Raw genomic sequence first — 55,784 nt, 5'->3', positions numbered from 1 at the left:
GTCCGTAGGCGCGGACGCCCTGGCCCGTCTCGGCGGCGACGCTCACGCGCCTCCCTCCCGTGGACCTCGGACACAACGCAGGAGATCGGCCGGGCCGCCGGCGCGCGTCCGCGCGGATCGCTGCCCTGCGTGCGCCGCTTCGGCGGACGTCCTGCGTCGTGTCCGGCCGGAGGCCGCGGCGCGAGGCGGGTTCCGGTCCGCAGCCCCGGCCGGAGCGCCCGCACCCGCTCTGCAGCCTCCGACCCGCAGCGCGACACAATGCAGGAGATTGCGCCCCGTGACGCCGCCAATCCGCCGAGTCCTGGGGATCGGTCGCGCCGCAGCTGCCCCTCTCCTGCGTTGTGCCCGCAGACGGCATGCGCGGGCGCCAGCGCGAGGCGCGGACGGGCCGGGCCGCGGTGCCGCCGCAGCCGACGTCGCGGTCACGCGGTGTAGTCGAATCGGCTGATCTCCTCGAGCGCTTCGACGACGAACGACACGCTGTCCTCGAACAGCTGCGCGCCGTGCGCGGCGTTCGCTCCGGTCGGGTCGCCGAGCACGCCGGTGGGGCCGAAGTCGTTCGAGAGCCACCCGAAGGTCACGGGTTTGCCGTTGAAGCCGATGTGGCGGAAGTCGCCGATGTGCGCCGGGACCGTGGCCTCGAATTTCGAGGCGTCCACGAGTTCGGGGCGCAGGTGCATGATCATGCTCGTCTCGCCGTGGCCGGCGTGGATGCCGGTGCCGTGCTCATCGGGTCCGCCGTCGGTGCCGTCGAACGAGGGCACGCGGGCCGCGGGCATGAAGAACGTGCGCAGCCCGAAGCGGCGCCGCAGCTCGCGGTTGGCGACGTTGAGCAGCGCGACGTTTCCGCCGTGGCCGTTGAGGAACACGAGGGTGCGGGCCCGGGTGGTCAAGAGCGACCGGCCGATGTCGACGATCGTCTGCATCATCGTCTCGGGGGTCAGCCACAGGGTGCCCGGCGCCCACGAGTGCTCGTCGGACTTCGTGATCGACAGGGTCGGCAGCTGCCACACGTCGAGGCCCTGCGCGGCGGCCCGCGCGACGGCGGCCGTTGCGGAGGCCTCGGCGACGATGGCATCCGTCGCCAAGGGGAGGTGGGGTCCATGGTGCTCGATCGCGCCGGTGGGCAGCACGACGATCGACTTCTCGGTGAGGGCCTCGGCGGCCGCGGGGCCGCTCAGTTCGGCCAGCAGACGGGTCATGAGATGATCGCTCCCTTGCGCGCTCCGTTGTAGTCGGGGTTGAGCTTTCCGGGGTTCAACAGGCCGTTCGGGTCGGTGACGGCGGCGGTCTCGGCGGTCTGCTCGACGTTGAAGTCGACGTTCCACTGGTGCGGGTTGTGCACGCCGACACCGATCGCGTTGAGCTCGGCGATGCCGCGGTACACGTCCTCTTCGCTCACGTACGGAGCGGCGAGCATGCCGATCGGGAAGGCCTTCGTCGACTCGATGTGGAGCTTGCCCCCCGCGAACACCGACTCGACGGCTTCGACGTCGTCGGCCAGCGGGGCGCCCGCGACCTCGAGGTGGAACACCTCGTGCGGCTGGCTCTTCTGGTACCACTCGATCGGGTGGTTGTAGCTCAGCATCGACAGGCGGATGCTCGCCTGCGGGCCCTCGCGCACCGCTTCGACGCGACCTCCGGCACCCTCGATGATGGCGGTGACCTCGTCGATGAGCGAGGCGTCGATGATCGCGCGCAGGCTCGAGCGCCCCTCGGGGATCGCCTCGTCGGCGGGAAGGGCCGCCGAGATCTCGACGCCGTCGCCCGAAACCAGGCGCGGGGTGGGGGTGAGGTTGCCGATCGTCTGCACGACGGAGAGGGTCCCGGCGAAGTCGGGGAAGCTCGCCCAGAGGCCGCGCCACTCGCGCAGCGGCTCGAGGCGGACCGTGGCGCGGACGATGACGCCCGCGGTGCCGTAGTTGTGCACGTACTTCTGGGCCTCGTCGCCCTCGACGTGGTGGATCTCGTCGCTGCCGTCGGCGTGCACGACGTCGAGGGCGGCGACGAAACCGCGGTCGTTCGAGCCGTGCTCGATCGATCCGGTGCCTCCGGATCCGCCGGAGAGGAAGCCGCCGATCGTCGACTGCGCGGTCGAGGGATACATCCACAGCGCCTGGCCGCTCGCCCACGCGGCCTGCTCGAGCATGACCATCGGGGTGCCGGCCTCGGCGGTGATGAAGCCGTCGCCGACCTCGACGATCGCCTTGGCCCGCGTGGTGTCGATGACGAGGCCGCCCTGCATCGGAATGCCCTGTCCGTAGTTGCCGGTGCCCTTGCCGCGCACCGTGATCGGAACACCGTGACGGGATGCCGCTGCGATGGCCGTGGCGATCTGCTCGGCATCCGCGGCGAAGACGACGAGGTCGGCCAGGCCCAGCGGGAGCTTCGCGGCGATGATCGGCGACATCGGCGAGCCGTCGACGCTGGCGCGTTCGCGCACGCGCGGTTCGGTGCTGACGGCGGCGGGGCCGAGCAGGTCGAGCAGTTCGTCCTCGAGGGAGAGGACGCGGGTGGCGGTGTCGCTCATGGGGTGTGTCTCCGGGTGGAACGGGCGGGGGTGGGTGCCGCTGGGGGCGCCGAGCAGCGGTGCACAACGCAGGAGTTCTCCGACCGACTGGCCCGATTTCGCGTGTCAGTCGGCGCGGGGCAGCGGATCTCCTGCGTTGTGTACGCGACGGAGCGGTGACCGGGTTTCGGTGCGCGGGTGCGGCCGGACCGCCCCCAGCGGCCCGGCCCGCACGAGGCGGACCGGGCCGGTCGGTCAGAACGAGATGCTCTTGTCGATGAACTCGTTCGTGTAGAGGTCGGCCGGGGTGTAGCCCGACGCGGGCGGGGTGCCCAGGTCGGTGTAGACCTTGCTCGCCTTGGTGAAGAAGTCCGAGAAGCGGCTGTCGTCGAAGTTGCCGTAGGTCGAGTCGGGGCCGTTGCCGACCAGGCCCAGGTCGACCTGCGTCTTGTCGGAGTAGTCCGCCACGCCCTGCGTGTAGGTCCAGCCGGTGGCGTACTCGTCGACGAGCTTGAGGATCAGGTCGTTCGCGGCCTTCGGGTCCTTGTAGTACGCGACGCCGGCCTTCTGCAGCACGGGGACCAGCTTCGACAGGCACGGCGAGAGCTCGTCGAACTTGTCCGCCTTGACCGACACCGACGACTGGTAGGTCTGCCATCCGGAGTCGTGGATGAGGGCGAACTTCACCGGCTTGCCCCAGGCCGAGACCTCGTTCTGGTAGACGTACGGCTCGGCCGAGGCGAAGCCCTGCTGCATGTCCTTGCCGCCGGCGGCGACGAAGTTCGACGGGGTGCCGTCGTACGAACCGTCGAGCACGTCCGACGACGCGAGGCCGGAGCTCTTGAGGTACTCGATGTAGGCCGAGCCGTCGAAGTAGCGCCACACGCCCTTGTTCTTCTCGAGGGCGGGCTTGACGTCCTGGATGGTCTTGACGTCGGGGTAGGTCGCCGGGTCCCACATGACCATGGTCGGGCTGATGTCCAGCGGGGCGAAGACGGCCTTGGTGGGCGTGGTTCCCGAGAGCTGGATCGCCTCGTCGGTGCTGACGTAGCCGAGGGTGATCTTGTCGTCCTGGTACATCTGCGCCGAGACCGTCTGGAAGCCGATCGCGGGGCCGCCCGCGCGGATCTCGAGGTTCACGCCCGTGTACTCGCCGTCCGACATCAGCGGCCCGGTGACCGCCTTGGTGTTGGCGTCGATCGTGTAGTCGTCCTTGATCATCTCGTAGAGGTGACCGTGTTCGGCCTCGGGGTTCCAGTCGGTCTGGATGACGACCGTCGAGGGGCAGTCGGCCGAGAGGTCGACGGAGCCGATCTTCAGGTCGGTCGAGGGAGCGGTCTCCGCGGCGCTGCCGGCGCAGGAGCTGAGCGTGAGGGCGATCGCGACGGCGCCGGTGACGGCGGTGCCGCGAAGAAGGGTGGAGCGCTGCATGCTGGTTCGCTTTCTGTGACGGGTGGAGCTCTCGGGTGCGGGGTGTTTCGGGTACGCCGGATGCCGCCACCCGCGCTGTGGCGCGAGCGGAGGGCGTGGCATCCGGAGGTCGGAGGGTCTGGTCAGAGGGTGCTGTCGTACCAGCGACCGACGGCCACCTTCGACAACCAGCCGAAGAAGGCGAAGATCGCAACTCCCAGCAGGCAGGCGGCCAGGATCGCCGCGAACAGTTCGGCGCTCTGCAGGCGCGACTGGTAGTTGGCGATGAGCGAGCCGATGCCCGGCTCGCCGCGACGGAAGAAGTAGTCGCCGACGATCGCGCCGATGACCGACAGTCCCGCGGAGGTGCGCATGCCGACGAAGATCGAGGGGAGCGCGGCCGGCAGGGTGAGCTTGGTGAGCACCGTCCACTTGTCGGCCTTCTGCAGGCGGAAGAGTTCGCGCTGCGACTTGTCGACCGACTGCAGACCGAAGAGCGTGTTCGAGACCATCGGGAACAGGGCGATCAGGACGCAGACGATCACGCGGGCGAGGAATTCGTAGCCGAACCAGAAGCCCACCAGGGGCACGAGCGCGAGGATCGGGATGCACTGGAGCACCACCGCGTAGGCGTACGTGGAGCGCTCGACCCACCGGGCCAGCGACATCGCGATGGCCCATCCGATGCCGATGATCATCGCGATGCCGAGGCCGGCGAGGGCGACACCCGTGGTGCGGAACAGGGCGACCCAGATGTCGCTGCTCACCTGCGGGTCGAAGAAGCCCGAGGTGAACATCTCGTGCGGCATGGGCATGAGGAAGCCCTTGCCCGAGGCGCTCAGGGTGAGCGAGATCGCGTACCAGATGCCCAGCAGCACGACGAGGACGCCGAGGGGCGGGCCCAGGAGCGCTGCCCGGGCCCCGAACCCGCGTCGGGTCTTCGCCACGCGGGGGCGGGGCGGCTCGACGGGGGGAACGGATGCCGAGGACTCGGCCGTGTCGGAGACGACGGGCTCTGCGGAGGTGGTGCTCATGAGTGTCCTTCCCGGAGGGCGTGGGAGACCTCGCCGACGAGCTTCGCGAATTCGCCGGTGTAGCGGATCTCGGGATCGCGGGGCATGTCGAAGGGGACCTCGAAGGTGTCGACGAGGTGACCGGGGCGGCCCGACATCACGACGACCTTGGTGGAGAGGTAGACGGCCTCAGAGACCGAGTGGGTGATGAACAGCCCCCCGAACTTCTGCGCGACGAAGATCTTCAGCAGTTCGTCGTTCAGGCGTTCGCGGGTGATCTCGTCGAGCGCGCCGAACGGCTCGTCGAAGAGGAACAGTTCGGGGTCGAGCGTCAGGGAGCGGGCGAGCGAGGTGCGCATCTTCATGCCGCCCGACATCTGCTTGGGCAGGTGCTTCTCGAAGCCGTTGAGGCCGACGAGGTCGATCGCCCACTGCGCTTTCGGCGCGCGGACGCGCTTGGGCTGCCAGTTGAGCTCGGCGAGCAGCTCGACGTTGGAGCGCACATCGCGCCACGGCAGCAGGGTCGCGTCCTGGAAGACGTAGCCGATGCGGTCGGTGGCGACGGTGGCGGTGCCTTCGCTCGCCGTCTCGAGGCCGGAGGCGATGCGCAGCAGGGTCGACTTGCCGCAGCCGGAGGGGCCGACGACGCTGACGAACTCGCCGCGCTGGACGGTGAGGTCGACGCCGGAGAGGGCGGTGGTGCCGTTGGGGAACGTCATGGCGACGTTGCGGAAGTCCAGCAGCGGGGCGGTTGATGCCGCGACGTCTGCGGGAGCGGGAGAGGCCAAGGTCACGGGGGCGCTCGCTTTCCGTTCGGGTGGTCAGGAGGCCGTCGCGGGCGCGGCGGTCGGGGTGGGGACGGCGGTTCGGGTCGATACGGTGGTGCGGCTCACGAGCCGACCCCGGTGCAGCACCACGCGGTCGGCGCTGGCGAAGGCCACGGTGTCGCCGAGCGAGTCGGCCTTCACCGCGACGAGGTCGGCACGGGCGCCGGCGACGGGTCCGGCGAAGGGGAGGTTCATCACGTCTCGGGCGCCGACGGTCACGGCGTCGAGGGCGTCCGCGGGGGCGAGGTGACCGGCGCTGACCAGCAGGGAGGCGGTCTCGAGGTGGTCGCACCGTCCGACGGGGTTGAACGGGTCGCGCACGTTGTCGGCGCCGGCCGCGACGCGCACTCCCGCGTCTTTGAGGCGGCGGATCGGAGCGATACCGCGAGGGGTGGCGTGGTCGGCGCCCCAGCCCTGGAGGTAGAGGTTCGTGATGGGGAGGGCGATGATGCCGATGTCGGCGGCTCTGACGGCGGCCGCGAGGGGTTCGAGGTCGGTCGCGGGCATCATGCTCAGGCGCACGCAGTGCCCCGCGGTGCGAGGGCGATGCCACCCGGTGACCGCGCTCGCGTAGGCGGCGAGGGTGTCGGCTCCGGCGAGGCTCTCGTCGGTGTGCAGGTCGAGCCCGACGTCGCGGCGGCGAGCCAGGGCGATGAGTCGTTCGAGGTCGGCGATCGGGTCCTCGGCGAGGTGCGGAGCTCCGCCCACCAGGTCGACTCCCGCGTCCAGCGCGGCGTCGAAGACCTCGTCGGCTACGGTCGGTCCGCCGAGGGCGACGAGTTCGAGGTCCATGATCCCGTCGAGCTCGGCGCGCAAGCGGACGAGGGCGCGCACGCCGGTCAGCGCGTCTTCTCCGCGCAGCAGATCGACGTGCGTCCGAATCGCGGTGATGCCCGATGCCAGCATCCGCGATGCCGTGGCGCGCGCCCGCTCGAGGGTGTCGTCCTCGTCGAGGGTCAGGGCGAAGGCGTGCCAGCTCTCGATGGCGCGCTCGAGGTCGCCGAACGGGGGGTCGATGGCATCCCAGGACTGGGATTTGTCGAGGTGCGCGTGCGGTTCCGCTCCCGCGGCCGTGACGACGTACCCGTCGAGGTCGAGGATGTCTCCGTCGGTCTCGGGGAGGGGGCTGCCGGCCGGCACCACGGCGAGCACCTCGTCGCCGTCGATCGCGATGTCGACGAGGGCGCCCGAGGCCAGGCGCACGCCGCGCAGTGCGGCGATCGAGACGGGTGGAGCGGCAGACACGAGGGCCTCCGGAGGAGTCGAGAAGACAGGCGTCGAGACGGGAGCCACAGCAGCGGGGCGAGCCGCTCGAGGCGGCGGCGTCAGTGTTGGTGTGACCAACATCCGGCGATGTTCCGATGCTAGGAACCGCGCGTTTCCGCTGTATTTCCCCCGCGTGACCCTCTCGACAAAGTTGTCGGACAGGCTGCGGCATCCGTCGTGTCGGGTGCGACGAGAACAGGGGATGCCACGACGACAGGCTGTTTTCGCTCGATCAGCCTGTTCTCGTCGCCGCCGCCGCCCGCACCGCGACCACGTCCGCCGCCCCGCGTTGGTGAGCTCGCCCGCGGAAGTGGCAGGATCGTCCGGGCGGTCACCGCCCCCACCCCCGGAGATCGCCGTGCCTGTCATTCCCGCCCCGCCCCGTGCCGCCCGCACGCCGGCGCTGCTGGGAACCCAGCTGCTGTTCAACGTGGGCTTCTTCGCCGTCGTCCCGTTCCTCGCGCTCGTGCTCACCGATGACTTCGGGCTGACCGCCGCCGCGATCGGGCTGATCCTGGGGGTGCGCACCTTCGCGCAGCAGGGCATGTTCCTGGTCGGCGGGGTGCTCGCCGACCGCTTCGGTGCGCGGCGGACGATCCTCGCCGGGTGTGCCGTGCGCGTGCTCGGCTTCGCCACGCTCGCCCTGTCACTGCTCGCGCCGGCCCCGCAGCTCGCCCTCTTCATCGGGGGGACCGTGCTCACGGGTCTCGGCGGCGCCCTCTTCTCGCCGGGGGTCAACATCCTCGTGGCGGATGCCGAGCAGCGCCGCGCCCCCGCGGGTGTGAGGTCCCGCGCCTCGCTGTTCGCGTGGCTGAGCGTCGCGGGTGAGTTCGGGGCGGTGCTCGGCCCGCTGCTGGGAGCCGCTCTGCTCGGGTGGGGGTTCGTGGTGGTGGCTCTGGCCGGGGCCGCCCTGTTCGTGCTGATCGCCGTGTTCCTCGCCCTCGCTCTGCCGCGTCGGACGCCCGCGGCGGCGGAGCGGGGCATCCACGGACGTTGGTGGTCGCTCCGCGACCGACGGTTCGTGGCCTTTTCGGCCCTGCACGCGGCGGACCTGCTGGCCTTCAATCAGCTCTACCTCGCGCTTCCCCTCCAGCTCGCGCGTGCCGACGCGGGCCCGGGGGTGGTCGCGGCGATGTTCGCGTGGGTCTCGGCGCTCACGCTCGTGCTGCAGTTGCCGGTGTCGCGCTGGTGCCACCGCGTGGGCGCGGCCCGTGCTCTGCGGGCGGGGTACGGGCTCTCGTCCGCCGGATTCGTCGTGGTCGCCGCGAGTGTCGTCGTTCCGCTCGACGCCTCGGGGCGCGTGGTGGCCGTGTTCGTCGCCGCGGGGCTCGTCGTCATCGGTCACCTGACCACCAATCCCACGGCGCAGGGACTCGTCCCACGGTTCGCCGAGATGCTGCCGACCGGATCGTTCTTCGGTCTGCTCTCGACGTGCGGCGGCGTGGCCGTGCTCCTCGGCAACGTCGCGGTCGGCGCGCTGCTCGGCTGGACCACGGTTCCGGCCGCGGCCTGGCTGCTGCTCGCCGTTCCGCTCGTGGTCGCCGCCGTCTGGGCCCCTCCGGTCGCGGCCTCCGCGGGGCGGGCGTCAGGCGACGAGAACGAGGCGGGTGGATGCTGAGGGTGGCTACTTCTCGTAAACGTCTCGGCGATGACCGGCGTGGACGACCACGATCGTCAGCACCTCGTCTTCGATCCGGTACAGCACCCGATAGTCACCTGTTCGCACTCGCCATTCCGGCCGCGCGGTCACCCTCTTCGCCGCGGGCGGCCGGGGCTCTTCGGCCAAGACGTCGATGACGGCCTGGATGCGCCGCTTCGCCTCGGGGGGCAGTTTCCGGATTGCGCGGACAGCGGCGGGGAGGACGTCGATCCGATACGTCACGAGAGAAGGCCGAGGTCGCGTTTGACCTCATCCCAGGGAACGGGAGTCTCGGCGAGCCGGTCCGTCTCGTCCCACGCGGCGTCCACGGCCCGGATGTCGGCCAGTTCTTCGGCGTCCTCGAGCAGTTGCTCCAACTGAGCCGCGTCGACGATCGCGGCGACGGGGCGATTGTGACGAGTGAGGTAGACCGGCTCGTCACGGGCGTCGTCGATGATCGCCGACAGGCGAGCACGGGCGTCTGTCACGGCGATCTGACTCATGACGACAGCATAGTCTCGAATGTGCAAATTGTACAGAATGTACTCACTCGCGAGCGCCTACAGCTCGAGCGTGATCCGCGGGCAGGCGGCGCGCGAGACGCACGGCATCATCGAGCGGTTGGCATCCTGCTCCTCGGGGGAGAGCACCGAATCGCGGTGCTCGATGTCGCCGTCGATCACGGCGACCTCGCACGTGCCGCAGGTGCCCACGCGGCAGCTCGAGGGGACGACGATGCCCTGCTCCTCGATGACGTCGAGCACCGACCGCTCGGGTGGCACCGTCACCGTCAGCCCCGACATCATGAGGTCGACCTCGAACGGTTCCTGCCACACGGGAGGGCCGAGCACCTTCGCCTCGAACCGCTCGACGTGGAGGCTCCCGCGGGGCCAGCCCGACATCGCGGCATCCAGTCCCTCGAGAAGGCGCGCGGGTCCGCACGCGTACACGACGGTGCGTGTGACGGGCGTCTCGAAACGGGCGGCGAGGTCGAGGCGGCGGCCCTCGTCCGCGGCGTACACCTCGACCCGCGGGCCGTACTGCGCCTCGAGCTCGTCGACGAAGGCCATGGTGGAACGCGACCGCCCGACGTAGAGCAGGGTCCACTCGGCGCCGGCGGCCTCGGCGGCCTCGATCATCGGCACGATCGGGGTGATGCCGATGCCTCCCGCGACGAAGACGTACGAGCGCCCCGCGGTGGGGGCGAACAGGAAGTGGTTGGCGGGCCCGCGCACCCGCAGGGCCGACCCGACGTGGGCGTTCTCGTGCAGCCAGACCGATCCCTCGCGCTCCCGCAGGACGCCGATCCGCCAGGTGCCGCGCTCGGTCGGCGAGCCGCACAACGAGTACTGCCGTTCGATCCCACCGGGCAGGACGACGTCGATGTGCGCCCCGGGTGACCAGTGCGGCAGGGCGCCGGTCGACCGCTCGAGATCGAGGACGACGACGCCGTCCGCGGCATCGCGCCGCCGGCGCACGACGGCTTCGAAGGTGACGCCTGCGCTCACGTGTTCTCCTGTTCGATCAGGTCGTCGGCCCCGCCGTGCACGAGCTCTTTCACGATGAGTAGTCGGTACGTCGAACCGTCGGGCGAGTGCCAGCGGTGCGGGGTACCCGAGCGGCAGTAGACCGAGTCGCCGACGCGCAGAGTGCGCTCGCCGAACCCGCCGAACGAGATGATGATCGACCCCTCGAGGACCGTGAGGAACTCGTCTTCGTCGTGCACGTAGTGGTCGCCGGCCGCGGCGTTCGATCCGGTGAACTCGAGGGGTTCGAAACGGCGCGGGCCCTCGGCGAGGAGCCGGGCGGTGCCCTCGGCGTACGGTCCGATGACGCCCTCGTCGGCGGCGACGAACGAGGGTTCGGCGTCGTGGTCGGCGCGCGGCGGCTCCGATCCCGCGAGCAGTTCGACGCGGCTGGTCCCGAGCGCCCGGGCGAGCCGTTCCAGGCTGGCCATGCTGGGCCGGGCCAGGCCCCGCTCCAACTGGCTGAGGAAGGGGTGCGACAGGGTCGCCGCCTCGGCGAGCTGGGTGAGGGTAAGTCCGCGCGCCTTGCGCAGACCGCGCAGGTGCGCGCCCAGGCGTTCGTCGCTGCTCGGGGTGTCCATCACGGGAGCCATGGTCGTCATCGTCCCACCCTCTCGAACAGTGCGCCGACGATCTCGCGCTCGTCGGCGCGCACGAGTCGCCCGTCGTCGACGACCGTGCGTCCACCGACGACGACCGTGCGGGGGCGACGACCGGGTGCCGCCCAGAGCAGCCCCGCGACCGGATCGGCTACGCCGGCGTCGGCGACACCCGACACGTCCCACACGCAGAGGTCTGCGGCCGAGCCCGCGACGAGGCGGCCGAGCTCGGGTCGCCCGAGCCCGTCGGCCGAGCCCGCGCCGGCCATGGTCAGGACGTCGGATGCCGCGAGCTGCGGACCGACGAGGGCCGACACCTGCATCGCCAAGCGCGCGTCGGCGAGCAGGTGCCCCGCATCGTTGCTGCCCCCTCCGCTCGTTCCGAGTCCGACGGCGACGCCGGCGTCGAGGAGGCGCCGCACCGGCGCGACCCCCCACCCCATGGGCACGTCGCAGCCGGGCGCATGGGTGGCGGAGGCTCCGGATGCCGCGACCCGGGCGATCTCGTCATCCGAGATGTCGCACAGGTGGGCGAGGGTGACGTCAGGGGCGAGCCAGCCCCAGTCGTCGAGCAGATCGAGGGGACGCCTGCCGTAGCGCTCGAGGGCGATCGCGACGTCGACGACCTCGTTGGCCTGCGTGCGCCGACGGAGTCCGTGGCGCCGGGCGACCTCGCCGAGCAGGGTGAAGGTCTCGCGGGGGTCGCTGTGCACACCGGCCGGGCCCACCGCGACCTGGAGCATGCCGTCGGCCGAGATCCCGCCGGGGCGGCCGGGGACGAGGGCCGAGACGATCGCCTCCGCCGACGCGGCCGCGGTCTGCGGGTCGTCGCGCGCCGCTCCTCGCACGAACACCAGGCGGGCGCCGAGGTCGGTCGCCGCGCGGGCCGCCGCTCGGGCCATCCCGACGCCGTCCGCCTCGGCGGGCCAGGTCAGGTGGTGGTCGGCCACGGTCGTCACTCCGCTCAGCAGTGCTTCGGCGAGGCCGGCGCGGGCGGCGAGCCCGGTCAGTTCGGGATCGACGCGCGCCTCGGCGTAGGCCCCGGCCATGGCCGGGAGCCAGTCGCGCATCGGGATGCCGCGGGTTCCCGGCAACGTCCGGAACGCCGTCTGCAGGAGGTGATGGTGGGCGTTGACCAGACCCGGTGTGACGACGCAGCCGGTCGCGTCGATGATCTCGGCATCCGTCGTGTCCGCTGCCTCGACGACCATCCCGTCGACGAGGACGACGTCGCCCGTGCGCACGCGACCGGGTCCCTCCACGACGGCGACCGCTCCGCGGACGACGACGACGCTCACGCGCTCCTCACCGCGCAGGACGCGCTGCCGCCCGCGATCGCGTGCAGGCGGCGTTCGCCGGCGTCGCGGAGCGGGCGGGCGTCGGCCGCGTTCCGGGATGCCACGATCTCGGCGATCACCGACAGGGCCGTCTCTTCGGGGGAGCGTCCACCCAGGTCGAGCCCCAGGGGGGAGTGGAGGCGGGAGAGCTCGGCATCCGTCACTCCGGCGGCGCGGAGCAGGGCGGCGCGGCGCGAGACGGTGGCTCGGGCTCCCATCGCGCCGACGAAGCCCACCGGCAGGCGCAGCGCCACGCGGATCGCGGGGACGTCGAGGCGTTCGTCGTGGGTGAGGACGCACACCGCCGTCCGTTCGTCGGGGGCGGGGAGAGCGGCGAGGACCTCGTGGGGTGCTCCGACGACGAGGTCGGTGGCGTCGGGGAAGCGGTCCCGCGTCACGAGCAGCGCCCAGTCGTCGCATACGGTCACCGCGAAGCCGGCCGCCGCGCCCACTCGGCACAAGGCCGCGGCGTGCTCGCCGGCGCCGAGGATGATCAGCCGCGGGGGAGCGGGGCGGTGCAGCACCAGCGGCTCGCCGTCGAGCTCGAGGCGCAGCGACGCCTCGCGACCGTCTCGCGCCGCGATCAGCGCGTCGCGGTGCGCGGCGTCGACCCGGTAGGCGACGACGTCGACGGCTCCGCCGCACGCGAGCCCGGCGGCGATGGGCGCGATCGCGTCGTCGTCGCCGAAGCCGAAGCGCGCTCGGCGCACGGTCCCGGTGCGCAGCGCGTCGAGACCGAGCATGACCGCGTCGCTCTCGACGCAGCCACCCGAGATGGATCCGATCACCCGCGCGTCCCGCGTGACGGCGAGCGTCGCGCCCACGCCGCGGGGGGCGCTGCGCACGACGGCCGTGACGGTGACGGCCGCCACGGGTACGCCCGCGTCGATCAGCGGCACCAGGTCGGCGGCCAGTTCGAGCATGGATGCGACCGTAATCGGGGCGTGTTTCGCGCACGCTACGCTGTCGTGACCATGCCCGCCGCCCTTCCCGGAACCGTGTCGGGACTCGTGCTGGCCGCGGGCGCGGGGCGTCGGTTCGGGGGGCCCAAGGCCCTCGCGCGCACCTCCGCCGGCACCCCGTGGCTCGCCCTCGCCGTTCGGGCCCTGCGGGAGGGGGGATGCCGCGACGTCGCGGTCGCGCTCGGCGCCGGCTTCGACGAGGCCGCGGGTCTCGTCCCGGCGGGTACGGCGATCGTGCGCGTCGACGAGTGGGCCACCGGCGTGGCCGCATCGCTGCGCGCAGGGCTCGAGGTCGTGGCATCCGGGTCCTCCGACGCCGTCGTGGTGCTGCCCGTCGACACCCCCGACGTCCCGGCGACAGCCGTCGCCCGCCTCGCGCGCCGAGCGGAACCCGGCGCCCTCGCGCAGGCCACCTACGACGGCGCGCCCGGTCACCCGGTGCTGCTCGGTCGCGCGCACTGGGCGGGGATCTCAGTGGCGGTGACGGGTGACATCGGGGCCCGCCCGTACCTCATCGCGCAGGAGGCCGACCTCGTGGAGTGCGGCGACCTCTGGTCGGGAACCGACCGCGACACGCGCTGACGCGGGCTCAGCCGGGCGGCGACGGGGCCAGTCGGTAGAGGATGCGCGGGCGCCCGCGGGCGCCGTACCGGTGCGCGAGGTCGATGACCCCTGTCGACACCAGGTGCTCGAGGTAGCGCTGAGCCGTGGCCCGCGACAGGCCGCAGGCGGAAGCGACGTCGGATGCCGAGACGAAGGCGACCGGGTCGAGACTCGCCCGCACCCGGTCGAGGGTGACCTGGGCGAGGCCCTTCGGCAGCGGCGCCGGAGACGAACGTTCGGGAACGCGCACCGTGCCCGTGCCGAGCAGGCGATCGATGTCGCCCTGCGTCAGAGCGCGATCGCGGTCGGCCTCGGCGCGCGCCTGCCGCTCGCGGCGGTACGTGTCGAGGCGACGCTGCAGCATCTCCTGCGTGAACGGCTTCACGAGGTAGCCCACGACGTGTGCAGCGAGCGCCTGCCGCACGGTCACCTGGTCCTGCGACGAGCTGATGACGAGCACGTCGAGCCCCTCGGCCCCCAGCGTCCGCAGGCGGTGCAGCACCTCGACCCCGCTGATGTCGGGCAGTCGCATGTCGAGCAGCACCAGGTCGACGTCCTGTCGCGCGCGTTCGACGGCCGCGATCCCGGTCGCCGCCGAGCCGATCACCCGGAAGCCCGGTGTCTCGTCGACGAAGCGGCCGTGCAGCGCGCGCGCCGCGCCGTCGTCGTCGACGACGAGCACCCGCACCGGATCGTCGGTCATCGCGGCACCGCCATCTCGAACGAGAAGCTCGCGCCGCCCCACGCCGATCGGCTGACGGTGACCTCGCCCCCGCGCTCGGCGACGGCGCGACGGACGAGCCCGAGTCCGAGTCCGCGCCCGGTGCCGGTGACGTCGGGCTTCGAGGAGTGGCCCACCGAGAACGCGCGCTCGACGTCGTTCGCATCGAGCCCCGGACCGTCGTCGTCCACCGCTCCGTGCAGCCGGTCGCCGATCTGCGAGAGCGTGCAGCGCACGCGCGAGGCACCCGCCTCGGCGGCGTTGCGACACAGGTTGGCGAGGACGACCAGCACCGTCTCATCGACGGGTAGGTCGCGCTCGACCTGCACCTCGAGGTGCGCCCCGAGGGCGGCGACCTCCGCGCGCAGCGCCTCGAGACTCGCTCCCACCACCGACGGGCCGAGCCGGGTGTCCGAGGCCGGGCGGGCGGTGAGCGTCGGGGCGGCGTCGGCGATGTAGGCCAGTGCGTCGCGCGTGTCTCCGTGCGAGACCAGACCGTGCAGCACGTGCAGCCGCGTGCCGAACTCGTGCGCCTGCTCGCGCAGGGCCGCCATCGTCCGGGTGCTCTGCTCCTGCTCCGCCGCGAGCGCGTCGGCCTGCCGGAAGCGCCGTTCGATCGCGGCGGCCAGCAGCGACGACGACAGGGTGCCGGCCACGAGCGCCCCCAGCGCCCAGGGCAGCAGGGCACCGAGGGCCTCGTCGCGGTCCGCCAGCATGCGCGATTCGAGCACCCCCACCGCGACCATGCCGACGATCGTGCCGTCGGAGCTGATGGGGACCTTCGCGCGCACCGTGCTGCCCGAGGGTCCCGTCTCGATGCCGACGAACGGCGTCCCCGCCAGCACGCTCGCGTTGGCGGTCTCGACGAGCACGCCGCGTTGCGTGACCTCGGGGTGGGTGATGCGCACGCCCTCGTCGTCGGTGATGACGACGTAGAACACCCCGGTCGTGCGCTCGACGAGATCGGCCAGCGGTTGCAGCACCGCCGTCGCGGGCGAGAGGTCTCCGGCGTCCGCGAGATCATCCGCCGTTCCGGCGCGGGACACGGATGCCGCGGCCAGGCGCACGTCGTCGAGCTCGGCGAGCCCGGAGGCCACGTCGTACACGCGCTCGACGGTGTCGTCGCGGATGCGGCGCTCCTGCACCGAGGCGGCGATCACGGTGGTCAGCCCCACGGCGAACAGAACGATGACGCTCGGCAGTACCACGAGCACGCGCCTCACCGCTCGCGGGGTGAGCGCCGGGGAGTACTCGCGCATGGTGGGCTTCCTGTCGCACGCAATATGAGCACAAAGCGCGCGGGGGCTGCGCCGTGCCACCCCTCCTGGGAGCGTCTTCACATTCCGCGGAACGACGACGTCCGCGAGGAGGAGCTGTGATGACGGAGCCTACGCCTTCATCTGTCCCCGACCATCCGCCGGCCGGCAGTGCCCGGACCGACAGCGCACCGGTCGACCGGCCGCGGCGCCGTTGGATCGGCCGCCTCGCGGGGGGAGCGGTCGCCGTAACCGCGATCGCCGTCGCCTCGTACGGGTCGATCACCTCGGCATCCGCCGGCGACGACATCCACGCGTCGATGACGATCATCGCGCCCGCCGCCGCAGGCGGCGGCTGGGACGGCGTCGCCCGCGAGCTGCAGCAGGCGCAGAAGGCCAACGGCCTGGTCAACAACGTGCAGGTGGTCAACATGCCCGGCGCCGGCGGCACCATCGCCCTCGGCAACGTCTCGGTGCTCAACGGGCAGGCCGGAAACCTCCTGGTCGGCGGCACGGGGCTCCTCGCCGCGACCGTGCAGTTCAACTCGGCAGCAACCCTCGACGACGTCACTCCGCTGGCCGTCATGGTCGAGGAGTACGACGTCATCGTCGTCCCGGCCGACTCGCCCTACCAGAGCCTCGACGACCTCGTGCAGGACTGGAAGCAGGACCCCCGCGCCCTGCCGTGGACCGGCGGCGGCTCGTTCGACCAGCTCGTCGTGGCCGAGCTCGCGCTCGCCGCGGGCATCGCGCCGGTCGACATGACCTACATCTCGTCCGACGGTGGCGGCGAGGCCATCCAGGCCCTGCTCAACGGCACCGCCCGGGCGGCGGCGGGCGGCTACCCCGACAACATCGACCAGATCGAGTCGGGGCGCCTGCGCGCCCTCGCCCTGGTCGCGTCCGACCCCATCGAGGGCATCGACATCCCCACCGCGGTCGACCAGGGCTACCAGGTGGGCCTGACCAACTGGCGCATGCTGGCCGCCCCGAGCGGGCTCGACGACGAGCAGGTCGACGGGCTGACCGAGCTCGTCCTCGACTCGATCGCGACGCCCGAGTGGGCCGACGCCCGCGCCCGTTACCACTGGACCGAGCGCGTCATCACCGGCGACCAGCTCGACGTGTTCCTCGCCGACGAGCGCGAGCGCATCGAGCGCCTGTACGAGGAGATGGGCCTGTGATGCCGTCGAGCAACAACCCCACCTCCGTCTCGGCGACCGTCGGCAACCGCCTGCGGTTCCAGCGGGGGAGCGGCCCCCGCGGCATCGCGAAGGCGCTCATCATGCCCGCGATCCTCGCCGCCTTCGCGACGTACCTCCTGTACGGCATCGTCGTGATGAAGGTGCCGCCGAGCGCGGCCTTCCCGGGCCCGCAGTTCTTCCCCGGCATCATCGCGGCAGGGCTCTCCGCGTTCGCCATCATCCTCGGCATCCAGGCGGTGCGCGCGGCGCTGGTCACCCCCTCGATCGAAGAGGAGGAGGCCGGCGGGCGCGCGGTCGGCGTCGACTGGCGCTCGTTCGCCTGGGTCGCGGGCTCGTTCCTCGCGTTCGCGTTCCTGCTCGGCATCCTGGGCTGGATCATCGCCGCGGCCCTGCTGTTCACGGGCATCGCCCGCGGGTTCGGCCAGCGCAAGGTGCTGTTCGCCCTCCTGGTCGGGCTGACCATCAGCTCGCTCAGCTACATCGCCTTCGACATGGGGTTGGGTCTGTCCCTGCCCTCCGGAATCCTCGGATGGGCCTTCTGACATGGACGTTCTCGTTCTCCTCGGCGAGGGATTCGCCGGTGCCCTGACCCCCCAGAACCTCATCTGGGTGCTCGTGGGCTGCGTGCTCGGAACCGCGGTCGGCGTCATGCCCGGCCTCGGCTCCTCGATGGCGGTCGCACTGCTTCTGCCGGTGACCTTCTCGCTCGACCCGACCGCCGCGTTCATCATGTTCTCGGGCGTCTACTTCGGCGGGCTGTTCGGCGACTCGATCACCGGCATCCTGCTGAATACGCCCGGCCAGGCCTCTGCGATCGCGTCGACCTTCGAGGGCCACAAGATGGCGCTCAACGGACGCGCCGCGCAGGCGCTCGCCACCGCGGCGATCGGCGCCTTCATCGGCGGCATCATCGCCGCCATCTTGCTGGTGTTCTTCGCGCCCGTGCTCGCGGGGCTGTCGAGCAGCTTCGGACCGGCGGAGTTCTTCGCGCTCGCGATCTTCGCGTTCGCGGCGACCTCGTCGGTCGTGACCGACAACGCCGGCAAGGGCCTCGCGTCCCTGCTGCTGGGGCTCGGCATCGCGGTGATCGGCATCGACGGCGTCACCGGCGCCCCGCGCTTCACGATGGACTCGCCCAACCTGTTCGACGGCATCTCGTTGATCACCGTGACCGTCGGCATCCTGGCCCTCGGCGAGGTCATCTACGTCGCGTGCCTGGAGCGGCACATCAGCAACAAGCAGATGATCCGGCCGACCGGCCGACCGTGGCTGACCCGCCGCGAGTTCGCCGAGGCCACCCCGGCGTGGCTCCGCGGAACGGCGATCGGTCTGCCGTTCGGCGTGATCCCCGCCGGCGGCTCCGAGATCCCCACGTTCCTCGCCTACGGCATCGAGAAGCGCCTCGACGGGCGGCGCAAGAAGCCGCGCTTCGGCACCGGCGCCATCCGGGGCCTCGCCGCCCCCGAGGCCGCGGGCAACTCGACCACGGGCATGGCGATGGGGTCGCTCCTGGCGCTGGGGCTCCCGGTGTCGGCGACGGCGGCCATCATGCTCGCCGCCTTCCGCCAGTACGGTCTGCAGCCCGGACCCCTGCTGTTCGAGCGGGCACCCGATCTGGTCTGGGCGCTCATCGCGAGCTTCTTCATCGCGATGGTCGTGCTGCTGATCCTCAACCTGCCGTTCGCGATGCTGTGGGCCAAGCTCCTGGTCATCCCGCGCCCGTACCTGTACGCCGCTATCGCGGTGTTCTGCGGGCTCGGCATCTACGCCACCTCGGGTGCGACGTTCGATCTCGTGCTGCTGCTCGCGGTCGGTCTGCTCGGCTTCGTGATGCGGGCGCACGACTACCCGCTGGCGCCGCTCATCATCGGCATGGTGCTCGGGCCGCTGGCCGAGACCAGCCTGCGCGATGCCGCGATGAGTGCCAACGGCGACCTGACGACGCTCTTCCAGGGGCCGATCGTCATCGCCATCTACGCGGTGCTGCTCGTGGTGCTGGTCGCGGCCGGGCGCAATCGCGTGGTGGCGCGTCGCCGGGCGAACACGACGCAGAAAGAGACCGTCGGGGTCTGATCGCCGGCATCGGTGACGGGCGGGGCGCTTCGGCGGCCCGCCCGTTCTCGTGCGTCCGGGGGCGGAAAATCACGCTCCGGTCACGGTGTGCGCAATTTTGACGCGGCTATAGACAAAACCCCCTCGGGTGGATATTTTTTCGGAGCCGTCATAATTCGACGGACCAGAGTGCCGGGAACGAAGACGTACCCGATCCGACGCCGGGGAGGGCGCGGGTACGGATCCGAGGATCCCTGCTGTTCAGAGAGGAACGCAGATCACATGCTGAAGAAAATCCTGACCGGTGCGGCCATCGCCGCACTCGCCGTCGGTCTCGGGGCGTGCAGCTCCACGCGTCCGGCAGACGGCGGTGGAGACGCCGCGGGCGGTGGCTCGACCGAGTGCAACGTCGGCATCGCGATGCCCACCCGCAGCCTCGAGCGCTGGATCAACGACGGCGAGCAGCTGCAGAAGAAGCTCCAGGATGCCGGGTGCACCGTCGACCTGCAGTACGCCGACAACAAGACCGACCAGCAGATCAGCCAGATCCAGAACCAGATCTCGGGTGGCGCGAAGATCCTCGTCATCGCCGCGATCGACGGCTCGACGCTCGGCCCGGTGCTGCAGGAGGCCAAGGCGCAGAACGCCAAGGTCATCGCCTACGACCGCCTCATCAACGGCAGTGAGAACGTCGACTACTACGCCACGTTCGACAACTACAAGGTCGGCACGCTGCAGGGTCAGTACATCGAGTCGCAGCTCGGCCTGAAGGACGGCAAGGGTCCCTTCAACCTCGAGCCCTTCGCCGGCAGCCCCGACGACAACAACGCGAAGTTCTTCTTCGCCGGCGCCTGGGACGTGCTCAAGCCCTACGTCGACAGCGGCAAGCTGGTCGTCCCCAGCGGCAAGTCGCCCGCCAACGACGACGCATGGGCGTCGATCGGCATCCAGGGCTGGGCGTCCGACAAGGCGCAGTCCGAGATGGACAACCGCCTCTCGTCGTTCTACGGCGACGGTAAGAAGGTCAACGTGGTGCTCTCGCCCAACGACAGCCTCGCCATCGGTATCGAGGCGTCGCTGAAGTCGGCCGGCTACACCCCCGGCGCCGACTACCCGATCATCACGGGTCAGGATGCCGACAAGGCCAACGTCAAGGCGATCCTCGACGGCGCCCAGGCGATGACGGTCTGGAAGGACACCCGTGCCCTCGGCGACCGCGTCTTCACGATGATCCAGGAGATCAAGGACGGCAAGGACGTCGAGGTCAACGACACGAAGACCTACGACAACGGCAAGAAGGTCGTCCCCTCGTACCTGCTGACCCCCGAGGTGGTCACCAAGGACGACGTGCAGTCGAAGCTCATCGACTCGGGCTTCCTGAAGGCGTCCGACGTCGGACTCTGATTCACCCTGCGGCGGGGCGGGTTCGCCCGCCCCGCCGCTCCACGTGCCGCCCCGGGCGGCTGAGCCGAAGTGCCGCCCGGCGGGCGGCGGAGCCACAATGCCGCCCGGCGGGCGGCGGAGGGACAAGCACACATGACCGAACCGATCCTGCGCATGTCGGGGATCTCGAAGTCGTTCAACGGGGTTCCCGCTCTGGCCGACGTGTCGATCGACGTCTACCGCGGCGAGGTCCACGCGATCTGCGGCGAGAACGGCGCCGGCAAGTCGACCTTGATGAAGGTCCTCAGCGGCGTCTATCCCGCCGGGAGCTTCGAGGGCAGCATCACCCTCGAGGGCGAGCAGATGGCGTTCCGCTCGATCAACGACAGCGAGGCCGCCGGCATCGTCATCATCCACCAGGAGTTGGCGCTGAGCCCGTACCTCTCGATCGCCGAGAACATCTTCCTGGGCAACGAGAAGTCGCGTCGCGGCGTCATCGACTGGAACGCCACCAACACCGCGGCAGCCGAGCTGCTCAAGCGGGTGGGCCTGCGTGAGAACCCCGCGACGAAGATCTTCGAGCTCGGTGTCGGCAAGCAGCAGCTCGTCGAGATCGCCAAGGCCCTCGCGAAAGAGGTCAAGCTCCTCATCCTCGACGAGCCCACCGCCGCGCTGAACGACGACGACTCCGCCCACCTGCTCGACCTCATCGACCAGCTGCGCACCCAGGGCATCACCTGCATCATCATCAGCCACAAGCTCAAAGAGGTGCTGCGCATCTCGGACCGCATCACGATCATCCGCGACGGTCGCACGATCGAGACGATGCACCGCTCCGACGCCGACACCGACGAAGGGCGCATCATCCGCGCCATGGTCGGTCGCGATCTGAACAGCCTCTTCCCGCCGCGCGAACCCGACATCGGCGACGAGCTCTTCCGCGTCGAGAACTGGACCGTGCATCACCCCGTCGACACCGAGCGCGTGGTCATCGACGACGCCTCGTTCATGGTGCGCGCCGGCGAGATCGTCGGCTTCGCCGGCCTCATGGGTGCCGGTCGCACCGAGCTCGCGATGAGCATCTTCGGCCGCATGTACGGCACCGGCATCTCGGGCGAGGTCTACAAGAACGGGCAGCAGATCGACGTCCGCACCGTCGACGCCGCCATCAAGCACGGCATCGCGTACGCCACCGAGGACCGTAAGAAGTACGGACTGAACCTCATCGGCGACATCCAGGTCAACGTCTCGGCGTCCGCCCTCGCCCGTCTCGCGCGGCTGGGCGTGGTCGACCGCTACCGCGAGTACAAGGTCGCCGACTCGTACCGCTACAAGATGAACATCAAGGCGCCCAGCGTCGCCGCGATCACCGGGCGACTGTCCGGGGGCAACCAGCAGAAGGTCGTCCTGTCGAAGTGGATGTTCACCGGACCCGACGTACTGATCCTCGACGAGCCGACCCGCGGCATCGACGTGGGGGCGAAGTACGAGATCTACGGCATCATCAACGAACTCGCGGCCCAGGGTAAGGCCGTCATCGTCATCTCGTCGGAGCTACCCGAGGTCATCGGCCTCTCCGACCGCATCTACACGATCTCCGAGGGACGCATCACGGCCGAGGTCAGCCGTGACGACGCCACGCAGGAGAACCTCATGCGGCACATGACCGCCGGAAGGAATTGACAGCAATGGCCACCGCATCCACCCAGACGGTCGAGGCGCCGACCCAGCCGGGGCCGCGACGTCGCGGCATCCTGTCGCGCATCAACTTCCGGCAGTTCGGCATCCTCGCCGCCCTCGTCATCATCATCGTGCTGTTCCAGGTGCTCACCGGCGGTCGCCTGTTGATGCCCGGAAACGTCAACAACCTCATCCAGCAGAACGCGTACGTGCTGATCCTCGCGATCGGCATGGTCATGGTCATCATCGCCGGACACATCGACCTGTCGGTCGGTTCGGTGGTGGCGATGGTGGGCGCGATCGCGGCGATCGCCATGAACCAGTGGGGTCTGCCCTGGTACGTGGCGGTCCTGCTGTCGCTCGTCGTCGGCGCCGTGGTCGGTGCCTGGCAGGGCTTCTGGGTCGCCTTCGTCGGCATACCCGCGTTCATCGTGACCCTGGCGGGCATGCTGCTGTTCCGCGGTCTCACCCTCGTTCTGCTCACCGGCGGCACCATCAGCGGTCTGCCCGACGGCTTCACCGCGATCGGCGCGGGCTGGCTGCCGCCGTTCCTCGGCTACCTCGGCAACTGGGACGCCCTCACCCTCGCGCTGGGTGCCATCGCCAGCGTGCTGCTGGTCGTGCAGCAGCTGCGCACCCGCGCGACGCTGCGCCGCCTCGAGCTGCCGCGCGAGGTCGCCTGGTCGTTCTGGGCCAAGAACCTCGTCGCGGTCATCGCGATCATGGCCACCGCGTTCACGATCGCCGCGTACAACGGCACGCCGATCGTGCTGATCATCCTCGCGGTGCTCGTGCTGGCCTACACGTTCGTGCTGAACCGCACGACGTTCGGTCGTCACATCTACGCCATGGGCGGCAACCTCTTCGCGGCCGTGATGAGCGGCGTGAAGACGAAGTGGGTCAACTTCTTCATCTTCGTCAACATGGGTGCTCTCGCCGGTCTCGCCGCCGTGGTCAGCACGGCCCGCGCCGGTGGCGCGGTGGCCTCGGCCGGTCAGAACTACGAGCTGGATGCCATCGCGGCGGTGTTCATCGGCGGTGCGGCGGTCCAGGGTGGCATCGGAACCGTCGTCGGCGCGGTCGTCGGTGGTCTGGTCATGGGCGTGCTGAACATGGGTCTGTCGATCCTCAGCGTCGACGCCGCCTGGCAGATGGCCATCAAGGGCATCGTGCTGCTCCTGGCGGTCGCGTTCGACATCTTCAACAAGCGGCGCAACGGCGGTGCGTGATCGGATGGGGAGCGCGGCCCCGGGGCCCGCTCCCCATCCGCTCTGCTGTTTCCCCCGCGATCCCCGCTTTCGGCCCCACCGCGTCGTGATGCGATGATGGGGGAGGTGCGCCTCTCATGACCCCTGCCGTGTTCGAGCCCGCAACCCCGCTCGCGCCGCCGGCTGGCCGTACGACGAACGATCTGATCCGTCAGCAGAACCTCTCGTCCGTCCTGTCGCTCCTCCACTCCCGGGGTGCCCTCTCGCGCGCGCAATTGGGCGCGACGACGGGACTGAACCGCTCCACCGTCACGGGTCTCGTGATGGAGCTGACCGAGCTCGGCCTCGTCCGCGAAGCGCCGAGCGGGGAGCGCACGGGCAAGGTCGGTCGCCCCACCCTCGACCTCGAGCCCGAAGACCACGTGGCCGCGCTCAGCGTCCGCGCCGAACCGCACGCGGTCACGGTGGCTCTCGTGGGTCTCGGCGGGGTGGTCCACGCGCGGCTCCGCCACGACACCGCGACCGCCCCGTCGCCGAAGCGTTTCGTGCAGATCGTCGCCTCGTCCGTCGAGGCGATGCGCGCCGACATCGATCGGCACTACCGCGTGGTCGGGGCGGGCCTCGCGGTCCCCGGTCTCGTCAACGCCAACGGTTCCGTCCTCGTCTCGCCGACCCTCGGCTGGAAGCGCGATCCCGTCGCCGCGCGCTTGAGCGATGAGCTCGGGATGCCGGTGGCCGCGGGCAACGACGCCAGCATCGGCGCTCTCGCGGAGTCGCGGTTCGGCGTGGGGGTCGGCGTCGGCAACCTGCTGTACCTCGGCGGCGCGATGCACAGCATCGGCGGGGGACTGATCATCGACGGCACGCTCCTGCGCGGGACGTCGGGCTACGCCGGCGAGCTCGGCCACACCGTCGTCGATCCCCGCGGCCGGCCGTGCGTGTGCGGGCGGCGCGGGTGTCTCGAGGCCGAGGTCAGCCTCGACCTGATCGAACCGCTCCTGGGCCGGCGCAAGCTCGACGAGGACGAACTCGACGTCGAGCTCGGCGTCGCCCGCAACCCCCGGGTCATGACCGAGGTGACCCGCCAGGTCGAGATGCTCTCGCTCGCCCTGACGAACTTCGTCAACGCCTTCGCGCCCGAGACCGTGGTGCTCTCGGGCTATCTCGGAGCCCTGCTGTCGGTGAGTCGTGAGCGCCTCGCCGACGCGGTGCGCGTGCACCCGCTCGGTGCCGAGGGGCGCACGATCCGCCTCGAGAGGGCGCATCTGCGCTCGCGCCTCATGCTCGTGGGCCCGGCCGAGCTCGCGTTCGCCGACCTGCTGGCGAACCCCGCCGGCTTCCGCGGCTGACGCGGCGCCCCGCGTCGTATCCCGCTCGTTCACCGCGCCGTCGCCGCGCGCGTCTACCGTCGCGGGGTGCGCTCGACCCGACGGGCGTCGGGAGGTGTCCGTGGACCTCGATCAGGCTCCGCGCCGGCCGTTCTGGCCGTGGGTGCTCGCCCTGCTCGTGGCGCTGGTGGCCGTCGGCGTCCTGTTCACTCAGGCGCAGGCGATGGCGCGCGATGCCGAGCGCGGCGGCGTGGCCGCACCGTGGCCGGCGACCGCGTCCCTCTCGTCGAGCGCGACCGACGCGGTTCCGGCGGTTCCCGCGCAAACCGAGCGACGGACGCCGACCGCGGTCGCGGTCGACGCGCAGTGGAGCATCACGGTCGCGGGGCGCGTCGGCATCCCGGAACGGGCTCTGCGGGCGTACGCGTCGGCGGCGCTCACCGTCCAGCGGGAGCAGCCCTCGTGCGGTCTGGGCTGGAACACCCTCGCCGGGCTCGGGGCGATCGAGTCGGGCCACGGCACGCATTCCGGCGGGACCCTGGATGCGGAGGGCTACCCGGATCCCCCGATCCGCGGGATCGCGCTCGACGGATCGCAGAGCGCGGTGATCCCCGACACCGACGGCCGCCGTTTCGACGGCGACGCGACCTGGGACCGGGCCGTCGGACCGCTGCAATTCATCCCGGCGACGTGGGAACGATGGGGTGCCGACGCGAACGGCGACGGAATCGCCGATCCGAACCAGATCGACGACGCGGCCCTCGCGGCCGGTCGCTACCTGTGCGCCGCGGGCGAGATGACGAGCCCCGCGGGGTGGCGGCGGGCCGTCTTCTCGTACAACCACCTCGACAGCTACGTCGACGACGTCGCCGCCACCGCGAACGCCTACGCGCGCCTCGCCGGCTGACGTCGGGTCGCGGCGCGCGGGCGGAAAGCGGGGGCGATCAGCCGCCCAGCACCACGTTCAGCGGCTTCTCGCCGCGGTGCAGGCGCTCGATCTGCCGCCGCACGAGTCGGGCGATGCGCGGGCGCATGGCATCCGTCGCCCCTCCCACGTGCGGAGCGATGAGCACCCCGTCGAGAGCCCACAGCGGGTGGTCCGCGGGGAGGGGCTCGGGGTCGGTGACGTCGAGGGCCGCGCGGATGCGGCCACGGCGCACGTGATCGACGAGGGCGTCGGTGTCGATGAGCGGTCCCCGGCCGACGTTCACGACGAGCGCGCCGTCGGGGAGCGCCGAGAGCGCGCGGTCGTCGAGGAGGTGGCGGGTCGCGTCGCCGCCGGGAAGGGACGCGATCAGGATGTCGGTGTCGGCGAGCACCTCCTCGAGCTTGCCGAGGGGGAACACCTCCACGTCGTCCTGCAGTCGCCCGTGCGAGGCGACGGCGCGCAGCGTCACCTCGAACGGCGCGAGGCGGGCGGCGATCGCGCGGCCGACGCCGCCGAAACCGAGAAGGGTCACGCGGGCGTCGGCGAGCCCGGGGGTCATGCCGCTCGTCCACTCGCCGCGATCCTGCGCGCGGACGAAGTCCGGCAGGTGCCGCTGCGCCGCGAGGGCGAGGGCCACGGCGAGCTCCGAGGTGGCGGTCTCGTGGACGCTCGAGGCGTTGGCGAAGACGATCCCCTCGGGCAGGCGCCCCTCGACGTTGTCGTAGCCGATCGACTGGCCCTGCACGAGGCCGACCTCGATCTCGGAGAGGCGCCCGATCACGTCGTTCATCGACATGTACGGCGGGACGATCATGTCGAACCTGTCGCGCGGGGCCGGTCCCGTCATATCCCAGACGACCACCTCGACGCCCTCGGGCAGATCGCCGAGGTCGTCACGGAGTTCGTCGGTGGGCACGGACACGATGAGGGGGGTCGGGGTGGTCACCGGAGAGACGCTACTCCGGTCGCCTCGGCGGGCTGCGGAGGTTGCGGGCGGCGCCCGATGTGCACACCGACGGGCACGTCGTAGGCGAGGTACTCCCGCATCAGTTCGTCGGAGTCGCGCTCGAACAGTCGCCGAGAGAGGGCGGCGGCCAGCTTGGTCGCTCCGCCGACGAGCCCGGGGATCTGGTGACTCAGCATCCCCTGGCTGAGGCGCGCGCCGTGGTTGAACATGTGGATCCGCGACAGCGCCGAGGCGTCGGGAGCGCTCCGGCTGACGAGGCCGAAATCGTCGTCGAGGTAGGGGAACGCGGCGAGCCCGGGGTTCTGCGCCGCGGCCTCCGGGGCGAGGCGGTCGCTCCACAGCGTGGCATCCGCGGCGATGGCCGACAGCTCCGGCCTCCGCTCCAGGTCGGCCACGATCCCGGTCGCCGACAGGACGACGTCGTAGTGATGGATGCCGTGCGGCGTGGTCACCGCGATGTCGCTGCCCGTCCACTGCACGTGCTGCCACGGCGACGACGTGAAGAAGCGGAAGGCGTCGAACGCGTGGGCGCGCCAGAGGGCGTTCTGCGTGGCGGGCTGGTCGACCGCCGACAGGTGCACGTTGAAGGCCCACTTCTGCGCGTCGCTGAAGGCGCCGTAGTTCTCGATGAGACCGGCGAACTCCATCCAGCGGTAGGGGCTGACCTGCGGCATGGCGGGGCGCCGCATGTGCACCTCGACGCTCGCGGCGCCGTGCTCGAGCGCGGTGGCGGCGTTGTCGAACGCCCCCGTCCCCGCGCCCAGCACGCCGATGCGCAGACCCGCGAGGGAGGAGAAGTCGATCTCGTCGTGCGTGTGGTGCACGCGGCCGGCGGGGAGCCCCTGCAGAAGGGCGGGGACATGCCGCCCCCCGGCTCCCTCGATCCCGGTGGCGAGGACGACGTGCCGAGCGGGCAGCATCCATTCGCCGTCCGGGCCCTCGAGGTGCACCTCGATCGGCCCGTCCCCTCCGGTCGGGGTGAGCGACCGCACGCGCGTGGAGGGGACGACCGTGAGGGCGGACACCTCGCGGTACCACCGCAGGAAGCCCTGCCAGGCGACGGTGGGGAAGTACTCGATCGCGTCCCACGCGTCGGTTCCGTAGACGGCCTCGAACCAGGCGCGCGGGCTCACCGCGGGCGTTCCCCAGGTCGGCCAGGCGATGTCCTTGGGCGTGCGCAGCGTGTGCATGCGCGCGTAGGTGCTCCAGGGGCCGGTCGCATCGGCGGGCGCGGCGTCGATCACCACGACGTCGTCGATCCCTCGCCGACGCAGTCCGCGCGCCAGGACGAGTCCGGCCTGACCGGCCCCGACGATGACCACGGGACGGATGCCGTCTCGCTGGCCGACCCACGAGCGTCCGTCGCCGGCGCTGAGGGCGCTCTGGTGCGCGGCCTCCCGTTCGAGCGCGGCGAGTCGGGCCGCCGCGTCGGGGAGCGGGGTCAGCACGGTCATTCCCCGTCGACCACGACGCGGACGCCGAGGGTGTCGTCGAAGCGGTGGTTGTGGTGGTCGGTGACGTTGGTGTCATCGAGCTCGAGGTTGACGAAGTCCATGCTCGGCTCGGCGAAGAAGGGACCGGCGTGCCACGTGCCCTTGCGCATCGTGATGGCGGTGCGCGGCGGGATGCGGAACGCGCGCAGGTCGTCGAGAGCGGGGGCGTCGATGCCCGGGGCGGCCACGGCGATGGTCCACTCGACGTCGCCGACCGCCATGAGGGTCTGGGTGGTCTCGAGGTGGCGCGTCACGCGCACGAACTCGGGAGCCTTGTCGTCGAGGTGCATGAGGTAGAAGCGGGGGATGCCGTTCGACACGTCGAGTACGGCCTCTTCGGCGGTGAACGGGGTGCCGTCCTCCATGGGGGTCAGGACGACGCCGAAGGGGTCGAAGGTCGCGGGGGTGACGGTTTCGGCGGTGAGGCGGTGGACGGTGAGGGTGTCGGACACGGGAGCTCGCTTTCGTCGGGTCCCTCGACCGTACGCTTGTCCAACAAGCCGAGATAGTACTTGTCCGACATGTTCACCACGCTGTTACGCGAGGGAAACGCTCACGATCGCACCCGGCGGATCAGCGCGTTGCGCAGGCCCGCCGGGGCGGCCAGCTGCACCTCGCGCGACCAGTACCCGATCGCATCGTCGGCGCCGTACCCGCAGTAGGTCATTTCGATCACGGGCGTGCCGGGTGCGCTCGACAGGATCCCCGCCCTCTCGGCGTCCAGTCCGACCGCCTCCATCCACAGCGTCTCCCAGGCCACGCGGACGCCGTTCGCGGCCTCGGCGAGATCGAAGACCGGGCGATGAGGGTCGAGCGCGGCGTCACGTGCCACGGGGACGAGATCTTCCGCCAGGGCGTAGGGGGCGCCGTCCGCGCGCCACATCTTCACCGTCCGCAGTACGCGGGTGCCGTCGGGGAGATCGTCGAAGCGGTGCGCACCCGGGGCGAGGTCGAGGCGCTCGGACGAGACGAGGTCGAGGGACGCCTCGTACCCCGCGGAGCGGATCGAGAGCGAATGATCGAACTGCTGGTCGATGCGGCGGCCGACGCCCGCGAGTCGACGGTTCGACGTGGTCCGCGCCCCCTGGGTGCGGTGGACGTAACCCCGCTCCTCGAGTCGGATCAGCGCCTCGCGCACCGAGTTGCGGCTCGCCCCGAGCATCTCGGCGAGACGCGGTTCGGAGGGGAGGGGCGCTCCCTCGCTGCTCCACAGGGCCAGGATGCCCTCGATGATCGGGTCGGGATCGGGTACGCGCACGCACTCATCCTCCCTGATCGACCCCGTGTCCATCACTCCCCGCGCGTCGCGGGAGTCCGAGGGGGCGCCGTCCTCCGGCGACGATCCCCGGCCCCCCGTGCGGGGGGGGCGAGGTCGCGGGTGACGTCAGGCCGCGGCGCCCACCACGGCGGCGATCGCCGAGGTGAAGAAGCCCAGGCCGTCGACACCCGAACGCATGGCCGCGGGGGTTCCCGGGCCGAAGCCGGGCTCGACGGCGTGCTCGGGGTGCGGCATGAGGCCCACGATGTTGCCCCGCTCGTTGGTCAGTCCCGCGATGTCGTCGAGCGAACCGTTCGGGTTCACGCCGACGTACCGGAAGGTCACGAGCCCCTCGCCGTTCACGCGCGCCAGGGTCTCGGCATCCGCGATGTATCCGCCGTCGGCGTTCTTCAGGGGGATGACGATCTCGTCGCCCTCGGTGAAGTCGCTCGTCCAGGCGGTCGAGGCGTTCTCGACGCGCAGGCGCTGGTCGCGGCGGATGAACTGCTGGTGGGCGTTGCGGATGAGGCCGCCGGGCAGCAGGTGCGCCTCGACGAGCATCTGGAAGCCGTTGCAGATGCCGAGGACCGGCATGCCCTTGCCCGCGGCGTCCTTGACCTCGGCCATGATCGGCGCGAAGGCCGCGATGGCGCCGGCGCGCAGGTAATCCCCGTAGCTGAAGCCGCCGGGCAGGACCAGAGCGTCGACGCCCTTCAGATCGTGCTCGCCGTGCCAGAGGGCGACGGGCTCGCCGCCGGCGAGGCGGATGGCGCGCTGGGCGTCGCGGTCGTCGAGGGAACCGGGGAAGGTGATGGCCCCGATGCGAGCGATCATTCGACCACCTCGATGTTGACGACGTCCTCGATGACGGCGTTCGAGAGCATCTCGTCCGCGAGCTCGCGGGCGCGGGCGAGAGTCGCCTCGTCGACCTCACCCTCGACGGTGAGCTCGAAGCGCTTGCCGATGCGCACGTCGGAGAAGCGGTGCTCACCCAGGCGCGAGAGGGCGCCGGCCACGGCCTTTCCCTGGGGGTCGAGGAGCTCGGCCTTGGGCATGACGTCGACGACGATGGTGGGCATTGCAGCTCCAGGAGTCGGGTGGCGTGGTGAAGGCCAGTCTACGGGAGGCCCGCCTTCGTCTCCGCCCTGCTTTCGGCGCTCTAGCAATGCCCCGGGTGACGTGAGGTAACGATCCGGATGCTTTTCCTTGACCTCGTGGGAGCGATCCCATAGCGTCTACCCCGATCGGTGAGAGCGCTCCCACGAGATGCTGGTGGAGCTCTCCGCAGCGCCGGTCAGCACCCACCACAAAGGAGTGATCTGTGAAAAACCGCGCCCTGCGTCGTGTGGCCCTCGTCGCCGCCGTCGCCTCCACCTCCGCCCTCGTGCTCGCCGGCTGCTCCGGCGGCGGGGGCTCCGCCTCGGGCGGCGACGGACCGGTGACGCTCACCGTCGCCACCTTCAACGACTTCGGGTACACCGATGCGCTCCTCAAGGAGTACATGGACGCGCACCCGAACGTGAAGATCGTGCACAACAAGGCCGCGACGAGCAACGACGCCCGTGCCAACTACTTCCAGAAGCTCGGAAAGACCGGCCTCGCCGACATCGAGGCCATCGAGGTCGACTGGCTCCCCGAGGTCATGGAGTACGCCGACCTGCTCGCCCCCGTCCCCGACGACCTGAAGAGCCGCTGGCTCGACTACAAGGTCAAGGCCGCGACGAGTTCCGAAGGCAACCTCATCGGCTACGGCACCGACATCGGCCCCGAGGGCGTCTGCTACCGCTCCGACCTGTTCGCCGCCGCGGGCCTGCCCACCGACCGCGAAGAGGTCGCCAAGATGCTCCAGGGCGACTGGTCGACGTACTTCGCCGCGGGCGACAAGTACGTCGCCGCGACCGGCAAGCCGTTCTTCGACTCGGCCGGAGGCACCTACCAGGGGGCCATCAACCAGGTCGAGGACGCCTACGAGAACCCCGACACCGGCGAGATCACCGCCACCGAGAACCCCGAGGTCAAGAAGATCTATGACCAGGTGCTCAAGGCCAGCGCCACGCAGTCGGCGCACCTCGGCCAGTGGTCCGACGACTGGATGGCGGGACTGTCCAACGGCGCCTTCGCGACCATGCTCTGCCCGGGCTGGATGCTCGGCGTCATCGAGGGCAACGCCCCCGAGGTCAAGGGCTGGGACATCGCCAACGCCTTCCCCGGCGGCGGCGGCAACTGGGGCGGCTCGTATCTGACCGTCCCCTCGAACGGCAAGAACGTCGCCGCGGCGCAGGAGCTCGCGGACTGGCTGACCAGCCCCGACACCCAGATCAAGGCGTTCGAGAACGCGGGGACCTTCCCCAGCCAGACCGACGCGCTCAAGAACGAGACGCTCCTGAGCAACACCAACGCCTACTTCAACAACGCCCCGGTCGGTCAGATCCTCACCGATCGCGCCGAGGCCGTGAAGGTGTCGCCGTACAAGGGCACGTTCTACTTCCAGATCAACGACGCCATGCAGAAGGCGCTCACACGAGTGGAAGACGGAACCCAGGATGCCGCCACCTCGTGGCAGCAGTGGGTGACCGAGGTCGACGCCCTGAAGTGACCGACGCGGGCGGATGCCGGGGGTCGCAGCACCGGCCCCCGGCATCCGCCCCTCGTCTCGAGGAGGAGACACCACCGTGACAAGCACACTCGAACGGCCCACTCGGTCGGCGCCGGCGCCCGCCGGCGCGCGGCAGCCGCGACGCATCGGCTTCGGCCAGCGCCGCAGCGCGTGGGACCTGAAGTTCTCGCCGTACCTCTACATCTCGCCGTTCTTCATCCTGTTCGCGATCACGGGCCTCTTCCCCATCGCGTACACGGCCGTGATCTCGTTCATGGACTGGGACCTGGTTCGCAATTCCGGCCACTTCATCGGCTTCGACCAGTACGCGTGGGTGCTCTCGCAGCCCAAGTTCTGGGTCGCTCTGCGCAACACCTTCAGCATCTTCCTGCTCTCGAGCGTTCCGCAGCTGATCCTCGCGATCTTCATCGCGGCGATGCTCGACCAGAACATCCGCGCCAAGACGTTCTGGCGCATGAGCGTGCTCATCCCCTACGTGATGGCCCCCGTCGCCGTCGCCCTCATCTTCAGCAACATGTTCGGCGACCAGTACGGCGTCGTGAACACCACCCTGCAGAACCTCGGTCTTCCCGCGGTGCCCTGGCACTCCGACGCCCTCGCGAGTCACGTCGCGATCGCGACGATGGTCAACTTCCGCTGGACCGGGTACAACACCCTGATCCTCCTCGCGGCGATGCAGGCCATTCCCCGGGAGTTCTACGAGGCGGCCACCGTCGACGGTGCCGGCAAGGTTCGTCAGTTCTTCTCGATCACCCTGCCCAGCCTCAAGCCGACGCTCATCTTCGTCATCATCACCTCCACCATCGGCGGACTGCAGATCTTCGACGAGCCCCGCATGTACGACCAGTACGGCACGGGCGGAGCCGACAACCAGTGGCTGACCGTGACGCTGTGGCTCTACAACATCGGGTGGGGTGAGTGGAACTTCGGCCGGGCGGCTGCGCTCGCGTGGATCCTCTTCCTGATCATCCTCATCATCGGCGCGATGAACATGCTCGTGACCCGCTCGCTCGTCCGCGACGAAGGCGGCCGCGACCAGCGGTCCCGTCGAGAGCGACGCGCACAGGCGCGCGCCGCAAAGCAACGTCTCGCGGCGGACGCCGCCCGCCTGTCCACCCCCACGAAGGAGGCGCGTCGATGACCGCCGTGACCCCGGCCCCCGTGCCCGTGATCGATCGCGACCTGCCCGCCCGTGGGCGCCGCCGTACGCGTGCCGTGCGCGGATCGCGCCCCGGCTGGTTCGTCTACGCCGCCCTCGGCGCCGTGCTGCTGGCCAGCGTGTTCCCGTTCTACTGGTCGCTGCTGATCGGCTCGGGCGACGCCTCCACCGTCCGCGACCCGAACATGTCGTGGATCCCGGGTGGGAACTTCCTCGCCAATGCCGCGGCCGTCATGGGCGATCCGGCGGTCAACTTCTGGCCCGCGCTGATGAACTCGGTGATCAGTTCCGGGATCATCGCGGCATCCGTCGTCTTCTTCTCGACGCTGGCCGGGTGGGCCTTCGCGAAGCTGACCTTCCGCGGCGGCCCGTGGCTGCTGCTGTTCGTGGTCGGCACGATGGCGGTGCCCATGCAGCTGGGCGTGGTGCCGCTGTACATCCTCTTCAGCGAGCTCGGGTGGACCGGTCAGCTCGGTGCCATCATCGTTCCGGCGCTCACGAGCGCGTTCGGGGTGTTCTGGATGACCCAGTACTTGCGCCAGGCCGTCCCCGACGAGCTCATCGAGGCCGCGCGCGTCGACGGGGCGACCTCGTTCCGCACGTTCCTCACGGTGGGCGTGCCCGCCGCGCGCCCGGCCGCCGCGATGCTCGGACTGTTCACCTTCGTGAGCGCGTGGAACAACTTCTTCTGGCCGTTCATCGTGCTCGATCGCCAGAATCCGACGCTGCCGGTGGCCCTGTCGCTCCTGCAGTCCAACTACTTCGTCGACTACTCGAAGGTCCTCGCGGGCGTGCTGTTGTCGACGATTCCGCTGCTGGTGCTGTTCGTCTTCGCGGGCAAGCAGCTGGTCAGTGGCATCATGCAAGGGGCGGTCAAGGGATGACCCTCGCGCCCACGGAAGGAACCCGATCCATGTCCCACTCCCGTTCGTTCCCCGAAGGCTTCCTCTTCGGCGCCGCCACCGCGGCCTACCAGATCGAGGGGGCGGCCTTCGAAGACGGCCGCACGGCCTCGATCTGGGACGCGTTCAGCCGCGTGCCCGATGCGGTGATCAACGCCGACAACGGTGATGTCGCGTGCGATCACTATCACCGCTACGCCGGTGACGTGCAGCTGATGAAGAAGCTCGGCCTGCAGACGTACCGCTTCTCGACCTCGTGGTCGCGCGTGCGCCCCGACGGGGGAGAGCTCAACGCGAAGGGCGTCGACTTCTACAAGCGCCTCGTCGACGAGCTGCTGGATGCCGGCATCCTGCCCTGGCTCACCCTGTATCACTGGGACCTTCCGCAGGCGCTGCAGGACAAGGGCGGGTGGACCGTCCGCGAGACGAGCGACCGCTTCACGGAGTACGCGCTCGACATGCACGACGCCCTCGGCGACCGCGTCGACGTGTGGACCACCCTGAACGAGCCGTGGTGCTCGTCGTTCCTCAGCTACACCGCGGGGATCCACGCCCCGGGCCACTACTCGCAGGCCGAGGGCATGCTCGCCGCTCACCACCTGCTGCTCGGCCACGGCCAGACCGTGCGCGAGCTGCGCGCGCGCGACTCGTCGCTCAACCTCGGACTCACCCTGAACCTCACGGTCGCGGATCCCGTCGACCCGGCGAATCCCGCCGACCTCGACGCCGCGCGTCGCATCGACGGGCAGTTCAACCGGTGGTTCCTCGACCCGGTGTTCCGCGGGGAGTACCCGGCCGACATCATCAAGGACTTCCGCACGACGGATGCCGAGGCGGTGGCGCGCTGGCAGGAGGCCGTGCAGCCCGGCGACCTCGACGTCATCTCGACTCCCATCGACTCGCTCGGCGTGAACTACTACCACGGCGAGTTCGTCGGCGGCACGGCGCCCGAGGTCGACCCGCCCGCGGGCGACGCGCCGACCCCGCGCCCGGTCGGCAAGCCCTTCCCGGCCCACGAGAACCTGTACTGGCACGACCGCGGCCTCGCCCGCACCAACATGCACTGGGAGGTGCAGCCCGAGGGGCTGACCCGCCTCCTCGAGCGGGTGAGCGAGGACTACTCGGCCGACGCGGGCGTGGCGCTCTACGTCACCGAGAACGGCGCGTCGTACGACGACGAGCTGGTCACCGACGGCGGCGAGGCCCGCGTGCACGACGTCGAGCGCGTGGAGTTCGTCGAAGCGCACCTCGGAGCGGTTCTGGATGCCGTGGACAAGGGCGTCGACGTGCGCGGCTACTTCTACTGGTCGCTCATGGACAACTTCGAGTGGGCCTGGGGCTACGAGAAGCGCTTCGGCATCGTCTACGTCGACTACGCCACGCAGGAGCGGACGATCAAGGACTCGGGGCTCGCGTACGCGCGCGTGATCGCGGACCGCGCGCTGGAGTCGGCGACCGTCGGCTGACGGTCATCTCTCCGGGGCCGGTCACGCAACGGTCCATACGCGACGCATAACGCGCCCCAGAAGCCGCATGCCCCCTTGCCGGGCGTGCGGGTTCTGCTGCGCGCGCCCTGGCGGGTGCAACGGGACGGTGGAGCATGAGCGGGGCTGCGCCGCGCTGTGTTCGACGGCGGGACAGGCGATGGGGTCGAACAGGCGTCTCGGACGTTGCCGAGCCGGGGATAACGGCTCGACCATGCGGGGGTGTCGGCGAACAGCTGGCCCTCGATATCGCCCCGATCCAATGTCGGAGGTCGGCGATATCGTTCTGCCATGACCCGCCCCGCACCCTCCGCGCACCGGCCGATGCCGGCGCTTCGGGAGTGCGATGGAGCGCCGTGGCCGAGCGATGACGAGCTGGAGTTCGAAGCGGAGTGGGCGGCGTTTCGTGAGAGCGGCGATGTCGAGTGGGGGACGGATGCCGGCACCCCGGCGCCCGGCGACGGATTGGCCTCTCCTGTGCCGAGCGAGCCGCGCGGGTATGTGCCGCCCGACGGTCCCGGCGACGTCGATGCGTGGGAGGGGGACGTCTTCGTGCGCCCGCTCGACAGCACGGTTCTGGCGATGTCAGATGTCGATGCGCGGGTGGGGCACCTGGAGAATGTGGTCGCCGAGCGGCAGCGGGCCACTGCTGAGGAGTACCGCCTGATCCTGGCGATCCTCGACGACGCCGCGTTCGACCCCACCCCCTGGGTCGGGCCCGACCCCACGCTCGACCGTGCCTGGGTTGATTCCCGGGGCCGCACCCCGGGTGCGGTGCGCCGGGACCGCGTCGATCTCGCCGAGCGGGCCGCGGTCGCGGAGATTGCGGTGCGGCTTCACCTGTCCGAGCAGACGGTCCGCACGCGCGCGGCGCACGCGCAGACCTTGGCGGTGGGGTGCCCGAAGCTGTGGGCCGCGTTCAGCGAAGGGCGTCTCTCCGAAAAGCACGCCGTCGATGCAGCTCGGTTGGCGTCGACGCTTCCCGCCGGTGACGCCGACGCGTTCGAGCGTTTCGACGACGAGGCGTGCCCGCCGGCGCTCGTGCTGACCCCGGCGAAGTTCGCTGTCGCGGCGCGCGCGATCCGCGAACGCGTGCACGCTGAATCGATCGAGGCCCGCCATCGCCGCGCCGCGGTGGATCGGGGGGTGTGGATGAGAGCGGAGCTGGATGGCATGGCCTCCCTCCACGCGCTGCTCCCCGCTGACCGGGCTCGGGCCGTCATGTCGCGTCTCGACAAAGCCGCCCGGCACCTGCGCGCCGCGCCCGACGAAGAACGCACCCTCGCCCAACTCCGCGCTGACGCGTTTGCCGACCTCATCACGATGACGGACGCCCCGGCTGTCTCGTCCACCACTTCCGCCCCGAACGCGACCGCGGACGCCTCGGCCGAGAACGCAGCCGCCCCATCCGCGGCACCAACCGGATTGGCCCCGGACGCCCCACGCACGTTCCGCTCCGCCCCGCCGGCGACGGTCATCGTCACGGTTCCCGCGCTGACCCTCCTCGGCCACGACGCCGAACCCGCCACCCTCGAGGGCTACGGACCGATCGACCTCGACACCGCCCGACTCCTGGCTGGCACCGCGAGGTCGTGGATCCGGCTGCTCACCCACCCCGTGACCGGCGCACCGCTCGTGCTCGACCGCAGAACGTATCGGGTGCCCGTCGCCCTGCGGCGGTGGCTGGGCATCACCTCACCCACCTGCGTCTTCCCCGGCTGCGCTCGCGCCGCACGAGACTGCGACATCGACCACCTCACCGCCTGGGCCGACGGCGGCACCACCGACGACGACAATCTCGACCCCACGTGTCGCCATCACCACCGCCTCCGACATGAGAGTCGCTGGGACATCGACGATCACCCGGACGGCGACACCGCCTGGATATCTCCTCTCGGCGGCACCTATAACACCGACCCACCACCCTTCTAAAGCGGCAGCCCTCCCCGCTCCGCGCGTGAGGGACCGACTCGTCCCTTTCCCCCCCCGCCACCGGGCGGGAACGGGTGCGCGGCCGCTCTTGGCCCCCATCGAAAGACGCAGTGGGCTCCTGGGATTCACCCGCCGATGCACCTGGTCGGGCGACGATGAACTCGTGCGCTCGCAGCGCCCGCAGTACGCTCGCAGCAGCGCGCAGCGCACCTGGCCACCCGAAGCGCGGTGCAACACCGCCGTCCCGAAGGAGGGAAGCGATGGACCTCGCATCCGTGCGCGGCGCCGCCACGATCGAAGAGGTCGCGGCGCGTGCCGGAGTCTCGCGATCGACGGTGTCGCGTGTCGTCAACGGCTCCACCGCGGTCTCGCCCTCCGCCCTCGAGTCCGTGCGCCGGGCGATCGACGAGCTGCAGTACGTGCCCAACCGTGCGGCACGCTCTCTCGCCAGCAGGCAGACCCGCGCGATCGCCCTGGTGATTCCGGAGCAGACCGATCGCTTCTTCGGCGACCCGTTCTTCGCCTCGATCGTCGCGGGCATCGGCGAGGTGATCGGGGAGTCCGACTACATCATGAACATGCTCATCGCGAGCGACGACGCCAGCGCCAAGGCGCTCGGCTACCTTCGCGGCGGGAGCGTCGACGGGGCGATCGTCGCTTCGCACCACACGAGCGACACCTTCCTCGACCGGGTGGCCGACGTCGTCCCCGTCGTCTACGGCGGTCGGCCCGCCCGTATCCGTGCCGACGACTACTACGTCGACGTCGACAACGTCGAAGGCGGGCGCGTGGCCACGGCGTACCTGCTCGCACGCGGTCATCGGCGCGTGGCGACGGTCTCGGGCCCGTCCGACATGCCCGCGGGCATCGACCGCCTGCAGGGATTCCGCAACGCGATGGCGGAGGCGGGCATCGAACCGGCGGCCGTGGAGAACGGCGATTTCACCGAGATGGGAGGCGCCCTCGCGATGACGCGGATCCTGTCGAGCGGGGTCGTCCCCGAGGCGGTCTTCGTCGCGAGCGACCTCATGGCACGCGGCGTCTACGGCGTCCTGCGCGACAACGGCCTCGAACCCGGCCGCGACGTCGCCGTCGTCGGTTTCGACGACTCCGCGGTGTCGACCGCCGTCACCCCGGCGCTGACCACGGTCCGGCAGCCCTCTCTGACGCAGGGCCGGCACATGGCATCCGTTCTGCTCGACATCCTCGCCGGGCGTCCCGCGGCTCACGCGACGATCCTCCCGATCGAGGTCGTGGAGCGCGCCTCGGCCTGAGGACGCGATCAGTGCGCGGCGGGCAGGCGCAGGTCGATCTCGTACCCCCCGTCGGCGAGGGGGCCCGCGCGGAAGGACCCGCCGAGCATGTGCGCGCGCTCGGAGAGCCCCAGGTGTCCGAGCCGCGCCGTCGGAGCCGGGTCGGGGTGGGGCTCGGGAGAGGCGGCGTTGCGGAGGGCGACGTGCACGGCGCCCGTGTCGCTGCTGGTGGCCGTGACCTCGACGCGCGCCCCGGGGGCGTGCTTTCGCACGTTCGTGAGGCCCTCCTGGATCGTGCGGTAGACCGCGCGCTGCGTCGCCGGAGGCAGCCCCTCGCGCAGGTCGATGCGGGCGTCGACCTCGAGGTCGACGGGATGCAGGATCTCGTCGAGGTGACGCAGCGTCGGCTGCGGCCCGAGCGGGGCGGCCTCGGGGCCGTCGGCGCGGAGCACGAGCAGCATCTGGCGCAACTCCGCGAGGGTCGTGGAAGCGAGGGTGCGGATCGTGTCGGCCGTCTCGGCTACCTCGGGATCGTCGGCGCGCACCATCAGAGCGCCCGCCTGCACGGTGATCAGGCTCACCTGGTGCGAGACGACGTCGTGCATCTCGCGCGCGAGGTGTGCGCGCTCCTCAGCGACCGCCTCGCGGGCGACGCGCCGGTTCTCGTCCGCCCGAGCGCGGCGGAGTTCGTCGAGGCTGGCGGAAAGCCGACTCTGGTTCCGACGCAGTCGGCCGAGCGCCACGGCGCCGCCCGACGTCATCGTGGCGTAGACGATCGCGAGGACATGGTCGTTGACCGAGGTGAAGGTGTCCCACGACAGACCCAGGCCCAAGAAGGTGATGGCGGTCGCGGCGACGAGCCAGATCATCCCCGTCGCCGCGCTGGCGACGGTGTACAGGGCGATGACCGAGGCGATCGGCCCTCCGGTGAGGAAGAGGGCGGGCAGGGCCAGGGCGAGCGAGAGCAGCGGCAGCCGCCGGCGCAGCAGCAGGCCCGCGGCCCCCACGAGCGTCAGCACCAGCTCGAGCATGTCGGTGGTGTAGAGCCCGAGCACCCCGTCGAGCGCGGCGACGGCGACGAGCCCCAGGTCGATCAGCACATCGCGGCGCTTCATCGCGCCTCCTCGTCGCGGAGCAGCCCCGCGCGCTCCGCCACGAGGGCCGCCTGCACGCGACCGTCGACGTCGAGCTTGCCCAGGATCGTGCTGATGTGCGCCTTGACGGTGGCGGGGCTGAGGAACATCGCCGCCCCGATCTGGATGTTCGACAGCCCCCGACCCAGCTGCACGAGGATCTGACGCTCGCGCGGACTCAGCGCGTCGATCAGGTGGGTGTCGGCGGCGGGCTCGGGGCGCAGATACCCGGCCACCACCGCGCGACTCACGGTGGGCGAGAACACCACGCCGCCGCCGTGGAGGGTGCGCACGAGCTGGGGGAGCTGACGCGGATCGGTGTCCTTCACCAGAAACCCGGCCGCGCCCGCGTCGAGGGCCGAGGCGATGTGGTCGTCGGAGTCGAAGGTGGTCAGGATCGCCACCGTCATGTCCCACCCGGCCGAGCGGATGTCGCGGAGCACGTCGAGCCCGTTTCGTCCCGGCATCCGGATGTCGAGGAGGACCACATCGGGGCGGGCCTCGGCGAGGACCTCCATGGCGTGGACGCCGTCGGCGGTCGCCACGACCTCGATGTCGCCGGCCGCGCTGAGGATGTGCGAGAAGCCCGAGCGGATGAGCGCCTCGTCGTCGATGACGGCGACGCGGATGACCGGAGAGGCGGTGGATGCCATGCGACCAGGCTAGGCACTCCGGGGGCCGCCCGGATCACCCGATCGGCCCGCCGCCGGGGCCGACCGGCTGATGTGCCGGACGCGGGGGTCTCGCGAGCATGGAGAGGATGCCGGTGGTCGGCGTGCGCACGCTCGGGGAGGACCGATGGTCGCGGTGATGGACAAGGTGCAGACGGCGCCAGAGACGGCTCGGGCCCCGCGGCCGGAGCGCGGCGCGCCCCGGTGGGACATCCCCGGGCTCCTGCGCCGTCGTGTCGGAACGCTCGGGGTGACGCTGGCGATCCTGGTCGTCAGCGTGATCACCATCGTCACGCAGAGCACGTTCGAGGCGGGCCCGTTCGACCTGCGCGACATGCTGCTCGCCCTGGTGCGCGTCGACGATCCGCTCGTGCTCCTCGCGACCGTCGTGCTGACCCTCGTCGTCTGCGGTCTGGCCGAGGGGCTGATGGGCACGCGTCGACTGCTCGCCGCCTTCGTGGGCGGCGGCCTTCTCGTCTGCGCGATCGGCGAGGTCATCGGGTGGTTCGAAGACACGGTCATCCCCGAGGTGTCGCTGAACGTCACCCCCGACACCGGAGCGCCGCCCATCGCGGCGCTGCTGTGCGTCGCGATCGTCGCGAGCTGCTTCGCCTCGCCGCTGTGGCGCCGTCGCATCCGCATCGGCGGGGTCGTCCTCGCCGTGACGATGTTCCTCTACGCCGCGTCGGCTTCGGACCTGTACACGCTCATCGCCTTGCCCGTAGGCATGGCGACCGGCCTCGTGCTCGGCGGGACGCGGGCCGTCGGCATCCCGCGCAGCTCTCTCCGCGAGAAGCGCGTGCTGCTCGCCGCGCTCACCGCCATCACCGCGATCGGACCGGTCGTCGCGACCCTCTGGGGTTCGGGGGCCGGCGTGCTGTCGGTCTACAGCTGGCTGTCGTACGACCCTCTGAACGTGGCCGACGGGCTCGTCTGCGCGATCGGTTCGACGGGCGCCCCGTGCCCGAGCTTCGTTGCGACGTACACCGAGCTCCAGCCCGCCTCGGGGTGGATCGCCGCGCTTCCCCAGCTGGTGCTGCTGATCGCGGCCTGGGGGATCCTGCGGGGGCGACGGGGTGCCCTCCGCCTGGCCGTGGTGGTCAACGCCCTCACCTTCGTCGCGATGAGCATCCTGCTCCTGCTGAGCGAGACCGACACGCTCGAACAGCTCGCGACCGTGCGCGCCGCCTACGACGTCGCCGATGTCTGGCAGACGGTCGTCGGCATGGTCGTGGGTGCCGCCCTCCCGCTCCTCGTCGCCGCGCTGCTCATCCGGTTCCGCTCGGCCGTTCAGGTGCGCTCGACGCCCGCCGTGCGTCGGGCGTTCGTGCGGACGGTCGCGATCGCCGGCCTCGGGGCCCTGGCCCTGGCGCTGGTCGGGATCCTCGTGGCATCCGCCGATTTCCGTCCGTGGCCGAACGTGACGACGGTCCTCGCGACGCTGCCCCTGCGCCTCGTTCCGCCCTCGCTCCTTCCGCCCGAGGCGCTCGTGTTCGTGCCCATGACCGGGTTCGCGCAGGCCGTCTGGTACCTGCCGCCGCTGCTGTTCTGGGGGAGCGTGGTCGCCGCGACCGCCCGCTTCATCGTGCGCTCGGGGGCTGCCGAGGCCGCTCCGGATCGCGAGCGCGCGCGCTCGCTCCTCGCCGCGGGCTCAGGTGACACCCTCGGTCACATGACCCTCTGGCAGGGCAACGTGTACTGGTTCGCGGCCGAGGTCGAGGCGGCGATCGCCTACCGGGTACGCGGAGGGTTCGCCGTGACCCTCGGCGGAGCCTTCGGACCGGATCGGGACGACCCCTCCGTCGGAGCGGGGTTCGTCGCCTTCTGCGAGGAGCACGGGTGGACGCCGGTCTTCTACAGCGTCGACGACGCCGAGCGCGAGCGGCTCGCCCCCTTCGGCTGGTCGGCGCTGCAGGTGGCCGAGGAGGCCTTCCTCGACCCGCAGACGTGGACGCCCGCGGGCAAGAAACGTCAGGACGTGCGCACCGCGACCAACCGTGCCGCGCGTGAGGGACTGACCGCGCGGTGGGCGCGGTGGAGCGAGCTGTCGTTCTTCGACCGCGGGCAGATCCGCGCGATCTCCGAGGCATGGGTCTCGGACAAGACGATCCCCGAGATGGGCTTCACCCTCGGCTCGACGGACCAGCTCGACGACCTCGAGGTGCGCCTGCTGGTCGCGAGCGACGGATCGGGGCGCATCACGGCGTTCACGAGCTGGATCCCGATCCACCGCGACGGGGCGATCGCCGGATACGCCCTCGACGTCATGCGCCGGCGCGACGACGCCATGCCCGGGGTCATGGAATTCCTCATCGGCAACGCAGTCGAACGGCTGCGCGACGACGGGATGACCGTGATGAGCCTGTCGGGCTCGCCTCTCGCTCGACACTCGGTCGACGGCGAGGGTGCGCTCGGTCCCCTCGACCGCGGGTTGGACGTGATCAGCGGCCTTCTCGAGCCGGCCTACGGGTTCCGCTCGCTCGCGAACTTCAAGAAGAAGTTCCAGCCCGACTTCGCGCCGCTGTGGATGATCTATCCGGATGCCACGCAGATCCCCGCCATCGCCATCGCGCTGGTGCGCTGCTATATCCCGGGACTCACCCTCCGCTCCGCCGCCTCGCTCGCCGCGCAGCTGCGTCGGCCGCGGGAGGCCGCCTCGCGGTGACGCTGTCCGTCTCGTCACGAGGACAGGGGATGCCACGAGAACAGGCCGCGCGGTGGGGGTTGCGCCGGGGCGTGAGGCGACGCGCGAGCGGGGATACATTGAGGGCGGATTGAACGGGCGGCGCGGGGGTGCCGCCGCTTCTCAGAGGGGGGACTCGCCGTGCACAGAGCATCGATGCCGACCAGAGGGCGCGCGCCGATCAGAGGGGCGCTCGCCGCGGTGCTCGCCGCGACGATCGCCGTCGTGCTGTCGGGCTGCTTCATGATCCCCCTCGTCGACGGGCGATCCCCGTTCGACGACCCCTTCGGATCGAGCGAGAGCGACATCGAGAAGGCGATTCCCCCGATTCAGGCGGCGCTCGACGAGAGCGGTGCCGGTGGTGACCGCTGGCACCTGGTGGCGGAGTCCGCGAGCGAGAACTGCGAGGGCCCGTGCAACCTCTACGTCGCGGTGCGCGTCGAGCCCGCCGACGTCGATGATCCCGACCGATGGGTGTCCGAGGAGGTGCTGCGCGAGACGCTGATCGCCGTGGTTCCGGTCGCGGAGAGTCAGCGCGTGGACGTTGCCGTGGTCTCCGGGTATCGAAAGAACGAGTACGGAGGCCTGGTCAGCGCTGAGCTCTCGACCGCTGTCGAGTCGCTCTTCGGCGAACGAGTGCGTAGCGACCAGTTCTCTGCCACCTCGGACGAGAGCTACGGCGATGCGGAGGTGCACGCGTTCACGCGGACGCACACGAACGTCCTCGCGAGCATGGGCCTGGGCTGACCGGCTCCGTCGACGACGGTCACGCCCACTCGGCGGTGGCGGGAACAACGCCGAGAGCGCGGTCGCTCGCCTCGGTCGCGTCGCGCAGCCATTCGGCGGCGAAGCACTCGTCGGTGACGTACAGGCGCCCGAGGTGCACGTTCGTCTGCCGCGGGATCGGGTAGAGCGCCGATAGGGCCTCGCGGGGACGCTCGAGGGTCGAGCCACCGGTCACGAGAATAGGCCGTTCCTGCGGAATCGTCCTGTCCCGGTCGCGAAGCCTGGTCTCGTGACGTCGTCCGGCGCGCGCTCCGCTCAGCGGGCGTCGGGCCGCTGGTACACGTCGGGGACGTCGTCGCCGTCGGCATCCACCGCTTCGTCCTGCGCGAGCTGCTTGTAGCGGCGGTTGCGCACCAGCAGCACGGCGGAGGCGAGGACGGATGCCAGGAGCGAGGCCGCCATGATCGCGATCTTCGCGTCGTCGGTGTGCGGGGAGCCCTCGGGGAAGCTCAGCTCGGCGATTAGCAGCGACACGGTGAATCCGATGCCGGCGAGCAGGCCGACCCCGGCGAGGTCGATCCATTTCAGCGCCGGGTCGAGGCGCACCTTCGTCACGAGGGTCAGGATGCGCACGCCCAGCAGGATGCCGATCGGCTTACCGAGAACGAGACCGGCCACCACGCCGATGGTCACGGGGTCGGTGAGCGCTCGCATGATGCCCTCGCCCCCGCCGACGGCGACCCCCGCGGCGAAGAACGCGAAGATCGGCACCGCGATGCCGCTCGACAGCGGCCGGAAGCGGTGTTCGAACTGCTCGGCGAGGTCCATGCCGTGGTGCTCGGGCTGGCGGCGCGAGGCGGCGACGGGAATGGTGAAGGCGAGGGCGACACCGGCGATCGTGGCGTGCACGCCCGAGGCGTGCAGGAAGGCCCACGCGGCGAAGCCGATCGGCAGCAGCACGACCCACGCGCCCCACGCGTGGCGCGAGAACCACGCCCGCGCCCGGTGCGCGATCGCGCCGTAGATCGCCACGAGCACCGCGAACACGGCCAGGGGGACTAGCGAGATGTCACTGGTGTAGAAGATCGCGATGATCGCGATGGCGATGAGGTCGTCGACCACCGCGAGGGTCAGCAGGAAGATGCGCAGCGGCCCGGGCAGGTGCGAGCCGACGAGGGCGAGCACGGCGACGGCGAACGCGATGTCGGTGGCGGTGGGGATCGCCCATCCGGCCAGCAGGCTCGGCTGCGTGTGCACGATGGCGACGTAGATCAGGGCCGGAACGGCGACGCCCGCGAACGCCGCCGTGACCGGAACGATCGCCGTGCCGAAGCGACGCAGGCTGCCGCTGACGATCTCGCGCTTGAGCTCGAGGCCGACCATGAAGAAGAAGACCGCGAGCAGGCCGTCGGCCGCCCACGTTCCGAGGCTCAGGTCGAGGTGCCACGGCTCGTACCCGAAGCGGAAGTCGCGTAGCGCGAAGTAGGCGTCGGAGGCGGGCGAGTTCGCCCAGACGATCGCGACGATCGCGGCGACGACCAGCAGCATGCCGCCGACGGATTCGCGGCGGAGCAGCGTCGTGACGCGGTGGACTTCGGCGTAGCCGGGCCAGCTCGGCGCGCGGGTGGTGTCGTGGCTCATGAGGCCTCCTGAGGGGTCGATCGACGAAATGTCGACCAGACTTCCCGACGCACCGGGATCCAGTTTACCGTGCCGCCGCTGTCGCTTGCCGCGCGCCGAGATCACCCGCAATGGCGGGTCACCTCGCGGAAACCGTGTGAGCTCGGCGCCGCGGCGGGCGACGAGGGGAGGGGATGCCGGGACCCCGGCGGTTCAGCTCGGGTCGCCGCCCAGGGGGCCCACCGCGGGGATGGGGCCGCCGTCGTCGGCGCCGGTCTTGCGGGCGCGGGCGATCGCGTTGCCGAGGTGGTAGATCAGCAGGGCCGCGACCGAGCCGAGCACGATGGCACCGAGCTGGAAGTCGCCCCACTGCATGGTGAACCCGGCGATCGCGAGCACCAGCGCGACCGCGCCGGTGTACTGGTTGACCGGGCGCGAGAAGTCGACGCGGTTGTCGACCCAGATCTTGATGCCGATGATGCCGATCAGGCCGTAGAGTGCCGTCGTGACGCCGCCGAGGACACCCGCGGGGATGGTGTTGAACACCGCGCCCACCTTGGGGGAGAGGCTCAGCACGATCGCGGTGATGCCGGCGACCCAGTACACCGCGGTCGAGTAGACGCGGGTCGCGGCCATGACGCCGATGTTCTCGCCGTAGGTGGTGGTCCCCGAGCCGCCGAAAGTTCCCGCGAGGGTCGTGGCGACACCGTCGGCGATGAGGGCGCGACCGGTGGAGCGGTTGGCCGTGGCATCCGTCATCGCCGCCACACCCCGCACGTGACCGACGTTCTCGGCCACGAGCACCAGCACGACGGGGAGGAACATCGCGATGACCGACCAGGTCGCCGGCGTCGTGAAGTCGGCGATCTCGAAGGTCGGCAGGCCCACCCACGGGGCCTGCGCCACGGCGTCGAAGTCGATGAGCGTCTCGCCCGAGACCGCCTGGATGATCACGGTCGCGACGTAGCCCACGATCACGCCGAGGAAGATCGAGATGCGGCCGAGGAAGCCGCGGAACAGCACGCTGAACAGGATCACCGCGACGAGCGTGATCGTGCCCGGCAGGGGCTGCAGCTGGAAGTTCGACCACGCGACGGGGGCGAGGTTGAAGCCGATGAGGGCGACGATCGCGCCCGCGACCACCGGCGGCATGACCTTGTCGACCCAGCCGAGACCGACGAACTGCACGATGAAGCCGATGACGGCCAGCAGCACGCCGACGGCGACGATGCCCGCCAGGGCCGAGCCCGTCCCGGCCGTCGCCGTGGCGGCGGTGATCGGCGCGATGAACGCGAACGACGAGCCGAGGTAGCTGGGGAGGCGGTTCTTCGTGATGAGCAGGAACAGCAGGGTGCCCACACCCGAGAACAACAGCGTGGTCGACACCGGGAAGCCGGTGAGAACCGGCACGAGGAACGTCGCGCCGAACATCGCGATGACGTGCTGGAGGCCGATCGCGATCGTCGCGCCCCAGTTCAAGCGCTCGCCGGGGGCGACGACGGCCCCGGGCTCGACCGTGCGGCCGTTGCCGTGCAGCTTCCAGCGGAACATGTGTCTCCTCAGGTGGGGGTATGGCCGAGACCGTACGCGCTCGGCGAGAACGCACCGTTTCGTCGAGGATGCGGTGCGGTTTCGGTGAACGGGTGCGGTCTCGAGAAGGGGCGGGTCAGACGCCGGTCAGCAGACGCAGCAGCGTCGCGTAGCGCTCGCGCGTGCGCTCGACGATCTCGTCGGGGAGGACGGGCGGCTCGCCCTGCTTGTCCCAGTTCGCGGCGAGCCAGTTGCGCACGATCTGCTTGTCGAAGCTCGCCATGCGCTCGGCGGGGGTGGAGCCGGTGCGCCAGGCCTCGGCATCCCAGTACCGCGAGGAGTCCGACGTGAGCACCTCGTCGGCGAGCGTCAGCACGCCGTCGGGGTCGTAGCCGAACTCGAACTTCGTGTCGGCGAGGATCAGCCCGCGGGCCTCCGCCGTCGCGGACGCACGACGGTAGATCTCGAGCGACAGGTCGCGCAGGGCCGTGGCTGTCTCGGCCCCGACGAGCTCGACCGAGCGCTCGAAGGTGATGTTCTCGTCGTGCTCGCCCATCGGCGCCTTGAAGGCGGGGGTGTAGAGCGGTTCCGGCAGTCGGTCGCCGTCGTTCAGGCCTTCGGGCAGAGGGATGCCGCAGACCGTGCCCTCCGCCTGATACTCGGCCCAGCCCGAGCCGGTGAGGTAGCCGCGCACGACGCACTCGATCGGCTGCATGTCGAGGGGCCGGACGAGCATCGAGCGCCCCTGCACGGCATCCGGGATCAACGACACCGGGTCGTCGCCCCGCAGTGCGTGGTCGGCCGCCAGGTGGTGGGGGATGGAACGGCCGCCATCGGCGCCGGCGAGCTGGTCGAACCACCACAGGCTGAGGGTGGTCAGCAGTTCGCCCTTCTCCGGGATGCCGGGGGAGAGCACGTGGTCGAAGGCGCTGACGCGATCGCTCGCGACGACGAGGAGGTGCGCGGGCGCGGCGTCTTCGGCGGTGTCGGCGGGGACGTAGAGGTCGCGCACCTTGCCGGAGTAGACGTGGCGCCAGCCGGGAAGCTCGAGCGGGGGAGCGGAGGTCACCCGCTCATTATTGCGGGTGCGCGCGCCCCGCATCGGCGCGGATTGTGTCACACAGCCCGCGCGCGCGCCTGCCCCCCGGCCGCGACGACCCGCCTGACTACCCTCGGGGGAATGACCGATGACATCCCCGGACCCGCGGTCGCCATCGACCCCCACGCGGGCAGCAGCCACAAGACGATTCGCGGCTGGGTCTTCTGGCCTGCCGCGGGCATCGCCCTCGCGTTCATCGCCTTCGCGTTGTTCTTCCCCGCGGCCGCCGAAGCCACCTTCGCCTCGGTGCAGACCTTCATCGTGTCGACCTTCAATTGGTACTACGTGCTGATCGCGGCGTTCTTCGTCGCCTTCGCGCTCGCGATGGGCTTCAGCCGCTTCGGCAACATCAAGCTCGGGCAGGACGACGACGAGCCGGAGTTCTCGACGATCTCGTGGTTCTCTCTCTTGTTCGCCGCCGGCATGGGTATCGGCCTGGTCTTCTACGGGGTGAGTGAGCCGCTGAGCCACTTCGTCTCGCCCCGCCCCGGTGTCGAGGGCACTCCCGCCGAGCTCGCACAACAGGCGATGTCGCAGACCTTCCTGCACTGGGGCGTGCACGCGTGGTCGATCTACGTCGTGCTCGGTCTCGCGCTCGCCTACGCCTTCCACCGCCGTCGTCGGCCGCGCACGATCCGCTGGGCTCTCGAGCCGATCCTGGGTGCGCGTCTGGTCCAGGGCGGGTGGGGCAACGCGATCGATGTCGCCGCCCTCGTCGGCACGCTGTTCGGTGTCGCCACCTCGCTCGGCCTGGGCGTCATCCAGATCAGCGCGGGCCTCGACTTCCTCGGTGTCGTCCCGCCCAGCATCATCAGCCAGGCGATCATCATCGGCATCATCACGGGGTTCGTCCTCTTCTCACTCCTGTCCGGCGTCGGCAAGGGCATGAAGTGGCTCTCGAACATCAACCTCGTGCTCGCGGGTCTCCTCATGCTGTTCCTGCTGTTCACCGGTCCGACGGAGTTCCTGCTGCGCGACGTGGTGCAGTCGATCGGCAACTACATCCAGAGCTTCGTCGGGCTCTCGTTCACCGTCAGCGCCTACGCGGGCGATGACGGCGTCGCCTGGCAGGGCGCCTGGACGGCGTTCTACTGGGGCTGGTGGATCTCGTGGGCGCCCTTCGTCGGCATCTTCATCGCGCGCATCTCGCGGGGGCGTACCGTGCGCGAGTTCGTGGTCGGAGTGATCCTGGTCCCGACGCTCGTCGGCATCCTGTGGTTCACGGTGCTCGGTGGCACCGCGATCTACGGCGAGCTCACGGGCACAGCGACCTACACCGGGCCCGACGGGTCGGTCGATGTGTCGACGGCTCTCTTCCAGATGCTCGAGAACGTCCCGGCATCCGGGATCTTGATCGTCGGCTTCCTCATCCTCATCGCGGTGTTCTTCGTGACGTCCGCCGACTCCGGTGCCCTCGTGATGAGCATGATCGCCACCGGCGGCGAAGAGGAGCCCAAGAACTGGGTGCGCGTGTTCTTCGCCCTCGCCACCGCGGTGATCGCGTTCGCGCTTCTCATCGCGGGTGGCTTGAACGCCCTGCAGACCGCCGCGATCAGTATCGCCCTGCCCTTCAGTGTCGTGCTGCTCGCGATCTGCTGGGCCACGGTGGTGGCGTTCCGCCGCGAGTTGAAGGCGTACGACAAGGCCGAGCGGGCGCAGCTGCGCGACTCGATCGGCGAGCATTACGGCCTCGAGGTCGAAGAGCCCAACCAGCGTGGAATCTTCGGCATCCCGGTGCGCTGGCGTCAGCGTCGAGCGGTGACGGCGCCGGCAGAGAGCCGGACCGAAGCGGACGAGCCTGCTGAGGTCGCGAACGATTCCTCGTCGGCCTGAGTCCCGGCATCCGGAACCTGTCCCGAGCACGCCGCGCCCTGACCGGGTGCGGCGTGCTCTGCGTCGGGCGCACGCCCTCCCCGCCGGCGGGTGTCCGCGGGGTGACCGACCCCGCGCGGCGAGGCGGAGGTGCGTCGGACACCCGATGTTCATCCGTGCGGGTTCGCGAGGCGTGGCGAGACCGCGTATAGTCCACGTGGACTAGTCGACACGGACCATGAGGAGGATGGATGCTGCAGGCCAGCCGCCTCACCCCCGTCGCCGTCATGATCCTGGCCACGCTCCGCGAGGCCGACATGCACACGTACGAGCTCGTGCGCTTGCTGAAGGAACGCCGCGACGACCGGCTCATCCCGCTGCAGAAGGGCACGATCTACCACACGGTCGCCCGCCTCGAACGCGACGGACTCCTCGCCGAAGCCGGCGTCGATCGCGACGGCAATCGACCGGAACGCACCACCTACACGATTCTGGATGCCGGCCATCGGGCCCTCGAAGAATGGGTGCGTGCCGAATTGCCCCGCATCGACAGGCCGAGCGAGTTCCGCGTCGCCCTCTCCGAAGCCCACAATCTCGAGCGCGCCGAAGTCATCGACCTGCTCGACCAGCGTCGCGCCCAACTCGTCGCCTCGGTCGAGGACCATCACGACGGACTGACCGCCGCGGCCGAGCGCGAAACCCCCGAACAATTCCTCATCGAGCTGCGGCGCCAATCCGCTCTGCTCCACGCCGAACTCGCGTGGCAGGACTCCCTGCGTGCGCGCCTCGCCGATCGCTCCCTCGCCTGGGGCATCGCCGAAATCCCCGAACACATCAAGAAGAAGCACCGCGTCTCAAAGGAGACCACCCCATGACCGACTCCCGCGCCGCCTCCGCGGCATCCACCACCGGGTCTCACAAGACCCACGAACGCAGCCCCTGGCCGGCCCTCTGGGCCCTGGTCATCGGGTTCTTCATGATCCTGGTCGACACCACGATCGTCTCGGTCGCGAACCCCGCCATCAAGGCCGCCCTCGACCCCGACACCAACAACCTCGACAACGTCGTGTGGGTCACCAGCGCCTACCTGCTGACGTACGCGGTCCCGCTGCTGATCACCGGCCGTCTCGGCGACCGCTTCGGCCCGAAGAACATCTACCTCACGGGCCTCGCGCTCTTCACCCTCGCCTCGCTCGCGTGTGGTCTGGCGCCCTCCCTCGAGGTGCTGATCGTCGCCCGCGCCGTGCAGGGTCTCGGTGCCGCGCTGATGACGCCGCAGACCATGGCCGTCATCACCCGCACCTTCCCGCCGCAGAACCGTGGAGCGGCCATGGGCCTGTGGGGCGCCACCGCCGGTGTCGCGACCCTCGTCGGTCCGCTCGCCGGCGGCCTGCTCGTCGACGGCCTCGGGTGGGAGTGGATCTTCTTCATCAACATCCCCGTCGGCATCATCGGCTTCGTCGCCGCCGTCATCCTCGTGCCGCAGCTGCCGCGCACCGCGCACAAGTTCGACATCCTCGGCGTCGTGCTCAGTGCCGTCGGACTCTTCCTCATCGTGTTCGGCCTGCAAGAGGGCGAGCACTACTCGTGGGCCGCGTGGATCTGGGCGATGGTCGCTGCGGGTGTCGTCGTCATGGCGCTGTTCGTCTGGACGCAGGCGCGCAGCAAGGGCGAGCCGCTCGTTCCGCTCGCGCTGTTCCGCGACCGCAACTTCTCGATCGCCAACCTCGCGATCGCCGCGGTCGGCTTCACCGTGACGAGCATGGCGCTGCCGCAGATGTTCTACCTGCAGCTCGCCCGCGGTCTCACCCCGACCGAGTCGGCGCTGCTGCTCGTGCCGCTCGCGATCCTGTCGGGCGTGCTCGCGCCGTTCGCGGGCAAGCTGCTCGACCGCACCGACCCGCGCTTCCTGCTCGTGCCGGGACTCCTGCTGGTCGGCGGCTCGCTGGGGCTGTACGTGGCGCTCATCCTGAACGACGCCCCGATCTGGATGTTCCTGATCCCCTCCGTCTTCATGGGTATCGGAAACGCCGGCATGTGGGGGCCGCTCGCCACCACTGCGACGCGCAACCTGCCGCCGCGTCAGGCGGGCGCGGGTGCCGGCATCTACAACACGACCCGAACGGTCGGATCGGTCATCGGCTCGGCATCCATCGCCGCTTTCATGCAGGCGCGCCTCGAGGCGAACCTGCCGGGAGCCGCGGACGCGTCCGCGAGCTTCGGTGGCGGGGAACTGCCCCCGCAGGTCGTCACCGGCTTCTCGCAGGCCATGGGCGAGTCGCTCACCCTGCCGATCATCGTGATCGCCCTGGGCCTCGTCGCGGTGCTGTTCATGCGTCGGCCGTCGATGATCCGGCCGCACGGCGCTCCGCGCGACGCGGCTCCGGCCCAGGCGGCACAGGCGGCTCCCGCCGCGGCGGGGGAGTAACCCGCGCGATCGAACGCCGTCGTCCCTCTGCGGGGCGGCGGCGTTCGGCGTTTCATCGGGGGATGCTTCGGGGATGCCGCGGACTCGGTCCCGCGCCCGGGAGGAGCCTCCGCCCGTGATGTGAGGGTGCGCCCCTATGGACGCCCGGCGCGCAGCGCGGCGACGACCCGCTGCGCGTCGGACGCGTCAGCGGTGAAGAGTCGCGTCTCGGCCGACTCGATGCGGATGAGACCGCGCGAATACTCCTGCTCGAAGAAGACATTCATCACGCGGTCCAGTTCCATCGCCCAGCTGTCGTTCTTCGCGGTGTAGACGACGCGGGTGGGAGTGACTGCGAGCAGTCCTCCGGGGGCAGCAGACGACGTGTCGGCGTCGACCGTGACGAGGGGTACCTCTCCGGGCAGGAGAGCCGCGGCGAGACGTTCACGCGCGTTCTGGCGCCGCATCCGATCACCCCTCATCCGTTCGCGGTGCATGGGCGCCGCCCTGAGAACCCTACGCCGCGACACCCGGCCGGTGCGGAGTTGGGGGGCGCACCGGCCGGGCGACCTCGAGGTCCGCATCGCGGAACACGACGAAGACGAGGCGACGGGGCATTTCGTCACGCCGCGGTGGGAAATTTCTCGGTGATCCGGCGTCTGCGCCGTCGGGACCCCGCGTCAGGTACGCCGTGGAGACTTCGAACGGGGACGAAGCTGGCAGTTGGTCGCCAATGTCTGTGCATCCGCCTATGGAGAACCTGAGAGGCGCATACTTCGAAGACCGGAGATCATGCGCGTGTCGTCGACGTTCGCCCTTGTGCCTCTTCGTCATCAGACAGGGGCCACTCATGGCCACGTCCCGTTTTCTCCGCCCCCTCACTCTCGCCGCCACCGGTGTCGGCCTCGCAGCAGCCATGGGGGTCGCGTTGATCTCCCCCGCCTCGGCCGCGACCGTCATCGACGGCCCGGTCGATCTCGGTACCGCCAGCACCTACGGAGTGCTCGGTGCCAGCGCCGTCACCAACACCGGCCCCACCCTCGTCAACGGCGACCTGGGGCTCTCTCCCGGGACGTCCATCACCGGCTTCGGTGGCCCGACGGACGGCGTGGTCAACGGCACCGTCCACCAGACCGATGCCGCGGCCGCCCAGGCGCAGCAGGACGCTCTGACGGCGTACGGCACCGCGGCCTCGCTGACGCCGACCCGCACAGGACTCGATGAGCTCAACGGGCTCTCGCTGTCGCCCGGCGTCTATTCAGGTGGCGCTCTGGCCCTCGCCGACACGGGCGCTCTGACCCTCGCCGGAGACGCCGACTCGGTGTGGGTGTTCCAGGCGGCATCCACTCTCACGATCGGATCCGGGAGCCGGATCACGATCACCGGCGGAGCGACCTCGTGCAACGTGTTCTGGCAGGTGGGCAGTTCGGCCACCCTCGGTACCGCCGCAGACTTCCAGGGAACGGTACTTGCACAGCAGTCCGTCACCGCGACCACCGGCGCAACCGTCCAGGGCCGACTCATCGCTCAGAACGGTGCGGTGACCCTCGACACCAACACGATCAACGCGTCCACCGGTTGCCCTCCTCCCGGCACGGTGTCGGAGACGACCGCGCCGACCATCACCTCGCCCCCGCCGGGCGACGCCACCGTCGGTGAGGGCTACACCGCGACCATCACCGCCGCGGGAAACCCCACACCGACCGTCACCGTGACCGGGCTGCCTGATGGTCTCGTCTTCGACGGCAGCACCGGCGTCATCTCGGGCACGCCCACGACCCCCGGCGACTACGCCGTGGTCATCACCGCGTCGAACGGCACCTCGCCCGACGCGACGCAGACCGTCACCCTCGTCGTCGGTCAGCCTGCACCCGCGCCCAGCCCTTCACCGTCTTCGCCCGGCGCGATTCCGGCACCGTCGGCATCCACTCCGGCGGCTGGAAACGCGACTCCGCCCCCGGGCACGCGTGCGAACACTCCCGGTGGACTCGCCGTCACGGGTACCGATCCGACGATGGCGATGACCCTCGCCGGCGGGTTGCTCGCCGCAGGGCTCGTGGTCGTCGTCATCGCCCGCCGCCGCGCGCGTCGCTCCTGACCGATTCCCCACGAACGCGAGGCCGGTGACCCCTGAGGGTTACCGGCCTCGAGCCTTTTGCGCAGGGTGAGGGGACGTCCATCACGCATCTCCCGCCGTCCTCAGCGGGACGCCGGGGTGATCCAGCGTGAGCGCCACGTGTCCTGCCATGTGATCGAGACGCGGTGGGAGTCCGCGTTCGACTTTGCCGAAGCCCGCGAGACGGGTCCGCCGGCCGAGAAGCGCATCTGTGGTCGCCGTTGTCGCCGTGGGCTCAGCCGTCGAACGCGTCGCGCCGGACGAAGTCCGCGTCGTCGGGCAATTGCTCGACGAGATCCGGCGGGCACTCCGTGCCCAGTTCGCGGGTCGTCGTCGCGGGCGTCCGGCCGAACGTCGCGGTCACGTCCCAGCAGGTGTAGACCTCACTCGGACCGTTGTAGAGCCCGCCGCCATCGCGGGGGAGGTCCGGCCGGGGACCCGACGAAAGGAAGACGGAGAAGGTAGCGGTGGGCTCGGCGATGTGCAGGTCGTAGACGACCATCGCGCCTTCGCGGACATCGGGTGGTGTCTGTCCCATGCGATCCCACGCGGCGGTCCGGAGCCCCGTGAGCACGGTCCCGGTCTCGCGCTGCGAGACATCGAGGAGCGCCCCCACCTTCTCGTGCGCCATCGTCTGCCGCCAGAGCACCGCGTCGACGTCCTGGCGCCCCCTCTCCGAGGAGCACCCCGCGAGCCCCAGGACCACGGCGCTCAGCCCGAGCGCGACAACACTCCGCGCCCGCATCACGCCCGCCGCCCGCACAGCAGCGCCCCCACCGGCCGGGCGCCGAGGGTCGCGCGCGTGTGGGTCTCGATGATGTCGAAGCCCGCGGCATCCGCTCTCCGCCCCAGCTCAGCGGCGGACCAGCGATAGGCGCGGGTCACGGCGTGATCGAACGCCTCGATGCTCTCTCCGACGAAGAAGCCGAGCAGCAGTCGCCCGCCCGGACGGAGCGTTCGGGCGAACTCCCGCAGCGGGACGTCGATGCGAGCGGGCTCGTGGTGGATCGTCGAGAACCACGACAGGATGCCGCCGAGCCCACCGTCCTCCACCTCGAGCTCGTCGATCGAGCCGAGATCGAACCGGATGCCGGAATGAGCCGCCCGCGCGTGCGAGACGAACCGCGGCGCGAGATCGACGCCCCGCACGTCGAGTCCGAGTCCGGCCAGGTGCCCCGTCCAGTGACCGGGGCCGCAGCCGGCGTCGAGCGCGGGGCCGGTGACGGCGGTGGCCCAGGCCTCGACGATGCTCCGGTCGACCGGGTGGACGGCATCCATCGTCCCGAGGGCGTCGATGTACTCGTCGGCTCGGGCGTCGTACGCGGTCGAAGTCATCGGTCGAGGCTACGGCGTGATCGCGTCGACGAAGGCTCGCGCTTCGTCGATGAGCTGGTTCCAGCGCGCAGCTCCCGCGTCGACCGGGACCTCAGCCCACTCGCGCAGCGGGCGCCCCCGCATGATCATGGGGCC

The 55,784-nt window shown here is 70.6% G+C and carries 53 protein-coding genes (2 of these 53 only partly in view); 22 read left to right on the top strand and 31 right to left on the bottom strand.

Annotation, left to right across the window (positions count from 1 at the left end):
- The 7 genes from BLS25_RS12455 to BLS25_RS12425 all read right to left on the bottom strand — a co-directional run.
- A protein-coding gene (locus BLS25_RS12455) for an MFS transporter (protein ID WP_074696156.1) crosses the window boundary here: on the bottom strand, positions 1-46 show its beginning. 1,169 nt of this gene lie to the left of the window's left edge; the window shows 46 of its 1,215 coding nt (coding positions 1-46); the start codon lies at positions 44-46; the stop codon falls past the left edge of the window.
- A 376-nt stretch (positions 47-422) separates the two neighbouring features.
- A complete protein-coding gene (locus BLS25_RS12450) occupies positions 423-1,202 on the bottom strand; it encodes a creatininase family protein (RefSeq protein WP_056225601.1) in 780 nt (259 codons plus the stop codon).
- On the bottom strand, positions 1,199-2,530 hold the full coding sequence (locus BLS25_RS12445; RefSeq protein ID WP_074696154.1) for an FAD-binding oxidoreductase: 1,332 nt from the start codon (positions 2,528-2,530) through the stop codon (positions 1,199-1,201). Before BLS25_RS12445 ends, BLS25_RS12450 begins: the two co-directional genes overlap by 4 nt.
- 234 nt (positions 2,531-2,764) lie before the next feature.
- Positions 2,765-3,940: a hypothetical protein gene (locus BLS25_RS12440; RefSeq protein ID WP_056225608.1), complete on the bottom strand. Its 1,176-nt coding sequence runs from the start codon at positions 3,938-3,940 to the stop codon at positions 2,765-2,767.
- Positions 3,941-4,062: 122 nt separating this feature from the next.
- The gene (locus BLS25_RS12435) at positions 4,063-4,953 is read right to left on the bottom strand and encodes an ABC transporter permease (RefSeq protein WP_074696152.1); all 891 of its coding nucleotides are present in this window, start codon (positions 4,951-4,953) and stop codon (positions 4,063-4,065) included.
- A complete protein-coding gene (locus BLS25_RS12430) occupies positions 4,950-5,726 on the bottom strand; it encodes an ABC transporter ATP-binding protein (protein ID WP_200914124.1) in 777 nt (258 codons plus the stop codon). Before BLS25_RS12430 ends, BLS25_RS12435 begins: the two co-directional genes overlap by 4 nt.
- Before the next feature lie 27 nt (positions 5,727-5,753).
- On the bottom strand, positions 5,754-7,004 hold the full coding sequence (locus tag BLS25_RS12425) for an amidohydrolase family protein (protein WP_056228177.1): 1,251 nt from the start codon (positions 7,002-7,004) through the stop codon (positions 5,754-5,756).
- A gap of 379 nt (positions 7,005-7,383) precedes the next feature.
- Here BLS25_RS12425 and BLS25_RS12420 point away from each other — a divergent pair, with 379 nt between their 5' ends.
- Entirely contained in the window at positions 7,384-8,643 is a 1,260-nt protein-coding gene (locus BLS25_RS12420) for an MFS transporter (protein ID WP_074696150.1), read from the top strand.
- Positions 8,644-8,649: 6 nt separating this feature from the next.
- On the opposite strand, the gene BLS25_RS12415 is transcribed toward BLS25_RS12420, so the two are convergent.
- Genes BLS25_RS12415 through BLS25_RS12390 form a run of 6 tightly spaced genes read right to left on the bottom strand, consistent with a single transcriptional unit; the run spans position 8,650 to position 13,049 of the window.
- On the bottom strand, positions 8,650-8,907 hold the full coding sequence (locus BLS25_RS12415) for a type II toxin-antitoxin system RelE family toxin (RefSeq protein WP_074696148.1): 258 nt from the start codon (positions 8,905-8,907) through the stop codon (positions 8,650-8,652).
- The gene (locus BLS25_RS12410) at positions 8,904-9,167 is read right to left on the bottom strand and encodes a type II toxin-antitoxin system Phd/YefM family antitoxin (RefSeq protein WP_056225618.1); all 264 of its coding nucleotides are present in this window, start codon (positions 9,165-9,167) and stop codon (positions 8,904-8,906) included. The genes BLS25_RS12415 and BLS25_RS12410 overlap by 4 nt, the downstream gene beginning before the upstream one ends.
- Before the next feature lie 57 nt (positions 9,168-9,224).
- The gene (locus tag BLS25_RS12405) at positions 9,225-10,172 is read right to left on the bottom strand and encodes a PDR/VanB family oxidoreductase (protein ID WP_074696146.1); all 948 of its coding nucleotides are present in this window, start codon (positions 10,170-10,172) and stop codon (positions 9,225-9,227) included.
- Complete coding sequence (locus BLS25_RS12400; RefSeq protein WP_056225625.1) at positions 10,169-10,792, bottom strand: helix-turn-helix domain-containing protein; 624 nt, start codon at positions 10,790-10,792, stop codon at positions 10,169-10,171. Before BLS25_RS12400 ends, BLS25_RS12405 begins: the two co-directional genes overlap by 4 nt.
- Entirely contained in the window at positions 10,789-12,087 is a 1,299-nt protein-coding gene (locus BLS25_RS12395) for an amidohydrolase family protein (protein WP_074696144.1), read from the bottom strand. The genes BLS25_RS12400 and BLS25_RS12395 overlap by 4 nt, the downstream gene beginning before the upstream one ends.
- Complete coding sequence (locus BLS25_RS12390) at positions 12,084-13,049, bottom strand: XdhC family protein (RefSeq protein WP_056225632.1); 966 nt, start codon at positions 13,047-13,049, stop codon at positions 12,084-12,086. The genes BLS25_RS12395 and BLS25_RS12390 overlap by 4 nt, the downstream gene beginning before the upstream one ends.
- 51 nt (positions 13,050-13,100) lie before the next feature.
- On the opposite strand from BLS25_RS12390, the gene BLS25_RS12385 reads away from it, so the two are divergent.
- Complete coding sequence (locus BLS25_RS12385; protein WP_056228182.1) at positions 13,101-13,670, top strand: nucleotidyltransferase family protein; 570 nt, start codon at positions 13,101-13,103, stop codon at positions 13,668-13,670.
- Positions 13,671-13,677: 7 nt separating this feature from the next.
- On the opposite strand, the gene BLS25_RS12380 is transcribed toward BLS25_RS12385, so the two are convergent.
- Together BLS25_RS12380 and BLS25_RS12375 are read right to left on the bottom strand one after the other, a co-directional pair.
- Complete coding sequence (locus tag BLS25_RS12380) at positions 13,678-14,394, bottom strand: response regulator (RefSeq protein ID WP_056225635.1); 717 nt, start codon at positions 14,392-14,394, stop codon at positions 13,678-13,680.
- The gene (locus BLS25_RS12375; RefSeq protein WP_256335586.1) at positions 14,391-15,671 is read right to left on the bottom strand and encodes an ATP-binding protein; all 1,281 of its coding nucleotides are present in this window, start codon (positions 15,669-15,671) and stop codon (positions 14,391-14,393) included. The genes BLS25_RS12380 and BLS25_RS12375 overlap by 4 nt, the downstream gene beginning before the upstream one ends.
- Positions 15,672-15,790: 119 nt before the next feature.
- Between BLS25_RS12375 and BLS25_RS12370 the strand changes: the two genes are divergently transcribed.
- From BLS25_RS12370 to BLS25_RS12335, 8 genes are all read left to right on the top strand, one after another.
- Positions 15,791-16,852, top strand: a complete 1,062-nt coding sequence (locus BLS25_RS12370; RefSeq protein WP_081349819.1) for a tripartite tricarboxylate transporter substrate binding protein — start codon at positions 15,791-15,793, stop codon at positions 16,850-16,852.
- Positions 16,852-17,415, top strand: a complete 564-nt coding sequence (locus tag BLS25_RS12365; protein WP_074696142.1) for a tripartite tricarboxylate transporter TctB family protein — start codon at positions 16,852-16,854, stop codon at positions 17,413-17,415. The genes BLS25_RS12370 and BLS25_RS12365 overlap by 1 nt, the downstream gene beginning before the upstream one ends.
- Before the next feature lies 1 nt (position 17,416).
- Positions 17,417-18,946 (top strand): tripartite tricarboxylate transporter permease, encoded by a 1,530-nt coding sequence (locus BLS25_RS12360; RefSeq protein ID WP_074696140.1) that lies wholly within the window; start codon positions 17,417-17,419, stop codon positions 18,944-18,946.
- A gap of 261 nt (positions 18,947-19,207) precedes the next feature.
- The gene (chvE, locus tag BLS25_RS12355; RefSeq protein ID WP_056225645.1) at positions 19,208-20,329 is read left to right on the top strand and encodes a multiple monosaccharide ABC transporter substrate-binding protein; all 1,122 of its coding nucleotides are present in this window, start codon (positions 19,208-19,210) and stop codon (positions 20,327-20,329) included.
- Positions 20,330-20,461: 132 nt separating this feature from the next.
- On the top strand, positions 20,462-21,991 hold the full coding sequence (mmsA, locus tag BLS25_RS12350; RefSeq protein WP_056225647.1) for a multiple monosaccharide ABC transporter ATP-binding protein: 1,530 nt from the start codon (positions 20,462-20,464) through the stop codon (positions 21,989-21,991).
- A gap of 5 nt (positions 21,992-21,996) precedes the next feature.
- A complete protein-coding gene (gene mmsB, locus BLS25_RS12345) occupies positions 21,997-23,217 on the top strand; it encodes a multiple monosaccharide ABC transporter permease (protein WP_056225649.1) in 1,221 nt (406 codons plus the stop codon).
- A 116-nt stretch (positions 23,218-23,333) separates the two neighbouring features.
- Positions 23,334-24,545 (top strand): ROK family protein, encoded by a 1,212-nt coding sequence (locus BLS25_RS12340; protein ID WP_056225652.1) that lies wholly within the window; start codon positions 23,334-23,336, stop codon positions 24,543-24,545.
- A 100-nt stretch (positions 24,546-24,645) separates the two neighbouring features.
- The gene (locus BLS25_RS12335) at positions 24,646-25,431 is read left to right on the top strand and encodes a lytic transglycosylase domain-containing protein (RefSeq protein WP_074696138.1); all 786 of its coding nucleotides are present in this window, start codon (positions 24,646-24,648) and stop codon (positions 25,429-25,431) included.
- Positions 25,432-25,468: 37 nt separating this feature from the next.
- Here the strand turns inward: BLS25_RS12335 and BLS25_RS12330 are convergent, their stop codons facing one another.
- From BLS25_RS12330 to purS, 6 genes are all read right to left on the bottom strand, one after another.
- Positions 25,469-26,398, bottom strand: a complete 930-nt coding sequence (locus BLS25_RS12330) for a 2-hydroxyacid dehydrogenase (RefSeq protein WP_074696136.1) — start codon at positions 26,396-26,398, stop codon at positions 25,469-25,471.
- Positions 26,395-27,873 carry an FAD-dependent oxidoreductase gene (locus BLS25_RS12325; protein WP_074696134.1) on the bottom strand — a complete coding sequence of 493 codons (1,479 nt, stop codon included), beginning with the start codon at positions 27,871-27,873 and terminating at the stop codon, positions 26,395-26,397. The genes BLS25_RS12330 and BLS25_RS12325 overlap by 4 nt, the downstream gene beginning before the upstream one ends.
- Entirely contained in the window at positions 27,870-28,364 is a 495-nt protein-coding gene (locus BLS25_RS12320; protein ID WP_074696132.1) for an ureidoglycolate lyase, read from the bottom strand. The genes BLS25_RS12325 and BLS25_RS12320 overlap by 4 nt, the downstream gene beginning before the upstream one ends.
- Before the next feature lie 101 nt (positions 28,365-28,465).
- Positions 28,466-29,170, bottom strand: a complete 705-nt coding sequence (locus BLS25_RS12315; RefSeq protein WP_074696130.1) for a GntR family transcriptional regulator — start codon at positions 29,168-29,170, stop codon at positions 28,466-28,468.
- A 126-nt stretch (positions 29,171-29,296) separates the two neighbouring features.
- The gene (gene purQ, locus BLS25_RS12310) at positions 29,297-30,004 is read right to left on the bottom strand and encodes a phosphoribosylformylglycinamidine synthase subunit PurQ (protein WP_074696128.1); all 708 of its coding nucleotides are present in this window, start codon (positions 30,002-30,004) and stop codon (positions 29,297-29,299) included.
- Positions 30,001-30,249 (bottom strand): phosphoribosylformylglycinamidine synthase subunit PurS, encoded by a 249-nt coding sequence (gene purS, locus BLS25_RS12305; RefSeq protein ID WP_056225673.1) that lies wholly within the window; start codon positions 30,247-30,249, stop codon positions 30,001-30,003. Before purS ends, purQ begins: the two co-directional genes overlap by 4 nt.
- Positions 30,250-30,491: 242 nt before the next feature.
- Between purS and BLS25_RS12300 the strand changes: the two genes are divergently transcribed.
- The 6 genes from BLS25_RS12300 (at position 30,492) to BLS25_RS12275 (ending at position 38,538) form a co-directional block, all read left to right on the top strand.
- Complete coding sequence (locus tag BLS25_RS12300; protein ID WP_074696126.1) at positions 30,492-31,766, top strand: ABC transporter substrate-binding protein; 1,275 nt, start codon at positions 30,492-30,494, stop codon at positions 31,764-31,766.
- Between the two features lie 76 nt (positions 31,767-31,842).
- A complete protein-coding gene (locus tag BLS25_RS12295; RefSeq protein WP_056225680.1) occupies positions 31,843-32,928 on the top strand; it encodes a carbohydrate ABC transporter permease in 1,086 nt (361 codons plus the stop codon).
- The gene (locus tag BLS25_RS12290) at positions 32,925-33,830 is read left to right on the top strand and encodes a carbohydrate ABC transporter permease (RefSeq protein WP_074696124.1); all 906 of its coding nucleotides are present in this window, start codon (positions 32,925-32,927) and stop codon (positions 33,828-33,830) included. Before BLS25_RS12295 ends, BLS25_RS12290 begins: the two co-directional genes overlap by 4 nt.
- A 29-nt stretch (positions 33,831-33,859) precedes the next feature.
- Complete coding sequence (locus BLS25_RS12285) at positions 33,860-35,314, top strand: GH1 family beta-glucosidase (protein ID WP_074696122.1); 1,455 nt, start codon at positions 33,860-33,862, stop codon at positions 35,312-35,314.
- A gap of 309 nt (positions 35,315-35,623) precedes the next feature.
- A complete protein-coding gene (locus tag BLS25_RS12280) occupies positions 35,624-37,264 on the top strand; it encodes an HNH endonuclease signature motif containing protein (protein ID WP_074696120.1) in 1,641 nt (546 codons plus the stop codon).
- Positions 37,265-37,524: 260 nt separating this feature from the next.
- Positions 37,525-38,538, top strand: coding sequence for a LacI family DNA-binding transcriptional regulator (locus BLS25_RS12275; protein WP_074696118.1), 1,014 nt, complete (start codon positions 37,525-37,527; stop codon positions 38,536-38,538).
- A gap of 8 nt (positions 38,539-38,546) precedes the next feature.
- On the opposite strand, the gene BLS25_RS12270 is transcribed toward BLS25_RS12275, so the two are convergent.
- Both BLS25_RS12270 and BLS25_RS12265 read right to left on the bottom strand, forming a co-directional pair.
- Entirely contained in the window at positions 38,547-39,632 is a 1,086-nt protein-coding gene (locus BLS25_RS12270; RefSeq protein ID WP_074696116.1) for a sensor histidine kinase, read from the bottom strand.
- Positions 39,629-40,303 carry a response regulator gene (locus BLS25_RS12265; RefSeq protein WP_074696114.1) on the bottom strand — a complete coding sequence of 225 codons (675 nt, stop codon included), beginning with the start codon at positions 40,301-40,303 and terminating at the stop codon, positions 39,629-39,631. Before BLS25_RS12265 ends, BLS25_RS12270 begins: the two co-directional genes overlap by 4 nt.
- Positions 40,304-40,448: 145 nt before the next feature.
- On the opposite strand from BLS25_RS12265, the gene BLS25_RS12260 reads away from it, so the two are divergent.
- Both BLS25_RS12260 and BLS25_RS12255 read left to right on the top strand, forming a co-directional pair.
- Entirely contained in the window at positions 40,449-42,986 is a 2,538-nt protein-coding gene (locus BLS25_RS12260) for a bifunctional lysylphosphatidylglycerol flippase/synthetase MprF (RefSeq protein ID WP_074696112.1), read from the top strand.
- Between the two features lie 174 nt (positions 42,987-43,160).
- Positions 43,161-43,751, top strand: a complete 591-nt coding sequence (locus BLS25_RS12255) for a hypothetical protein (protein WP_143017941.1) — start codon at positions 43,161-43,163, stop codon at positions 43,749-43,751.
- A gap of 19 nt (positions 43,752-43,770) precedes the next feature.
- Here the strand turns inward: BLS25_RS12255 and BLS25_RS12250 are convergent, their stop codons facing one another.
- From BLS25_RS12250 to BLS25_RS12235, 4 genes are all read right to left on the bottom strand, one after another.
- A complete protein-coding gene (locus BLS25_RS12250) occupies positions 43,771-43,965 on the bottom strand; it encodes a hypothetical protein (RefSeq protein WP_074696110.1) in 195 nt (64 codons plus the stop codon).
- Between the two features lie 80 nt (positions 43,966-44,045).
- Positions 44,046-45,371 carry a Na+/H+ antiporter NhaA gene (gene nhaA / locus BLS25_RS12245; protein ID WP_074696108.1) on the bottom strand — a complete coding sequence of 442 codons (1,326 nt, stop codon included), beginning with the start codon at positions 45,369-45,371 and terminating at the stop codon, positions 44,046-44,048.
- A 192-nt stretch (positions 45,372-45,563) separates the two neighbouring features.
- Positions 45,564-46,901 carry a uracil-xanthine permease family protein gene (locus BLS25_RS12240; protein WP_074696106.1) on the bottom strand — a complete coding sequence of 446 codons (1,338 nt, stop codon included), beginning with the start codon at positions 46,899-46,901 and terminating at the stop codon, positions 45,564-45,566.
- A 115-nt stretch (positions 46,902-47,016) separates the two neighbouring features.
- Positions 47,017-47,982 (bottom strand): phosphoribosylaminoimidazolesuccinocarboxamide synthase, encoded by a 966-nt coding sequence (locus BLS25_RS12235; protein WP_074696104.1) that lies wholly within the window; start codon positions 47,980-47,982, stop codon positions 47,017-47,019.
- 78 nt (positions 47,983-48,060) lie between these two features.
- Here BLS25_RS12235 and BLS25_RS12230 point away from each other — a divergent pair, with 78 nt between their 5' ends.
- The 3 genes from BLS25_RS12230 to BLS25_RS12220 all read left to right on the top strand — a co-directional run bounded on the left by BLS25_RS12230 (position 48,061) and on the right by BLS25_RS12220 (position 52,219).
- Entirely contained in the window at positions 48,061-49,812 is a 1,752-nt protein-coding gene (locus BLS25_RS12230; RefSeq protein WP_074696102.1) for a BCCT family transporter, read from the top strand.
- Between the two features lie 230 nt (positions 49,813-50,042).
- The gene (locus tag BLS25_RS12225; protein WP_056225727.1) at positions 50,043-50,666 is read left to right on the top strand and encodes a PadR family transcriptional regulator; all 624 of its coding nucleotides are present in this window, start codon (positions 50,043-50,045) and stop codon (positions 50,664-50,666) included.
- On the top strand, positions 50,663-52,219 hold the full coding sequence (locus BLS25_RS12220; protein WP_074696100.1) for a DHA2 family efflux MFS transporter permease subunit: 1,557 nt from the start codon (positions 50,663-50,665) through the stop codon (positions 52,217-52,219). Before BLS25_RS12225 ends, BLS25_RS12220 begins: the two co-directional genes overlap by 4 nt.
- A 134-nt stretch (positions 52,220-52,353) precedes the next feature.
- Here the strand turns inward: BLS25_RS12220 and BLS25_RS12215 are convergent, their stop codons facing one another.
- A complete protein-coding gene (locus BLS25_RS12215) occupies positions 52,354-52,665 on the bottom strand; it encodes a hypothetical protein (protein ID WP_056225731.1) in 312 nt (103 codons plus the stop codon).
- 383 nt (positions 52,666-53,048) lie between these two features.
- On the opposite strand from BLS25_RS12215, the gene BLS25_RS12210 reads away from it, so the two are divergent.
- Positions 53,049-54,296: an ice-binding family protein gene (locus BLS25_RS12210; RefSeq protein WP_074696098.1), complete on the top strand. Its 1,248-nt coding sequence runs from the start codon at positions 53,049-53,051 to the stop codon at positions 54,294-54,296.
- A gap of 253 nt (positions 54,297-54,549) precedes the next feature.
- Here the strand turns inward: BLS25_RS12210 and BLS25_RS12205 are convergent, their stop codons facing one another.
- The 3 genes in view from BLS25_RS12205 to BLS25_RS12195 are tightly spaced (at most 9 nt apart) and all read right to left on the bottom strand, a layout consistent with a single transcriptional unit that may run on beyond the window.
- A complete protein-coding gene (locus BLS25_RS12205) occupies positions 54,550-55,059 on the bottom strand; it encodes a hypothetical protein (RefSeq protein ID WP_143017940.1) in 510 nt (169 codons plus the stop codon).
- Positions 55,059-55,649, bottom strand: coding sequence for a class I SAM-dependent DNA methyltransferase (locus BLS25_RS12200; protein WP_074696094.1), 591 nt, complete (start codon positions 55,647-55,649; stop codon positions 55,059-55,061). The genes BLS25_RS12205 and BLS25_RS12200 overlap by 1 nt, the downstream gene beginning before the upstream one ends.
- Positions 55,650-55,658: 9 nt before the next feature.
- Positions 55,659-55,784 carry the end of a hypothetical protein gene (locus BLS25_RS12195; protein WP_074696092.1) on the bottom strand. It continues 216 nt past the right edge of the window, so only the last 126 of its 342 coding nucleotides appear in the window; its start codon lies off the right edge, out of view — the gene reads right to left on this strand; its stop codon occupies positions 55,659-55,661.

This window comes from Microbacterium testaceum StLB037 (genome assembly GCF_900104345.1).
GTDB classification, from domain to species: Bacteria; Actinomycetota; Actinomycetes; order Actinomycetales; family Microbacteriaceae; genus Microbacterium; species Microbacterium testaceum_A.
The sequence above is the reverse complement of the archived record's forward strand: the minus strand, read 5'-3'. Positions and strand labels throughout refer to the sequence as shown.

What these genes read in the sequence shown, in the direction of transcription:
- BLS25_RS12450 (WP_056225601.1), bottom strand. Translation starts at nt 1,202, where the DNA reads ATGACCCGTCTGCTGGCCGAACTGAGCGGCCCCGCGGCCGCCGAGGCC.
- BLS25_RS12445 (WP_074696154.1), bottom strand. Translation starts at nt 2,530, where the DNA reads ATGAGCGACACCGCCACCCGCGTCCTCTCCCTCGAGGACGAACTGCTC.
- BLS25_RS12440 (WP_056225608.1), bottom strand. Translation starts at nt 3,940, where the DNA reads ATGCAGCGCTCCACCCTTCTTCGCGGCACCGCCGTCACCGGCGCCGTC.
- BLS25_RS12435 (WP_074696152.1), bottom strand. Translation starts at nt 4,953, where the DNA reads ATGAGCACCACCTCCGCAGAGCCCGTCGTCTCCGACACGGCCGAGTCC.
- BLS25_RS12410 (WP_056225618.1), bottom strand. Translation starts at nt 9,167, where the DNA reads ATGAGTCAGATCGCCGTGACAGACGCCCGTGCTCGCCTGTCGGCGATC.
- BLS25_RS12400 (WP_056225625.1), bottom strand. Translation starts at nt 10,792, where the DNA reads ATGACGACCATGGCTCCCGTGATGGACACCCCGAGCAGCGACGAACGC.
- BLS25_RS12390 (WP_056225632.1), bottom strand. Translation starts at nt 13,049, where the DNA reads ATGCTCGAACTGGCCGCCGACCTGGTGCCGCTGATCGACGCGGGCGTA.
- BLS25_RS12385 (WP_056228182.1), top strand. Translation starts at nt 13,101, where the DNA reads ATGCCCGCCGCCCTTCCCGGAACCGTGTCGGGACTCGTGCTGGCCGCG.
- BLS25_RS12380 (WP_056225635.1), bottom strand. Translation starts at nt 14,394, where the DNA reads ATGACCGACGATCCGGTGCGGGTGCTCGTCGTCGACGACGACGGCGCG.
- BLS25_RS12375 (WP_256335586.1), bottom strand. Translation starts at nt 15,671, where the DNA reads ATGCGCGAGTACTCCCCGGCGCTCACCCCGCGAGCGGTGAGGCGCGTG.
- BLS25_RS12370 (WP_081349819.1), top strand. Translation starts at nt 15,791, where the DNA reads ATGACGGAGCCTACGCCTTCATCTGTCCCCGACCATCCGCCGGCCGGC.
- BLS25_RS12365 (WP_074696142.1), top strand. Translation starts at nt 16,852, where the DNA reads ATGCCGTCGAGCAACAACCCCACCTCCGTCTCGGCGACCGTCGGCAAC.
- BLS25_RS12360 (WP_074696140.1), top strand. Translation starts at nt 17,417, where the DNA reads ATGGACGTTCTCGTTCTCCTCGGCGAGGGATTCGCCGGTGCCCTGACC.
- chvE (WP_056225645.1), top strand. Translation starts at nt 19,208, where the DNA reads ATGCTGAAGAAAATCCTGACCGGTGCGGCCATCGCCGCACTCGCCGTC.
- mmsA (WP_056225647.1), top strand. Translation starts at nt 20,462, where the DNA reads ATGACCGAACCGATCCTGCGCATGTCGGGGATCTCGAAGTCGTTCAAC.
- mmsB (WP_056225649.1), top strand. Translation starts at nt 21,997, where the DNA reads ATGGCCACCGCATCCACCCAGACGGTCGAGGCGCCGACCCAGCCGGGG.
- BLS25_RS12340 (WP_056225652.1), top strand. Translation starts at nt 23,334, where the DNA reads ATGACCCCTGCCGTGTTCGAGCCCGCAACCCCGCTCGCGCCGCCGGCT.
- BLS25_RS12325 (WP_074696134.1), bottom strand. Translation starts at nt 27,873, where the DNA reads ATGACCGTGCTGACCCCGCTCCCCGACGCGGCGGCCCGACTCGCCGCG.
- purQ (WP_074696128.1), bottom strand. Translation starts at nt 30,004, where the DNA reads ATGATCGCTCGCATCGGGGCCATCACCTTCCCCGGTTCCCTCGACGAC.
- purS (WP_056225673.1), bottom strand. Translation starts at nt 30,249, where the DNA reads ATGCCCACCATCGTCGTCGACGTCATGCCCAAGGCCGAGCTCCTCGAC.
- BLS25_RS12290 (WP_074696124.1), top strand. Translation starts at nt 32,925, where the DNA reads ATGACCGCCGTGACCCCGGCCCCCGTGCCCGTGATCGATCGCGACCTG.
- BLS25_RS12285 (WP_074696122.1), top strand. Translation starts at nt 33,860, where the DNA reads ATGTCCCACTCCCGTTCGTTCCCCGAAGGCTTCCTCTTCGGCGCCGCC.
- BLS25_RS12280 (WP_074696120.1), top strand. Translation starts at nt 35,624, where the DNA reads ATGACCCGCCCCGCACCCTCCGCGCACCGGCCGATGCCGGCGCTTCGG.
- BLS25_RS12275 (WP_074696118.1), top strand. Translation starts at nt 37,525, where the DNA reads ATGGACCTCGCATCCGTGCGCGGCGCCGCCACGATCGAAGAGGTCGCG.
- BLS25_RS12270 (WP_074696116.1), bottom strand. Translation starts at nt 39,632, where the DNA reads ATGAAGCGCCGCGATGTGCTGATCGACCTGGGGCTCGTCGCCGTCGCC.
- BLS25_RS12265 (WP_074696114.1), bottom strand. Translation starts at nt 40,303, where the DNA reads ATGGCATCCACCGCCTCTCCGGTCATCCGCGTCGCCGTCATCGACGAC.
- BLS25_RS12260 (WP_074696112.1), top strand. Translation starts at nt 40,449, where the DNA reads ATGGTCGCGGTGATGGACAAGGTGCAGACGGCGCCAGAGACGGCTCGG.
- BLS25_RS12255 (WP_143017941.1), top strand. Translation starts at nt 43,161, where the DNA reads ATGCCGACCAGAGGGCGCGCGCCGATCAGAGGGGCGCTCGCCGCGGTG.
- nhaA (WP_074696108.1), bottom strand. Translation starts at nt 45,371, where the DNA reads ATGAGCCACGACACCACCCGCGCGCCGAGCTGGCCCGGCTACGCCGAA.
- BLS25_RS12240 (WP_074696106.1), bottom strand. Translation starts at nt 46,901, where the DNA reads ATGTTCCGCTGGAAGCTGCACGGCAACGGCCGCACGGTCGAGCCCGGG.
- BLS25_RS12235 (WP_074696104.1), bottom strand. Translation starts at nt 47,982, where the DNA reads ATGCGGGGCGCGCGCACCCGCAATAATGAGCGGGTGACCTCCGCTCCC.
- BLS25_RS12230 (WP_074696102.1), top strand. Translation starts at nt 48,061, where the DNA reads ATGACCGATGACATCCCCGGACCCGCGGTCGCCATCGACCCCCACGCG.
- BLS25_RS12225 (WP_056225727.1), top strand. Translation starts at nt 50,043, where the DNA reads ATGCTGCAGGCCAGCCGCCTCACCCCCGTCGCCGTCATGATCCTGGCC.
- BLS25_RS12220 (WP_074696100.1), top strand. Translation starts at nt 50,663, where the DNA reads ATGACCGACTCCCGCGCCGCCTCCGCGGCATCCACCACCGGGTCTCAC.
- BLS25_RS12215 (WP_056225731.1), bottom strand. Translation starts at nt 52,665, where the DNA reads ATGCGGCGCCAGAACGCGCGTGAACGTCTCGCCGCGGCTCTCCTGCCC.
- BLS25_RS12210 (WP_074696098.1), top strand. Translation starts at nt 53,049, where the DNA reads ATGGCCACGTCCCGTTTTCTCCGCCCCCTCACTCTCGCCGCCACCGGT.
- BLS25_RS12205 (WP_143017940.1), bottom strand. Translation starts at nt 55,059, where the DNA reads ATGCGGGCGCGGAGTGTTGTCGCGCTCGGGCTGAGCGCCGTGGTCCTG.
- BLS25_RS12200 (WP_074696094.1), bottom strand. Translation starts at nt 55,649, where the DNA reads ATGACTTCGACCGCGTACGACGCCCGAGCCGACGAGTACATCGACGCC.